Origin of the sequence: Actinoplanes lutulentus, from assembly GCF_003259845.1 — a bacterium.
Lineage (GTDB): Bacteria > Actinomycetota > Actinomycetes > Mycobacteriales > Micromonosporaceae > Actinoplanes > Actinoplanes lutulentus.
This window is the reverse complement of record NZ_QLMJ01000007.1, coordinates 1-57671: the sequence shown is the minus strand read 5'-3', so window position 1 is coordinate 57671 and position 57671 is coordinate 1. Positions and strand designations below refer to the sequence as shown.

General features: G+C 70.5%; 51 protein-coding genes. 24 read left to right on the top strand and 27 right to left on the bottom strand.

The genetic code is table 11. From position 1 onward, the window contains the following. The first annotated feature begins 131 nt into the window (after nt 1-131). From B0I29_RS17190 to B0I29_RS17170, 5 genes are all read left to right on the top strand, one after another. A complete protein-coding gene (locus tag B0I29_RS17190) occupies nt 132-623 on the top strand; it encodes a DUF1269 domain-containing protein (protein WP_111650013.1) in 492 nt (163 codons plus the stop codon). Nucleotides 624-697: 74 nt separating this feature from the next. Further along, nucleotides 698-2398 (top strand): SulP family inorganic anion transporter, encoded by a 1701-nt coding sequence (locus B0I29_RS17185; protein WP_111650012.1) that lies wholly within the window; start codon nt 698-700, stop codon nt 2396-2398. A gap of 21 nt (nt 2399-2419) precedes the next feature. Beyond that, nucleotides 2420-5101, top strand: coding sequence for an MGH1-like glycoside hydrolase domain-containing protein (locus B0I29_RS17180; protein WP_111650011.1), 2682 nt, complete (start codon nt 2420-2422; stop codon nt 5099-5101). Then, nucleotides 5098-6567, top strand: a complete 1470-nt coding sequence (locus B0I29_RS17175) for an alpha-amylase family protein (protein ID WP_111650010.1) — start codon at nt 5098-5100, stop codon at nt 6565-6567. The genes B0I29_RS17180 and B0I29_RS17175 overlap by 4 nt, the downstream gene beginning before the upstream one ends. A gap of 112 nt (nt 6568-6679) precedes the next feature. Next, nucleotides 6680-9352: a winged helix-turn-helix domain-containing protein gene (locus tag B0I29_RS17170; RefSeq protein ID WP_111650009.1), complete on the top strand. Its 2673-nt coding sequence runs from the start codon at nt 6680-6682 to the stop codon at nt 9350-9352. A 6-nt stretch (nt 9353-9358) separates the two neighbouring features. Here the strand turns inward: B0I29_RS17170 and B0I29_RS17165 are convergent, their stop codons facing one another. Continuing rightward, nucleotides 9359-9799, bottom strand: a complete 441-nt coding sequence (locus B0I29_RS17165) for a DUF7144 family membrane protein (RefSeq protein WP_111650008.1) — start codon at nt 9797-9799, stop codon at nt 9359-9361. Between the two features lie 519 nt (nt 9800-10318). On the opposite strand from B0I29_RS17165, the gene B0I29_RS17160 reads away from it, so the two are divergent. Beyond that, the gene (locus B0I29_RS17160; RefSeq protein ID WP_111650007.1) at nt 10319-12853 is read left to right on the top strand and encodes a winged helix-turn-helix domain-containing protein; all 2535 of its coding nucleotides are present in this window, start codon (nt 10319-10321) and stop codon (nt 12851-12853) included. Here the strand turns inward: B0I29_RS17160 and B0I29_RS17155 are convergent. Continuing rightward, on the bottom strand, nt 12839-13693 hold the full coding sequence (locus B0I29_RS17155; protein ID WP_245972576.1) for a YihY/virulence factor BrkB family protein: 855 nt from the start codon (nt 13691-13693) through the stop codon (nt 12839-12841). The genes B0I29_RS17160 and B0I29_RS17155 overlap by 15 nt on opposite strands. Nucleotides 13694-13778: 85 nt before the next feature. Here B0I29_RS17155 and B0I29_RS17150 point away from each other — a divergent pair, with 85 nt between their 5' ends. From B0I29_RS17150 to B0I29_RS17135, 4 genes are read left to right on the top strand one after another with little or no spacing between them, the layout of a single operon-like run. Next, the gene (locus tag B0I29_RS17150; protein ID WP_111650005.1) at nt 13779-15749 is read left to right on the top strand and encodes a phage holin family protein; all 1971 of its coding nucleotides are present in this window, start codon (nt 13779-13781) and stop codon (nt 15747-15749) included. Nucleotides 15750-15803: 54 nt separating this feature from the next. Next, the gene (locus B0I29_RS17145; RefSeq protein ID WP_111650004.1) at nt 15804-16640 is read left to right on the top strand and encodes a class II glutamine amidotransferase; all 837 of its coding nucleotides are present in this window, start codon (nt 15804-15806) and stop codon (nt 16638-16640) included. 2 nt (nt 16641-16642) lie between these two features. Then, nucleotides 16643-17866 (top strand): arginine deiminase, encoded by a 1224-nt coding sequence (locus B0I29_RS17140; RefSeq protein WP_111650003.1) that lies wholly within the window; start codon nt 16643-16645, stop codon nt 17864-17866. A 13-nt stretch (nt 17867-17879) separates the two neighbouring features. Next, a complete protein-coding gene (locus B0I29_RS17135) occupies nt 17880-18659 on the top strand; it encodes a metallophosphoesterase family protein (protein ID WP_111650002.1) in 780 nt (259 codons plus the stop codon). Here B0I29_RS17135 and B0I29_RS17130 read toward each other — a convergent pair. Further along, nucleotides 18640-19140, bottom strand: coding sequence for a hypothetical protein (locus tag B0I29_RS17130; RefSeq protein ID WP_111650001.1), 501 nt, complete (start codon nt 19138-19140; stop codon nt 18640-18642). The genes B0I29_RS17135 and B0I29_RS17130 overlap by 20 nt on opposite strands. A gap of 63 nt (nt 19141-19203) precedes the next feature. Here B0I29_RS17130 and B0I29_RS17125 point away from each other — a divergent pair, with 63 nt between their 5' ends. Both B0I29_RS17125 and B0I29_RS17120 read left to right on the top strand, forming a co-directional pair. Further along, nucleotides 19204-19782 carry an Rv1733c family protein gene (locus B0I29_RS17125; protein ID WP_425452315.1) on the top strand — a complete coding sequence of 193 codons (579 nt, stop codon included), beginning with the start codon at nt 19204-19206 and terminating at the stop codon, nt 19780-19782. 28 nt (nt 19783-19810) lie between these two features. Further along, entirely contained in the window at nt 19811-21235 is a 1425-nt protein-coding gene (locus B0I29_RS17120) for an MFS transporter (protein ID WP_111649999.1), read from the top strand. Here the strand turns inward: B0I29_RS17120 and B0I29_RS17115 are convergent. From B0I29_RS17115 to B0I29_RS17100, 4 genes are read right to left on the bottom strand one after another with little or no spacing between them, the layout of a single operon-like run. Continuing rightward, a complete protein-coding gene (locus B0I29_RS17115; RefSeq protein WP_111649998.1) occupies nt 21208-22119 on the bottom strand; it encodes a YihY/virulence factor BrkB family protein in 912 nt (303 codons plus the stop codon). The two genes, B0I29_RS17120 and B0I29_RS17115, sit on opposite strands and share 28 nt — an antisense overlap. Then, a complete protein-coding gene (locus tag B0I29_RS17110) occupies nt 22116-22529 on the bottom strand; it encodes a DUF7144 family membrane protein (RefSeq protein ID WP_111649997.1) in 414 nt (137 codons plus the stop codon). The genes B0I29_RS17115 and B0I29_RS17110 overlap by 4 nt, the downstream gene beginning before the upstream one ends. Beyond that, nucleotides 22529-22939 carry a hypothetical protein gene (locus B0I29_RS17105; RefSeq protein ID WP_111649996.1) on the bottom strand — a complete coding sequence of 137 codons (411 nt, stop codon included), beginning with the start codon at nt 22937-22939 and terminating at the stop codon, nt 22529-22531. The genes B0I29_RS17110 and B0I29_RS17105 overlap by 1 nt, the downstream gene beginning before the upstream one ends. Then, nucleotides 22936-24294 carry a diacylglycerol/lipid kinase family protein gene (locus B0I29_RS17100; protein WP_111649995.1) on the bottom strand — a complete coding sequence of 453 codons (1359 nt, stop codon included), beginning with the start codon at nt 24292-24294 and terminating at the stop codon, nt 22936-22938. Before B0I29_RS17100 ends, B0I29_RS17105 begins: the two co-directional genes overlap by 4 nt. Before the next feature lie 113 nt (nt 24295-24407). On the opposite strand from B0I29_RS17100, the gene B0I29_RS17095 reads away from it, so the two are divergent. The 5 genes from B0I29_RS17095 (at nt 24408) to B0I29_RS17075 (ending at nt 27715) form a co-directional block, all read left to right on the top strand. Next, complete coding sequence (locus B0I29_RS17095) at nt 24408-25253, top strand: M48 family metallopeptidase (protein ID WP_245972574.1); 846 nt, start codon at nt 24408-24410, stop codon at nt 25251-25253. Between the two features lie 80 nt (nt 25254-25333). Next, nucleotides 25334-26113: a polyphosphate kinase 2 gene (gene ppk2 / locus B0I29_RS17090; RefSeq protein WP_111649993.1), complete on the top strand. Its 780-nt coding sequence runs from the start codon at nt 25334-25336 to the stop codon at nt 26111-26113. Nucleotides 26114-26139: 26 nt separating this feature from the next. Further along, a complete protein-coding gene (locus B0I29_RS17085) occupies nt 26140-26382 on the top strand; it encodes a hypothetical protein (RefSeq protein WP_111649992.1) in 243 nt (80 codons plus the stop codon). Then, nucleotides 26379-27038, top strand: a complete 660-nt coding sequence (locus B0I29_RS17080) for a potassium channel family protein (RefSeq protein WP_111649991.1) — start codon at nt 26379-26381, stop codon at nt 27036-27038. Before B0I29_RS17085 ends, B0I29_RS17080 begins: the two co-directional genes overlap by 4 nt. Before the next feature lie 131 nt (nt 27039-27169). Then, nucleotides 27170-27715 (top strand): HdeD family acid-resistance protein, encoded by a 546-nt coding sequence (locus B0I29_RS17075; RefSeq protein WP_111649990.1) that lies wholly within the window; start codon nt 27170-27172, stop codon nt 27713-27715. A 60-nt stretch (nt 27716-27775) separates the two neighbouring features. Here B0I29_RS17075 and B0I29_RS17070 read toward each other — a convergent pair whose 3' ends face one another. From B0I29_RS17070 to B0I29_RS17045, 6 genes are all read right to left on the bottom strand, one after another. Continuing rightward, entirely contained in the window at nt 27776-29113 is a 1338-nt protein-coding gene (locus B0I29_RS17070; RefSeq protein WP_111649989.1) for a dipeptidase, read from the bottom strand. Next, the gene (locus tag B0I29_RS17065) at nt 29113-29526 is read right to left on the bottom strand and encodes a hypothetical protein (protein WP_111649988.1); all 414 of its coding nucleotides are present in this window, start codon (nt 29524-29526) and stop codon (nt 29113-29115) included. Before B0I29_RS17065 ends, B0I29_RS17070 begins: the two co-directional genes overlap by 1 nt. Then, the gene (gadC, locus tag B0I29_RS17060; RefSeq protein ID WP_181557856.1) at nt 29523-30986 is read right to left on the bottom strand and encodes a glutamate/gamma-aminobutyrate antiporter GadC; all 1464 of its coding nucleotides are present in this window, start codon (nt 30984-30986) and stop codon (nt 29523-29525) included. Before gadC ends, B0I29_RS17065 begins: the two co-directional genes overlap by 4 nt. Nucleotides 30987-31006: 20 nt before the next feature. Then, nucleotides 31007-31495, bottom strand: a complete 489-nt coding sequence (locus B0I29_RS17055; RefSeq protein ID WP_245972573.1) for a DUF2231 domain-containing protein — start codon at nt 31493-31495, stop codon at nt 31007-31009. A gap of 97 nt (nt 31496-31592) precedes the next feature. Continuing rightward, nucleotides 31593-32819: a threonine/serine exporter family protein gene (locus B0I29_RS17050; protein ID WP_111649987.1), complete on the bottom strand. Its 1227-nt coding sequence runs from the start codon at nt 32817-32819 to the stop codon at nt 31593-31595. Then, nucleotides 32816-34060, bottom strand: coding sequence for a threonine/serine exporter family protein (locus B0I29_RS17045; RefSeq protein ID WP_111649986.1), 1245 nt, complete (start codon nt 34058-34060; stop codon nt 32816-32818). Before B0I29_RS17045 ends, B0I29_RS17050 begins: the two co-directional genes overlap by 4 nt. Before the next feature lie 100 nt (nt 34061-34160). Between B0I29_RS17045 and B0I29_RS17040 the strand changes: the two genes are divergently transcribed. From B0I29_RS17040 to B0I29_RS17025, 4 genes are all read left to right on the top strand, one after another. Then, nucleotides 34161-35669, top strand: a complete 1509-nt coding sequence (locus B0I29_RS17040) for an MFS transporter (RefSeq protein WP_245972572.1) — start codon at nt 34161-34163, stop codon at nt 35667-35669. Further along, nucleotides 35666-36775 carry an aminopeptidase P family protein gene (locus tag B0I29_RS17035; protein ID WP_111649984.1) on the top strand — a complete coding sequence of 370 codons (1110 nt, stop codon included), beginning with the start codon at nt 35666-35668 and terminating at the stop codon, nt 36773-36775. Before B0I29_RS17040 ends, B0I29_RS17035 begins: the two co-directional genes overlap by 4 nt. An 8-nt stretch (nt 36776-36783) precedes the next feature. Then, nucleotides 36784-37695: a hypothetical protein gene (locus B0I29_RS17030; RefSeq protein WP_111649983.1), complete on the top strand. Its 912-nt coding sequence runs from the start codon at nt 36784-36786 to the stop codon at nt 37693-37695. A 162-nt stretch (nt 37696-37857) separates the two neighbouring features. After that, a complete protein-coding gene (locus B0I29_RS17025; protein WP_111649982.1) occupies nt 37858-40314 on the top strand; it encodes a LuxR C-terminal-related transcriptional regulator in 2457 nt (818 codons plus the stop codon). Between the two features lie 34 nt (nt 40315-40348). Here B0I29_RS17025 and B0I29_RS17020 read toward each other — a convergent pair whose 3' ends face one another. The 5 genes from B0I29_RS17020 to B0I29_RS17000 form a co-directional block, all read right to left on the bottom strand. Next, on the bottom strand, nt 40349-42091 hold the full coding sequence (locus tag B0I29_RS17020; protein WP_111649981.1) for an ABC transporter ATP-binding protein: 1743 nt from the start codon (nt 42089-42091) through the stop codon (nt 40349-40351). Next, nucleotides 42088-43758 (bottom strand): ABC transporter ATP-binding protein, encoded by a 1671-nt coding sequence (locus B0I29_RS17015; protein ID WP_111649980.1) that lies wholly within the window; start codon nt 43756-43758, stop codon nt 42088-42090. The genes B0I29_RS17020 and B0I29_RS17015 overlap by 4 nt, the downstream gene beginning before the upstream one ends. An 83-nt stretch (nt 43759-43841) precedes the next feature. Continuing rightward, nucleotides 43842-44204 carry a hypothetical protein gene (locus B0I29_RS17010; RefSeq protein ID WP_146616805.1) on the bottom strand — a complete coding sequence of 121 codons (363 nt, stop codon included), beginning with the start codon at nt 44202-44204 and terminating at the stop codon, nt 43842-43844. A gap of 106 nt (nt 44205-44310) precedes the next feature. After that, on the bottom strand, nt 44311-45255 hold the full coding sequence (locus tag B0I29_RS17005; RefSeq protein ID WP_245972571.1) for a DUF559 domain-containing protein: 945 nt from the start codon (nt 45253-45255) through the stop codon (nt 44311-44313). 195 nt (nt 45256-45450) lie between these two features. Continuing rightward, nucleotides 45451-47298 carry a siderophore-interacting protein gene (locus tag B0I29_RS17000; RefSeq protein ID WP_111649978.1) on the bottom strand — a complete coding sequence of 616 codons (1848 nt, stop codon included), beginning with the start codon at nt 47296-47298 and terminating at the stop codon, nt 45451-45453. 159 nt (nt 47299-47457) lie between these two features. Here B0I29_RS17000 and B0I29_RS16995 point away from each other — a divergent pair, with 159 nt between their 5' ends. Further along, nucleotides 47458-48207, top strand: a complete 750-nt coding sequence (locus B0I29_RS16995) for a helix-turn-helix transcriptional regulator (RefSeq protein ID WP_220091333.1) — start codon at nt 47458-47460, stop codon at nt 48205-48207. Continuing rightward, nucleotides 48185-48994: a siderophore-interacting protein gene (locus B0I29_RS16990; protein WP_111649977.1), complete on the top strand. Its 810-nt coding sequence runs from the start codon at nt 48185-48187 to the stop codon at nt 48992-48994. The genes B0I29_RS16995 and B0I29_RS16990 overlap by 23 nt, the downstream gene beginning before the upstream one ends. On the opposite strand, the gene B0I29_RS16985 is transcribed toward B0I29_RS16990, so the two are convergent. The 9 genes from B0I29_RS16985 to B0I29_RS16945 all read right to left on the bottom strand — a co-directional run bounded on the left by B0I29_RS16985 (nt 48957) and on the right by B0I29_RS16945 (nt 57145). Then, nucleotides 48957-50594 carry a GAF domain-containing sensor histidine kinase gene (locus B0I29_RS16985; protein ID WP_245972570.1) on the bottom strand — a complete coding sequence of 546 codons (1638 nt, stop codon included), beginning with the start codon at nt 50592-50594 and terminating at the stop codon, nt 48957-48959. The two genes, B0I29_RS16990 and B0I29_RS16985, sit on opposite strands and share 38 nt — an antisense overlap. Nucleotides 50595-50641: 47 nt before the next feature. Further along, on the bottom strand, nt 50642-51541 hold the full coding sequence (locus B0I29_RS16980) for a type II secretion system F family protein (RefSeq protein WP_111649976.1): 900 nt from the start codon (nt 51539-51541) through the stop codon (nt 50642-50644). Nucleotides 51542-51544: 3 nt separating this feature from the next. Beyond that, nucleotides 51545-52507: a type II secretion system F family protein gene (locus tag B0I29_RS16975; RefSeq protein ID WP_111649975.1), complete on the bottom strand. Its 963-nt coding sequence runs from the start codon at nt 52505-52507 to the stop codon at nt 51545-51547. Then, a complete protein-coding gene (locus B0I29_RS16970; protein WP_111649974.1) occupies nt 52504-53892 on the bottom strand; it encodes a TadA family conjugal transfer-associated ATPase in 1389 nt (462 codons plus the stop codon). Before B0I29_RS16970 ends, B0I29_RS16975 begins: the two co-directional genes overlap by 4 nt. Continuing rightward, the gene (locus B0I29_RS16965) at nt 53892-55064 is read right to left on the bottom strand and encodes a CpaE/TadZ family protein (protein ID WP_111649973.1); all 1173 of its coding nucleotides are present in this window, start codon (nt 55062-55064) and stop codon (nt 53892-53894) included. The genes B0I29_RS16970 and B0I29_RS16965 overlap by 1 nt, the downstream gene beginning before the upstream one ends. Then, complete coding sequence (locus B0I29_RS16960) at nt 55061-55894, bottom strand: RcpC/CpaB family pilus assembly protein (protein WP_111649972.1); 834 nt, start codon at nt 55892-55894, stop codon at nt 55061-55063. The genes B0I29_RS16965 and B0I29_RS16960 overlap by 4 nt, the downstream gene beginning before the upstream one ends. A 57-nt stretch (nt 55895-55951) precedes the next feature. After that, nucleotides 55952-56413: a TadE/TadG family type IV pilus assembly protein gene (locus tag B0I29_RS16955; protein WP_111649971.1), complete on the bottom strand. Its 462-nt coding sequence runs from the start codon at nt 56411-56413 to the stop codon at nt 55952-55954. 27 nt (nt 56414-56440) lie between these two features. After that, nucleotides 56441-56620 carry a Flp family type IVb pilin gene (locus B0I29_RS16950; RefSeq protein WP_220091332.1) on the bottom strand — a complete coding sequence of 60 codons (180 nt, stop codon included), beginning with the start codon at nt 56618-56620 and terminating at the stop codon, nt 56441-56443. A 114-nt stretch (nt 56621-56734) separates the two neighbouring features. Beyond that, entirely contained in the window at nt 56735-57145 is a 411-nt protein-coding gene (locus tag B0I29_RS16945) for a response regulator (RefSeq protein ID WP_111649970.1), read from the bottom strand. Nucleotides 57146-57362: 217 nt separating this feature from the next. On the opposite strand from B0I29_RS16945, the gene B0I29_RS16940 reads away from it, so the two are divergent. Continuing rightward, nucleotides 57363-57671, top strand: a 309-nt coding sequence (locus B0I29_RS16940) for an NmrA family NAD(P)-binding protein (RefSeq protein ID WP_181557841.1), incomplete at its 3' end; no start/stop codon positions are given.

Sequence of the window (57671 nt, the reverse complement as noted above, 5' to 3'; positions counted from 1 at the left end):
AGCGTGCGGAGGTGCGCCCGGCAGGGCGCGGAAGTCATCCGCGCGGAATGAGGAGCGTCGATCGCGGCCGTGGCTCACTGATTCCAGACGCCGTGCCGCGCCGCGGCGGCACAGCACGAGAGGAGAACGCAATGTCAACTCTGGTCGCCATCGGGTATCCCGACGAGACCACGGCTACGGCGGCGTCGCTGGAAGCCGGTCGGCTGGCAAAAGACCTGATCATCCAGCCGGACGCGATCGCTGCGATCATCCGGGACCGCGAGGGCAAGTTCCACGTCACGACGAACCACCATGCTGTCGCCGGCGGCACGACCTGGGGGATGTTCTGGGGGCTGCTCTTCGGCATGCTCTTCTTCATCCCGGTGCTGGGCATGGCGATCGGCGCCGGACTGGGCGCGCTGACCGGCAAGCTCACCAAGAACGCGATCAGCAAGGAGTTCCAGGACCGGATCCGGGACGAGCTCCAGCCCGGCACGTCCGCGCTGTTCCTGGTCGTCGAGGCGGTCACCCCGGACAAGGCGGTCGAGGCGCTGAGCAAGTTCGGCGGCACCGTGATCAAGTCGTCGCTGTCCAAGGAGGCCGAGGCGGAGCTTCAGGAAGCGCTGCACGGCGCGCCGCAGTAACGTTCGATCATCGTCTGGACGCCGCCCGGGTGCACCTGGGCGGCGTCCCTCGTGGCTCTATCGAGGAGTGAGACATGGCAGCGGCCGACTGGATCCCCGGTCTGAAGGCCGTGTCCACCTATCAGCCGGCCTGGCTGCCGAGAGACGTGCTGGCCGGCATCGTGCTGACCACGCTGCTGGTCCCGCAGGGCATGGCGTACGCCGAACTGGCCGGCCTGCCCGCGATCACCGGGCTCTACACGTCGATCCTGTGCCTGCTGGCGTACGCGGTCTTCGGCCCGTCACGGGTTCTGGTCCTCGGCCCGGACTCGTCGCTCGGCCCGATGATCGCCGCGGTGATCCTGCCGATCGCCGCCTCGGACGGCGACCCGGCCAGGGCGGTCGCGCTCGCCTCGATGCTCGGCCTGCTGGTCGGGCTGTTCATGACGGTCGCCGGAGCGGCCAAGCTCGGTTTCATCGCCGACCTGCTGTCCCACCCGACGCAGCTCGGGTACGTCAACGGACTGGCGCTGACCATCTTCATCGGCCAGCTGCCGAAACTGTTCGGTTTCTCGGTGGACGGCGAGGGGCTGATCGCCGAGACGAGGGGTTTCGTCGAGGGTGTGGCGGCCGGTGACACGGTGCCGGCCGCGCTGGCGATCGGCGCCGGCGGCCTGCTGGTGATCCTGCTGTTGCAGCGTTTCCTGCCGAAGGTGCCGGGCATCCTGATCGCGGTCCTCGGCGGGATCGCGGCGGTGGTCTTCCTGGGCGTCGGCGACGTCGACGTGGTCGGCCCGCTGCCGCAGGGTTTCCCGCCGTTCGACATCCCCTCGGTGTCCTGGTCGGACCTGGGTCTGCTGGCCGCCGGCGCGCTCGGCATCACCCTGGTCTCGGTGACCGACACGATCTCCACGGCATCGGCGTTCGCCGAGCGCAGCGGCCAGGAGGTCCGCGGCAACCAGGAGATGATCGGCATCGGCGCGGCGAACATCGCCTCCGGCTTCTTCCAGGGTTTCCCGGTCAGCACCAGCGGTTCGCGTACGGCGGTGGCGTTCACCGCCGGCGCCCGCAGCCAGCTCACCGGCGTGGTCGGCGCCGGGGCGATCACGCTGATGCTCGTGCTGGCGCCGGGCCTGCTCAAGGATCTGCCGCAGCCGATGCTGGCCGCCGTGGTGATCGCGGCGTCGCTGTCACTGGCCGATCCGGCCGGGCTGCGGCGGCTGTGGCGGCAGCGGCGCATCGAGTTCGCCCTGGCGGTGGCGGCCTTCCTCGGTGTCGCGCTGCTCGGCGTGCTGCCCGGCATCCTGGTGGCGGTCGTGCTGTCGGTGCTCAACGTGTTCCGCCGGCTGTGGTGGCCGTACCGGGCGGTGCTGGGCCGGGCCGACGGCGTGGACGGTTACCACGACCTGCGTGAGTATCCGGACGCCGCGCAGATCCCGGGCCTGACGATGTTCCGCTTCGACGCGCCGCTCATCTTCGCGAACGCCCGGACGTTCCGTGAGGAGATCCGGCATCTGGCGCGGCAGGACCCGGCTCCGAGGTGGATCCTGGTGGCCGCCGAGCCGATCACCGATGTGGACACCACCGCCGCGGACATGCTGGAGGACCTCGACGAGGAGTTGAACAGCGCCGGGATCTCGATGATCTTCGCGGAGATGAAGAGCCCGGTCCGGGAGAAGATCGATCGGTACGGGCTGACCCGCACCATCGATCCGGAGCACTTCTATCCGACGGTGGAGGACGCGGTCGCGGCGTACCGCATGATTTCATCCCTGCCGGGGGAGCCCACCGGCTGACGACGCGCCGACCCTGACGACATGGCCACCTCTCATTCCGGCGCCGAGCATCGGCGCCTGCACGACGCCGACACCGGCACCAAGCCCTGGCGGCGCTGGGGTCCCTATCTCAGCGAGCGTCAGTGGGGCACCGTCCGTGAGGACTACAGCCAGGACCAGGACGCCTGGAACTTTCTCAGTCACGACGAGTCGCGCTCCCGGGCGTACCGGTGGGGTGAGGACGGCATCGCCGGGTTCTGCGACGAGGAGCAGTCGGTCTGCCTGGGACTGGCGCTGTGGAACGGTCGCGATCCGATCCTCAAGGAGCGGTACTTCGGGCTGACCAACAGCGAGGGCAACCACGGCGAGGACGTCAAGGAGTACTGGTTCTACGTCGACGCGACGCCCACCCACTCGTACCAGAAGATGGTCTACAAGTATCCGCAGCGCGAGTTCCCGTACAACGACCTGGTCGCGACGAACGGCGAGCGGGGACGCGACGGCTTCGAGTATGAACTGCTGGACACCGGGATCTTCGCCGACGACCGCTACTTCGACGTGGTGGTGGAGTACGCGAAGGACGGCCCGGAGGACATCCTGGCCCGGATCACCGTGCACAACCGCGGGCCGGAGGAGGCGACGCTGCGGGTCCTGCCGACGATCTGGTTCCGTAACACCTGGTCGTGGGGGACCGCCGAGGGCGCCCGGCCGTCGCTGCGCGCGGTGCCCGGCCGGGCGGCGATCGAGGCCACCCACGAGCGGACCGGGACACGTTTCCTCGCCATCGCGGGCGACCACCCGCTGCTGTTCACCGAGAACGAGACGGACGGCGCGTTCCGCAAGGACGCTTTCCATCGGTACGTGATCGGCGGTGAGAAGGAGGCGGTGAACCCGGCGGAGACGGGGACGAAGGCCGCGTTCGATGTCTTCACCGATATCCCGGCGGGCGGCTCCGCGGTCATCCGGTTGCGTTTCAGTCAGACCCTGGGTGATTTGTCGCCATCTGAGGTGGATCAGATCTTCGACCGGCGGATCGCCGAGGCCGACGAGTTCTACGCCGAGTGCTTCGCGCCGGCGCTGAGCGACGGCGAGCGCCAGGTGGCCCGGCAGGCGATGGCCGGCATGCTCTGGAGCAAGCAGTACTTCGGTTACGACGTGGAGCGCTGGCTCACCGAGCACGGCCGGGACCCGCTGCAGGCCCGCGACCTGCGCAACGGCGACTGGTTCCACATGATCTGCCACGACGTGATCTCGATGCCGGACAAGTGGGAGTACCCCTGGTTCGCGGCCTGGGACCTGGCCTTCCACACGATCGCCCTGAGCCTTGTCGACCTCGGCTTCGCCAAGACCCAGCTCGACCTGCTGATGAGCCGCCGGTACCTGCACCCGAGCGGGCAGATCCCGGCGTACGAATGGAACTTCAGCGACGTCAACCCGCCGGTGCACGCCTGGGCCACCCACCTCGTCTACGACCTGGACAAGGCCCGCAACGGCGTCGGTGACCACGCCTGGCTGGAGTCGATGTTCCACAAGCTGGCGAAGAACTTCACCTGGTGGGTGAACCGCAAGGACCACGACGGCAACAACGTCTTCCAGGGCGGCTTCCTCGGGCTGGACAACATCGGCGTCTTCGACCGCAGCGCGCCGCTGCCCACCGGGGGATACCTGGACCAGGCGGACGGCACCGCGTGGATGGCGCTGTACTGCCAGAGCATGCTCAAGATCGCCCTGGAGCTGTCGCTGACCGACGCGGTCTACGCCGAGCAGGCGCAGGCGTACTTCGAGCACTTCGCCTGGATCGCGGTGGCGGTCAACCACGAGACCGGCAGCGCGGCCATGTGGGACGAGGAGGACGGCTTCTTCTACGACCTGCTCCGGCTGCCGGACGGCAGCGCGCAGCGGTTGCGGGTGCGCTCGCTGGTCGGCCTGCTCCCGCTCGCCGCCGCCACCGTGTACGACCCGGGGCTGACCACCCGGCACCCGCAGCTCCTCGACAACATGCGGGACTTCGTGGACCGGCACCCCAGCGTGAGCTCGGTGCTGATGCCGGGCCGGGTACGCGGACAGCGAGGCGAACACCTGCTGGCGCTCTTCGACGAGACCCGTCTGCGCCGGATCCTGACGAGGCTCCTGGATGAGAACGAGTTCCTCAGCCCGTACGGCATCCGGTCGCTCTCCCGGCACCACGCCGAGCATCCGTTCGAGTTCCGGGTCGGCGACCATACGTTCGAGGTCCGGTACCAGCCGGCCGAGTCGGACAGCGCGATGTTCGGCGGCAACTCCAACTGGCGCGGGCCGATCTGGTTCCCCGCCAACGTGCTGATGATCCGGGCGCTGCTCAACCTGTATCTCGCGTACGGCGACGAGTTCACCGTCGAGTGCCCGACCGGCTCCGGCGAGCAGAAGAACCTGTTCGAGGTGGCCCGGGAGCTCTCCGACCGGCAGACCCGAATCTTCCTGCCCGGCGCCTCCGGCGAGCGGCCCTGTTACGGTGGCCAGAAGGTCTTCGCCTCGGAGCACTGGCGCGATTTGATCTTGTTCTCGGAGTACTTCCACGGCGACAACGGCGCGGGTCTCGGCGCGGCTCATCAGACCGGCTGGACCGGGCTGGTCGCGCTCTTCCCCAACGTCTTCGCCGGGCTGGCCGGGACGCACCTGCTGGATCAGGGGATGGCCGGGATGCTGCACCAGCTTCCCGTGGTGAACACGGAGGAGCAGACATGAGCGGGTGGCCTTCTTCCCCGACGATCTACGAGATCGACACGTGGCCGTGGCTGGAGGGTCTGAGCCGCCGGCTGGGCCGCACGGTCACCCTGGGCGAGGTCCCGGGCGAGATCTGGGACGAGGTGGCGGCCGACGGGCTGGACGCGGTCTGGCTGATGGGCGTCTGGGAGCGCAGCCCGGCCGGGCTGGCGCTGGCCCACACGAACGAGGGCCTCCAGCAGGCCTTCCGGCAGGCGCTGCCCGATTTCACCCCGGACGACGTGGTCGGTTCGCCGTACTGCGTGCGCCGGTACTCCGCCGACGACCGGCTCGGCGGCCGCGACGGGCTGGCGAAAGCGCGCGCCGAGCTGAACTCGCGAGGGCTGCGCCTGGTGCTCGACTACGTGCCGAACCACACCGCCCCGGACCATCCCGGGACCGTGCAGCACCCGGAGTGGTTCATCCAGGGCACCCCCGAGGACCTCGCCGCCGACCCGGCGAGCTGGTTCACCGCCGGTGGCCGGGTGCTGGCGCACGGCCGGGACCCGCTCTTCCCGGCCTGGCCGGACGTGGCTCAGCTGAACGCGTTCGAGCCCGGTCTGCGGGAGGCGACAGCGGAGGCGCTGATCGGCATCGGCGAGCAGTGCGACGGCGTGCGCTGCGACATGGCCATGCTGCTCACCAATGAGATCTTCGCCCGCACCTGGGGAAAGTACGCCGGCCCGGCGCCCGCCGAGGAGTTCTGGCCGTCGATCTTCGCGCGGATCCGGGCGGTCAACCCGGATCTGGTGCTGATCGCCGAGGCGTACTGGGACATGGAGTGGACGCTCCAGCAGCAGGGCTTCGACTTCTGTTACGACAAGCGGCTCTACGACCGGCTCGTGCACGAGAACGCCGGCGCGGTCCGCTCCCACCTCACCGCCGGCCGCGATTACCAGGACCGGCTGATCCGCTTCCTGGAGAACCACGACGAGCCCCGGGCCGCCACCACGATGCCGGCCGGCCGGGACCGCGCCGCCGCGATCGCCGTGGCGACGCTGCCCGGCGCGGTCCTCTGGCACGACGGCCAGTTCGAGGGACGCCGGGCGCACCTGCCGGTGTTCCTGGGCCGGTACCGCGACGAGCCGGCCGACCTGGGCCTGCGCGAGTTCTATCACCGGCTGCTCGCGCTGGCCGCGCGCCTGCGCCGGGGTGACTGGCGGATGCTCGACTGCCACGGCTGGCCGGACAACGCGTCGCACCAGGACCTCCTGGCCTGGGCCTGGTACGACAACGGCATCCCGCAACACGTGATCGTGGTCAACTTCGCGGCGCACCCGTCGCAGGGCATGGTGGAGCTGCCCTGGTCGGCGCTCGGCGGGCGCGCGTGGCGGCTGACCAACGTGCTCGACGGCCGGGTGTTCGAACGCGACGGTGACGATCTCGTGGCGAACGGGGTCTTCGTCGACCTTCCGGCGTGGGGGGCACACGTCCTGACCGTGGAGTAATGATCGCCACACCGAGGGTCACGACTATCCGATCCGGACGATGCGCGGGTGAGTCACCCCGACGAGTCTGAACGAGGAGATCGAATGGGGTCGTCTCTCGGAAGGAAACAATGTGTCCACAGAACTGATCGCGGATCTGCCCGGTGGGTCCGGTTTCGACGCGGACAGTTCGTTACTGGACTCCAAGTTCATGGTTCCGGCGGCACCGCCGTTCATGGTGGCCCGTCCCGCCCTGCTCGCCCGGATGACCGAGGGCGTGCAGGGTCCGGTCACCCTGGTCACCGGGTTGGCCGGCAGCGGCAAGACGCAGCTGCTGGCCACCTGGGTGACCAGCGGTGCGGTGGACTGGCCGATCGCCTGGATCAGCCTGGAGACCGGTGACGAACAACCCTCGGCCTTCTGGACCTATGTGATCGAAGGGCTGCGCCGGGCCGGTGTGGCCGTTCCCGCCGTGCCAGGTGGCACGGCCGGCCGGGCGGTCATCAGCCGCCTGGCCGCCGCGATCGACGAGCAGCCGGCGCCGGTCGTGCTGATCCTCGACAACGCCTCGCAACTGCCCGGCCGGGAGTGGGCCCTGGGGCTGGACTTCCTGATCAGCCACGCGCGGCAGCTGCGGGTGGTGCTGACCGGCCGGTGGGACCCGCCGCTGCCGCTGTACCGGTACCGCCTCGCCGGACAGCTCCACGAGCTGCGCACCGCCGATCTGGCGTTCAGCTCGGACGAGGCAGCCGAGCTGATGGTGCTGCACGGGGTCGACCTCGGGGCTGCGGAGCTGGCGAAACTGTTGGAGCACACCGAGGGCTGGGCGGCCGGCATCCGGCTCTGCGCCTGCGCGCTGCAGAACAGCCCGGACGTGAAACGCCTGGTCGACACGATCTCGGGGGATGAGTCGACGATCGCCGACTACTTCGTCGGTGAGGTGCTGCGCCTGCAGACGCCGGAGGTGCGCCGGTTCCTGCTGGAGACGAGCGTGCTGGACACCTTCACCCCGGCGCTGGCCGCGGCGGTCACCGACCGGTCCGACGCGAGCCGGCTGCTCAGCACCCTGACCCGGGAGAACGCGTTCATCCAGCCGGTGGGCACGGGCTCCGACCTGTACCGGTACCACCGGCTCTTCGCCGAGCTGCTGAGGGCGCAGCTGGCCTGGGCCGAGCCGGACGAGGTGCCGATGCTGCACACCCGGGCGGCGGCCTGGCTGTCCGAGCAGGGCCGGCTCGTGGAGGCGGTCGGCCACGCGGCGCAGGCCGGCGACTGGGGTTCGGCCGCCGGCATGGTGGTCGAGGACTACGCGGTGGGCCGCCTGGTGATCGAGGGTGGTTCAGGCCGGCTGGGCAGGCTTTTCGCCGGGATGCCGGAGCACATGGAGTTGCCGGAGGCGGTGATGGTCCAGGCCGCGATCGCTTACGGTGACCGGCGGCCGGACCGGGCCGCCGACCTTCTGGCGTACGCCGGCAAACTGCTCGCCGTACACGGCAGCACCTGCGGTGACGGGCTCACCCTGACCGGCTTCCTCGTCCAGATCCTGCTCCTGGCCGACGGGCCGGAACCCGAGCGGGTGAGCGAACTGGTCGCGGTCGCCGAGACGTTCCTCGCGGTGGCCCCACCCGAACGGCTGGCCCGCCACCCCGAGCTGCGGGTCCTGCTGCGGACCGCGGAGGGATCCGCCCTGAACAGCATGGGATCCGTCGACGCAGCAGTGGATGTGCTGACCGACGCGGCCGCGAGCATCGTGCCCGGGTGCGACGTGGTGCGGATCGGCAGCCTGGCGCAGCTGGCCCTGATCGAGGCGTACCGGGGGCGGCTGAGCCGGGCCGAGCACACCGCACGGCAGGCTCTGGACCTGGCGGCCGAGGCGGGGATGGGCCGGACCGAACGACCGGGCGTCGCCGAGGTGGCGCTGGCGTGGGTGGCCCTGGAGCGGTACGACATCGAGGCCGCCGACCGGCACCTGCGAGCGGCCCAGCCACTCTGCGGCCCGGATTCCGGCGCGCCCGCGATGCTCGGGTACGCCGTGGTGCGAGCTCGTCGCCTGCACACCCGTGGCGAGTTGCGCGCTGCGGTCAACACGTTGCGGGCGGCGGAGGTGGCCGCCGCCGAGATGACAGCGCCCCGCTGGCTGACCCGTGAGGTGCTGCTCGGACAAGCCCGGCTTCTGATCGCGGGCGGGCATCCGGACCACGCGGCCGAGTTGCTGGGGCGGTGCCCGGAGACATCCTCGCCTGACGTGGCGGTGGTGCATGCCGCGCTCGCGATGAGACGCGGCGACACCCGGAACGCGTATGACCTGGCCCGTACCACCGCCGACGCCGTGGGTGTGCCGGCACCGGTGGCCCTCGACGCCTGGCTCTTGCTGGCCGTCGTCGCGGCGCAGGGCGAGGACGCCTCGGGCGCCCGGGAGGCGTTGCGGCGCGCGCTGCGAGTGGCCGGGGCCGAGAACCAGCGGCGCCCGGTGCATCAGGCGTGGGGCCAGCTGCGCCGGCTGCTGCGCGACGACGAGCGGCTGGCCGTGCAGTTCGGGGCACTGGGTGTCACGCCGGTACCTTCCCAGGCCGGCGCGTCCGCCGCGGTGGCGGACGCCGAACCGGTGGTCGTGGAGGCGCTGAGTAAGCGGGAGCTCGACGTGCTGCGGGGGATGGCGGCGATGCTCCCGACCGAGGAGATCGCCGCGACGCTGTACGTCTCGGTCAACACCGTGAAGACGCATGTGCGGAGCATCCTGCGGAAACTGTCGGCCTCCCGGCGCAACGAGGCGGTGCGCCGGGCCCGGTCGCTCAAGCTGATCTGAGGTGCCTCAGCGCTTGCGGCGCACGTCACGGCCGTGTGCCGCGAGCGCGTAGATGACCAGAATGTCCATGCAGATCAGGATGGAGCACCAGACCGGCGCGGCGGCCAGGAAGGAGAAGTGCAGCAGGGCGCCGATGCCGGCGATGATGATGCCGGTGACCCGGGCCCAGGTCTGGCCGAGAAGGATCCCGGCGCCGCTGGCGAGCGTGATCAGTCCGAAGACCAGATGCACCCAGCCCCAGACCGTGTAATCCAGGTCGAGCAGGTGCCCGTCCGCGGTGACCAGGTACACCTCCTCGCGGTACAGGGCGGTCACGCCCTCGGCGACCTGGAAGGTGCCCAGGATGAGCATCATGATTCCGGCGAAGACCACCAGGCCGATCCAGCCGGTGGTGTCCGGAGCCGGTCCGGTGTTGGCGGGGCGTTCCGTGGCGTAACTGCTCGACATCGTTCGTCTCCCTCGTCGTGGTCCTATCAGGAGACCTGAGCGGGCGGGTTCACCGCCTCATGCGGGCCGGGTGAACGTGCCACGCGAGTTGCCCTGTCTTTCAGCAAGCTGAAGTTCTGGTGCTCTGATCAAACATGCAACTTGCATGTTGAGCACCAGGTTCCTGAATTTACCGAATACGAGGGGTTGTCGTCCGCCTACTTTCTGTGCTTCTGTGGCGGCGAAAGGTTCTCGGTGTCTCACTCTGCGTAGTAATGATTGTTCAATGTGGACTCACTGGCGATGAATCCACGGCGACAGATCACGCTACGTGTCGGCGGACCACGACGGCTTCAAGGACCACGACGGCTTCAAGGACCGGGCACGGGCGGGCGCCACTACCGCGAAGTGGGGCGCCAGAGGCCGCATCGTGCCCTTGGGGGTGGTGGCTACATGACGGAAGCGGCACGAAAGGCACTTTCCATTCCGATACCCGTCGCCCGGCCAAGGCTGGTGGCGAGACCGAGGTCGCCGCACGGGGTGCTGTGGCGACCGCGGCTCGCCGAGGCGCTCGACGCCGGTGTGCGCCGGGCTGTCACGGTGATCTGTGCCGGGCCGGGCTGGGGCAAGACCGCTCTCGCCGCCTCCTGGGCGGGCACCCGGTCGCTGTCCGGGCCGGTCGCCTGGCTCACGCTGGAGGCCCGGCACAACAACCCGGTGGTGTTCCGGTCGGATCTGATCATGGCCTTGCGCGCCGCCGGCAGCGGTCTGCCGGACACCGGATCGCGCGCCGCCGACGACGACCCCGCCCTGTTCCGCCGCCTTGTCTCCGGACTGGCCGGCCTGCCCCAGGTGACCGTCCTGGTCCTCGACGACCTGCACGAGGTGACCGACCCGCAGGTGCTCAACGACCTCGCCGGCATTCTGCACACCATGCCCGACCGGCTGCGGTTCGTGCTGATCAGCCGGACCGAGCCGGGTGTGCCCCTGCATCGGCTCCGCGCGGCCGGGGAGCTCACCGAGATCGGTGCCGCCGCGCTCGCGTTCCGGGTCGACGAGGCATCCCAGTTGCTGGCGCTCCAGGGCCGCCGGCCCTCCGTGGAGGAGGTGGCCGTCAGGGTGCGGCGCGCCGAGGGCTGGGGTGCCGGGCTGCGGCTCGGTCTGGAGGATCTCGGCGGCAAGGCGATCGAGGACTACCTGGTACGGGAAGTGCTCGCCACCCAGCCGCCGCAGTTCCGGGAGTTCCTGCTGAGCACCAGCCTGACCGACCGGATCTGCGGCGAGCTGGCCGAGGTGCTCACCGGTCAGAATTACGGCCATCGGACCCTGGAACGCCTGGCCCAGTCGAACCTGTTCGTCGAGCGGATCGGGATGAGCCGCTGGTTCCGCTATCACGGCATGTTCCGCGCCGCGCTGCGCCATCAGATCTCCATCGTCGAGCCCGAGCGTGTGCCGCAGCTGCACCTGCTGACCGCGCAATGGTTCGCCGCCAAGGGCAACGGCCTGGTCGCGATCACCCACGCCGCCGCCGGCGGTGACTGGGAGTTCGTGGCACGCCTGGTGGTCGATCACGGGCTGCAGCTGTTCGCCTCGGTCGACCGGGAGGATTTCATCGCCGTGCTCCGGCGCATCCCGGCGGAACGACTGATGGAGAGCGCCGAGCTGTCGTTCTGCGCGGCCCTGATGGCTTTCGCGGATCATGACGTCGCTTCGGTGCCCCAGCGGATCGCCCGGGCGCGGACGTTGCTCGCCGGGCGTGGCCCCCGGTACCGCGCCGTGGTCGATCTGGCGCTGAACGTGCTGGAGAGCGGCGTGGTGATCCGCTGGCGGGGCGACATGCCCCACCTGGTGGCGGTCTCCTCCCAGTTGCTCGACGAGCTGACCACGCTGCGCTGGGACCAGGTGCCCGCCCGCCTGCATTACCGGGCCATGGCGCTCAACCACAAGGGTGCCGGCCTGCTCTGGACCGGACGGCTGGACCACGCCGAGCGGTTCCTCTGGGCCGCCGCGTCGGCCGGCCGGTCCGCCGGGGTTCCACTCGTCGAGATCAACGCGCTCGCGCACCTGTCGCTGCTGGTCCATCTCCAGGGCGCGCTGAACGCCGCGGACGAGCACGCGAACGCCGCGATCGATCTGGCCGGCCGGATCGACGCGAAGACCCGGCCGGCGTCCGCGGTGGCGTACCTGACCCGGGCCCTGACCGAAGCCGAGCGCGGCCGCGAGGCCGAGACGGAGAGCCTGCTGCGCCGGGGGCTGCACGCGATCGGCGACGAGCCGGAGGCGGCGCCGGCGGTGGTGGTGGCGCTGGTCCGGGCCCGGCTGCTGCTCGACCGCCGGGAGCCGCTGGCGGCCCGGGCGGTGCTGTACCGGGCTCTCGCCGAGGCCGGGCCACACTTCACGGCCTCCCTGCTCGTCCGGTTGCTGGGACTCGGGATGGCTGAGGCCGACCTGGCCCTCGGCGACCCCGCCGCGGTCATCACCCGGTACGCGCACCGCCCGGCAGTGCCGGCCCTGATGCCCGCCGAACAGGTCTGCCTGGCTCGCGCGTACCAGGACAGCGGCGACCCGGCGGCGGCCGAGGAGTTGCTGGCCCGGGTCCGGGAGGGCTCGGACCGGGTGTCGGCGGTCTCCGCCTGGATCCTCACGGCGCTCGCCGCCGACGCGCAGGGGCACGGTGGCCGGGCCGGTGAGGCGCTGTCCCGGGCGCTGGCCGAGGCCGAGCCCGAGCTGATCCGGCAGCCGTTCCGCCGGTTCGGCGCGCCGCGCATGCTGGTCCTGGCCGAACGGCAGCAGTGGCTGAACGAGGCGCGCGGCCCGGCCGGCGACAACGTGCTCGCCGAGATCACCGGAGAGATCCCGATCATCGGGGGAACACCGGCCGCCGGCCCGCTGAGTGAGCGGGAGCAGGAGGTCCTGAAATATCTGCCGACCGTGCTGACCGCGGCGGAGATCGCCGAGAACCTCGGCATCTCGGTGAACACGGTCAAGGCGCACATGCGCTCGATCTACCGCAAGCTCGGTGCCGGGCGGCGCCGTGAGGCGGTGGTGCTGAGCCGCCAGCTAGGGCTCCTCTGACCCGGTGCGGTGGCCGGTCAGCACGCTGCCGGCCACCGCGCAGAGCAGCAGGCAGAACGACAGCACATAGAGCCAGCCGATGTAGGTGAAGGCCAGCCCGATCGTTCCGTACCGATCGGCGCTGGCCTGCAACGCCCGCGGCAGATAGACCGTGCCCACCGACCGGACGCCGATCATCGCGGCTCCGAAGATCAGCCCGGAGACGAGCAGGCGGGCTCGGGGCAGACCGGGTCCGAGCAGGATCCGGGGCAGCAGGACGGCCAGCGCGAAGTCGGCGACCAGGGTCAGCACCGCCCCGGTGACGTGCGGCGCGGGCAGCAGGCCGCTGACCCAGGCCAGCGTCCGTGCGCCGACCATGAAGAGCACCAGCAGCAGGATGGTTCCGATCTGCCAGGCGGTGGCCGCCGGCCCGGCCCGGCGGCCGGACTCGGACCAGATCGCCCGGTAGGACCGGGTCAGCGCCCGGGCCAGGCCGGTCGCCGAGACGATCACGATGAGGCTGCCGACCACACCGAACGCGTTGCTGCGGCTGCCGCTCAGTGCCTCGTCGATCAGCCGGGCGCTGCTGTCCGGCACCTGGAGCACCTCGTCCAGCTCGTCCCTTGCCCGGTGGCCGGCCAGCGCGCCCAGCATGATGAGCAGCGGAAAGATCGAGGTGAAGGCCTGCGCGGCAAGGGTCATCGACCGGTCGAAGATCTGCACCCGGAACAGTTCGCCAGCGGTGCGCAACAGCAGGTCCCCGGCCCGGTTGCCGAGGATCAGCGCCGCCTGCGGGCGCAGCCGCCGGGGAACCGCGGCGAGCACTGTCCCGGGTGTGAAACGGCGGTCGGGCTCGGTCACTCTGCCATGGTCGGTGGCCGGGCACGGCCGAGCATCATCCGGCGCGGATGGGGTCAGTGTCCCGGGGCACGCCGACACTGACCGCATGCCCAAGCCCGGCCGTCCGGTACCCGTCCTCTCCACTGTGGTCATCGTGTGCCTCGGCTCGGTGGCGCTGGGCATCACGGTCGGGCTGCTGCCCGGTATCAGCGCGGACAACGGCTGGGCGGTGCTCGGCGCGGCGATCGTGCTCGGACTGCTCGGTGCGGTGCTGCGCCCGGTCCTGGTCACCCTTTTCTCCCGGATCGGCTGGGCCGGGGTGGTGGCCGGTTGGCTGGTCGCCCAGGCGTTGCTGGTCTACACGGCGTTGTGGCTGGCGCCGGGTGTGCACGTGGATGGTTTCTGGGCGGCGTTCTGGGCGTCCTGGCTCGGCGCGACGCTGATGAGCGCGGCGCTCTGGGCGGTCACCGCCGGGCAGAACGGCGCGGTCACCCAGCACCTGCTGCGCGCCAACCGGCGTTTCCGGAGCAGTGTCCCGCACAGCGACACCCCGGGCGTCATCATGATCCAGATCGACGGGCTGTCGGCGCCGCTGGCCCGCTGGGCGGTCGAGGCGGGCAACCTGCCCACGCTCGGCCGGTGGCTGAGCTCCGGGAGTCACACGCTCACCGAATGGCACGCGCAGCTGCCGGCGACGACGCCGGCCAGCCAGGCCGGGCTTCTGCATGGCGCGAGCGATCAGGTTCCGGCTTTCCGATGGTACGAGAAATCGGCCGCCCGCCTCGTCGTGACGAACCGTCCGAAGGACAGCGCGCTTGTCGAATCCCGCTGCTCGGACGGCCGGGGGCTGCTGGCCGGGGGTGGGGTGAGCGTCAGCAACGTCTTCTCCGGCGACGCCACCACGTCGTTGCTGACCATGAGCACGGTCTCGGCGAAAGGGCCGGCCCGTTACCTCAGCGCGTACCTGATCGACCCGTTCGGGCTGACGCACTCCCTGGTCCTCACGGTCGGGGAGATCGTCAAGGAGCTGTACCAGGCCCGCCGGCAACGTCTGCGCGACGTGCGCCCGCGGATGCGCCGCCGAGGTTCCTACGTGCTGCTGCGCGGCGCCACCAACGTGCTGTTACGCCACCTCAACCTGACGATCCTCGCCGAGCAGATGATGCGCGGCGCGCCCTCGGTCTTCTGCGACTTCGTGGACTACGACGAGATCGCACACCACGCCGGCCCGGCCCGGCCCGAGTCGCTGGCCGCCCTCGAAGGGATCGACGGCGTGCTCGCCACCCTCGAAGAGGTCGCGGCCGCGGCACCCCGGCCGTACCGGTTCGTGGTCCTCTCCGATCACGGGCAGAGCCAGGGCGCCACCTTCGAGCAGCGGTTCGGCCTGCGTCTGGAGGAGCTGATCGGCCGGCTGACCGCCGCCGGGAACGTGGTCGCGACCCGCGAGGACGAGCAGGAAGGACGTGCGCGCGCTCTGCGCGCCAGTCTCTCTCGGACAGACCCCTTGGGTACGCGCGAAGCAGGCGCCCCGGACGTCCCGGAGATCGTCGTGGCGTCCTCCGGCAACCTGTCGCTCGTCTACCTGGCCCGGCTGCCCGGCCGGGTGAGCCTCGAAGTGATCGAGGAACGGCACCCGGCCCTGCTGCCCGGCCTGACCGCGCACCCCGGCGTCGGCTGGGTGATGGTCCGTTCCGAGGAGCACGGCGCCGTGGTGCTGGGCCCGGCCGGCCGGCGGCGGCTGCGGGACGGCCACGTCGAGGGACTTGATCCGCTTCTCGGGTACGGCCCGCGTGCCGCCGACGATCTGCGCCGGCACGACGGGCTCGCGAACACCGGCGACCTGGTGATCAACAGCAGCTGGAATCCGGAGTCCCAGGAGGTCGCCGCGTTCGAGGACCTGATCGGCTGTCACGGCGGGCTGGGCGGCTGGCAGAACCGGCCGGTGCTGATCCACCCCCGGTCCTGGCGTACGCCGGCCGAGCTGGTCGGCGCCGACGCGGTGCACCGGCTGCTCTGCGGCTGGCTGGAACAGACCGGCTGCCGGACGGCCGAACAGGACCTCATCCGTCCGGGGTGAGCCAGCCCGGGCACCGGGGCCGTGACGATGAGGTACCCGTCGAAAGGACCCGTCATGTGTCGCTGGCTGGCCTATTCCGGCACGCCGATCCGGCTTGAAGAGCTGCTCTACAAGCCCCGTTTCTCACTGATCGATCAGAGCATGCACTCCCGGCTCGGGGTGGAGACCACGAACGGTGACGGGTTCGGAGTCGGCTGGTACCCGGTCGACGGCCCGGCCGAACCGGCCCTGCTGCGGGGTGTCGGACCGGCGTGGAGCGACGCGAACCTGCGGGAGCTCGCCCGCTCGACCATGTCGCCGCTGTTCCTGGCCCACATCCGGGCCAGCACCGGTACCGCGGTGCAGCAGACCAACTGCCACCCCTTCCGGTACGGGAGCTGGCTCTGGCAGCACAACGGCTCGATCCACGATTTCGCCCGGCTCAAGCGGGACCTGGTCCTCGCGGTCGACCCGGAGCTGTACCCGTCGATGGTCGGCTCCACCGACTCCGAGGTGATGTTCTACCTGGCTCTCACGTTCGGGCTGCGGGATCGCCCGATCGCCGCCGTGGAACGGATGGCCGGGCTGGTCGAGTCGGTCGGCCGCGCGTACGGAGTGCCCCACCCGTTGCAGATGACCATCGCCACCACCGACGGTGACCGGATCTGGTGCGTCCGGTACTCCTCCGAGGGGCACAGCCGGTCGCTCTTCTACAGCACCGAGACCACCGCCCTGCAGACGATGTACCCGGAGAACAGGCAGCTGGCCCGGCTCTCCGACGAGACCAGGCTGGTCGTCTCGGAACCGCTCGGAGAGCTGGAAGGCGCCTGGCAGCCGGTGCCCGAGTCCAGTTACGGCGTGATCCAGAAAGGCGAGGACGAACTCGGCCACTTCGAGCCGGCGGTGCCCTGACCATGGGTTTCCAGGTCGGCTCCGAGATCGGCCGCCTGCGTCAGGTGATTCTGCACCGCCCGGGCGTCGAGCTGAGCCGGCTCACCCCGGACAACGCCGGTGACCTGCTCTTCGGTGACATCCTCTGGGCTCGCCGGGCACGGGAGGAACACGACGCGTTCGCCGAGTTCCTGCGCGAGCGCGGCGTCCGGGTGCACTACCTCGCCCGCCTGCTGGCCGACGTGCTGGACATCCCGCGGGCCCGCGCCTGGGTGCTGGACCGGACCGTCACCGAGGAAACGGCCGGCCCGGCCCTGGCCGGCCCGCTACGCCGGCTCGCCGAGCAGGCGGAGAGCGAGATGCTGGCCGAGTACCTGATCGGCGGCGTGCTCAAGAGCGAGCTGGCCGGCTTCACCGTGCACAGCCTGCGCTGGGAACTGCTGAGCGCCGACGATTTCGTGCTCGCCCCGCTGCCCAACCATCTGCTCCAGCGGGACAGCTCCGCCTGGATCTACGGTGGCGTCAGCATCAATCCGATGGCGATGCCGGCCCGGCTCCGCGAGTCGGTGCACAGCGCGGCCATCTACCGCTTCCATCCGATGTTCACCCTCGCCGACTTCACCGTCTGGTACGGCGACGACATCCCGCACCGGTCCGGGTCCGCCACCCTGGAGGGCGGTGACATCCATGTGCTCGGCCGGGGAGCCGTGCTGGCCGGCGTGGGTCAGCGCTCCACCGCGATGGGTGTGGAGAACCTGGCCCGCGGCCTCTTCGCGGCGGGCGCGGCCACCAAGGTGATCGCCGTCGAGCTGCCGCAGTCGCCGGCCACGATGAACCTCGACACCGTGATGACCATGATCAATCGGGATGCGTTCGTCGTTTATCCGTACCTGCGGGGTGCGCTCCGGTCCTGGACCGTGCGGCCGGCGGCCGAACCGGACGGTCTGCGCGTGGTCCGCAACGAGGACCTGTTCGCCACGATCGCCGAGACCCTCGGCGTCGACAAGCTTCAGATCCTGGAGTCCACCGAGGACGTCCGTGCCGCACAGCGCGAGCAGTGGGACGACGGCAACAACTTCCTCACGATCGAGCCCGGCGTGATCGTCGGCTACGAGCGCAACGTCACCACCAACACCTTCCTGCGCCGGCAGGGCGTCGAAGTGATCACCATCGCCGGTGGCGAGCTCGGGCGCGGCCGGGGTGGCCCCCGGTGCATGACCTGCCCGATCGAACGCGACGCCGTCTGAATCGCCCGGCGACATGACGGATGGTCCGGTGGTCGTGGCGCACCTGTCCGATCTGCATCTGGGCGCCCACGACCACCGGGCCGTGGAGAGCATCGTGGCCGACGTGGCCCGGGCCCGGCCGGCGCTGACCGTGGTGACCGGGGATAGCACGATGCGGGCCCGCGACGGCGAGTTCCGCCGGGCCAGGGAACTGCTCGATCGGCTGCCCGGGCCGCTGCTCACGGTCACCGGGAACCATGACCTCCCACTGGTGAGCTGGCGGCGTGTGCTCCGGCCGTACGCTCGCTATCGGAGATGGATGACCGCGGACCTGGACCCGGACCGCCAGGTCTTGGGCCTCACCGCTCTGGGTTTGCAATCGATGCCGCGGTGGCGGTGGAAGAACGGGCGGGTGAGTGCCCGCCAGGCCGCGACGGTGGTCCGGGTGCTGGGCGGCGCGCCCGCCGGTGACGTGCGGCTGCTGGCGCTGCACCATCCGCCGCTCGCCACCGGTACGGCCCGGGTCATCGGCCGGGACCGCCTGCTCGACGCGATCCGTGCGGCTCGCGTCGATCTGGTGCTGGCCGGGCACACGCATGTGCCGGACGTCCGGGTGCCGGTGCCGGGTGGCCCGGTCTTCGTGGTGGCGGGCACCTCGGTCAGCCGCCGGACCCGGCAGGCGATCGGCTGCTCCTGGAGCCTGATCAGCGTGCATCGTGGTGAGGTCGTGGTACGGGAGCGGTACCTCCGTGACGGCCGATGGCTGACCGGGCGGCTCGTGACCGTGCCGAATATCAGTGCAGCAGGGTCTTGAGCGCGATCAGCGCGATGCCGAACGTGCCGGCCACCAGTGTGGAGGCGAGCCGTTCCAGTCCGGTGAGGCGGCCGGCCGCGCCCATCCGCCAGCCACCCACGCAGAGCAGGATCGTGGTGCAGATCAGCGACACGATCTCCGCGGTGACCAGCGCGGCGCCCGCCAGCCGGGTGATCAGCAGAACCAGCAGCGGCAGGGCGGAGACCGTCACGATCTCCCAGCCGGTGGTCAGCTGCTGCCGCACGGTGTGCCAGGTCGGCCGGTGGCCCTCGTGGATGCGCTCGGCGACGACCCGGGCGTACCGTTCCGCCGCCCAGTAGATGGTGAGCGTGACCAGCTCGGCGATCACCGAACCCGCGGCGGTCTTGGCATGCGAGGCGACCAGGACCGAGGCGCCGACGATCAGTCCGTAGATGCCGGACGCTGTCGCCTCCTGGTTGTCCCGGGTGACGCGGACCCGGAGCGGGTTCGTGCCGGCCATGGGAGCTCCCTTCGACGGTTTGAGACTCGTCGCACTGGGACCGGCAGACCTCGTCCGGCAGGGATGAATCACCCGCCGCCCCGGCGAGCGATGCTCATCGCCATGGGGAATCCGCTGCGACGGCGTTCCGATCGCGTCGAGAGCTCGATGATCTTCATACTGGTGATGGTGTTCCTGGCCGGTGCGCCGGGGCTCGGATGGTGGGCCGGACGATCCAGTTACCTCTCCGACGTCCGGGCCGAGGAATGGGAACGGACACACGTCTTCGCGGTGACGGCTCAGCTGGTGGGCGAACCCGCGTCAACCCCGGCGGGCACTGTCGCGCCGCGTGCCGCGACGGCCCACTGGACCGCGCCGGACGGCACACCCCGCAGCGGCCTCGTACCGGTCGAGCCGGGCAGCCGGAGTGGGGACACGATCCGGGTCTGGGTGGACGACCGCGGCCGGTTACGCGGGCAGCCGATGGACCGGGACCCGATGGCGCAGGCCCTGATGGCCGCGGCGGCGGCGGTCCTCTGCCTCGCGGGCGCGGTGGCCGGGCTGCGGAAAATCGGTCTCGGCCTGCTCGACCGCCACCGCGCGCGGGCCTGGCAGCGCGAATGGCTTGCGGTCGGCCCGCTCTGGAGCAAGGACCGCCGATGACTTTTCTTCTGATGGGAAGCGATGCGTGATGGTGAGATTCCCGCCCCAGCTACGACAGGCACTTGCGGCGTTCGCACTGGCCCAGTTCATCTGCAGCTTCGCCGGCTCGAACATGAACGTGATGATCACCGACATCAGCAGGGACCTGGGCACCACGGTTCAGGGTGTTCAGCTCGCGATCACTCTGTTCCTGCTGGTGATGGCAGCTCTGATGATCCCCGGAGGCAAGCTGACCGACCTGCTCGGCCGCAAGTGGTGCCTCATCCTCGGGCTGATCCTGTTCGGCAGCGGCGCGCTGCTCAGCGCGTTCGCGCAGGGCCTGCCAACGCTGATCATCGGGTACTCGGTGCTGGAAGGCGTCGGCACCGCGCTGCTCATCCCGCCGGTGTACATCCTCACCACGCTGCTCTTCACCGGTGTCGCCGCCCGGGCCCGCGCGTTCGGCCTGATCAGCGCGATGGGTGGGGTGGGCGCGGTGGCCGGTCCGCTGATCGGCGGGCTCGTCGCCTCCGCGATCGACTGGCGGGCGGCGTTCGTCCTGCAGAGCCTCATCTGCCTGCTGATCGTGCTGCTCAGCCGCAAGGCCGTGCGCGACCCGCTGCCGGCTGACCGGTCCCAGCGGTTTGACGTCGGTGGCGCCGTGCTCTCCGCCCTGGGACTGATCCTGATCGTGAACGGCATCCTGCTGGCCGACCAGAACGTTCTCGCGACCATCGGCCTGATCGTGGCCGGTGCGCTCGTGCTGACCTGGTTCTTCCTGTCGGTACGCGCGAAGGAGCGGTCCGGCCGCACCCCGCTGCTCTCCACCCAGCTGTTCCGCAATCGGGTCTCGAATCTGGGCCTGATCACCCAGAACACCCAGTGGCTCATGGTGATGGGCACGTCCTTCGTGGTGTCGACGTACCTGCAGGTGGTGAAGGGTTTCAACGCGATCGAGACCGGCGGGGTCTTCACCGCGACGACGGCCGGTGTGCTGATCGCGTCGCTCGGCGCCGAGCGGATGGCCGAGCGGCGCGCGCAGCGGACACTGATCATGGCGGGTTTCCTGATCACGATCGCCGGCATCATCCTGCTGCTGACGGCCGGCGGAACCGACGGCAACGTGTGGGCGATGCTGCCCGGACTCTTCGTGATCGGCCTCGGCCTGGGCGGCATGCTGACCCCGTCGGTGAACGTCGTGCAGTCCGCTTTCTCCGAGAACCTCCAGGGCGAGATCTCCGGACTGTCCCGCAGCGTCTCCAACCTCGGGTCGTCGCTGGGCGCCGCGCTCACCGGCACGATCCTGGTCGCCGGGGTGGACGGGTCGGCGCCGGGGCGCGCGTACGTCTGGGCCATGGTCTCGGTGGCCGCCGCGGGGTTGATCGGCCTGGTCGCCGCGGCCTTTCTGCCGCGCGTCGGCCCGTCGCGGCCGACGCCGAGCACCTCTCAGACGCCCGAGCCGCGCCGGGCGTAGATCACCTGGTCGCCCGGCGTCCGCTCCTGCTCGCGGGCCAGCAACTCCATGGCCCGCAGGTCGGCGGGCGCCGGGCGCGCCGGGTCCAGCGCGCGGGGCCACAGCCGCGCGTGCCGGACGACCGCGAGCTCGGCGGCCAGCACCAGCAGGTTGCTCAGCAGGTAGAGCAGGGTGAACACCCCGGCCACGGTGGCGAACGCGCCGTAGACCCGGCCGGCCCGGCGTACCAGCTCGGGCAGCACCGACGCGCCGAGACCGAGCAGCGCGGTGACCGCGATCGCGCCGAGCGCGGCGGCCGGCCAGATCCCGTTCAGCGGGGCCCGGCGGGCCAGGAGCAGCCGGGCGAGGAGCAGCAGCACCCCGAACACGACCAGGAACGACCCGAGTGCGGCCGAGGGGAACGACGTGACGGTGAGCGCGCCGGCGACGACCGCACCGGTGAGGATGACGGCGAGACCGGCGAACACCCGCAGGTAACGGGAGATCACCCCGCGCTCCCGGAACGGGACACCGGCGAGGTGGTTGAGCGTCTCGTACGCCGAGAACACCACCCCGGTACCGGAGAAGAGCAGCCCGATCACACCGGCGACCAGCGCACCGGTCGAGCCCGACATCTCCGCGATGCCGGACTCGATGCCGGGCTGCAGCACGGGTGGCACGATCGCGGCCACCAGCTCCTGCCGCAGCTCGGGCCGGCGGGCCAGCACCTGCGTCACGATCGCGACGCCGAGCAGCAGCATCGGGAAGAGGCTGAGGAACCCGTAATAGGTGATCAGCGCGGCTTCGCGAGCGCCCCGGTCGTCGAGGTACTTGCGGATCACCGCCCATCCGAAGCCGAGCGCGGTGTGCTGCCGCTGCAGGTCGTCGAGACGGCGGAGGATCACTTTCCCTGCGCGTCCGCCACCTCGGCGCCGTGCTTGGCCACCGCCCAGATCACCACGGCGGCCAGCACGATCGCGATGCCCGACCAGACCGGGTGCTCGGCGAGGAACAGGAAGTCGAACAGAGCGGCCAGGGCCGCCAGCTGGATCGCCACCATCCGGGCCCAGAGCCGGCCCAGGAACAGCGCCGCACCGGTGATCACGGCGAGGACGCCGACACCCATGTGCAGCCAGCCGAGCGCGGTCAGCGAGATCGGCAGAAGCAGGGCACCGCGGGTGCCGGCCAGCACGTCCGGGTTGAGCAGGGCCAGCGAGCCCATGCAGAGGTGCACGGTGCCGAGCAGGACCAGGGCGATGCCGCCGAACAGAACCCAGGCGACCCATCCGGTGGCGCGGCTCTCCTCGACGTCCATCAGCAGGTCCCGCCGATCGCGTCGCGCAGGGAGCGGGCACTGTCACCGACAGCGGTGATCGCGGTACGCACCACGGCGAACGTGGCGGCGCCCGGGTCGGTACGCGCGGTCTCGACGCTGGCCGAGAGCTGGTCCACGGCGGCACGCAGCTGGTCAGCTTGCGGCTTGAACTGCGCCTGCGCGTCGAGGACCAGCTGGTTGAGCTGGTTGAGAAGCTCGGCGACGTACGGCCGGACGGCGACCAGGCCGTTCTCCGAGACGTTGGCGTTGCGGATCTGGGTCACCGTGTTCTGCACTGTCGCGAAGCTCTCGCACACCGCCGGGGCCTGCGCCTCGCCGCCGGCGCAGCCACCGGCGCCGAGGACAGCGGCTGCCAGGATCGCGGTGAGTAGCCCTGGGTTGCGTGTCATACCGCTGAGGATGCCGCCGCCGGCCTGGCCTTTTCCTCACCCGGGGCGGATGAGGGCGACGATCCCAGCGCCAGCCGCCGCAGCCGCGACCAGTCCAGTTCGGGCGGTGGCGGTGGCACGCCGGGGCGGTGGCGGGGGACGCGTACCCGCAGCGCGCCCGGCCGGATCTCGCAGCGTACCGGCGTCGGCATGGTCACCGCCTCGCCGTCGATGCCGACCGGCACGGCGGGCGCGTCGGCGTCGATCACCACCCGGCCGGTGTTGCGGACGGTGAGCGAGCGCGCCCGGCCCTTGCCGCTGATCAGGCCGGCGGCGTCGGCGGCGCCACGCACTGTTACCGCGAGGACGCCGAGCACCCCGCTGTCGAGCCGGTGGCGGCGGCCCAGCCCGGCGATGTCGTCGGCGGCATAGGGGTTGTTGCTGACCAGCACGGCCTGCGGCCCGGTCACCGTCGTCCCGTCCACAGTCAGCTCCAGCCGCTGATCAGAATCAGCCAGCACACGCGGCAGGAGCTCCAGCGTCGTACCGATCTTGTCGTCCCGATAGGCCGGGCTCCGCACGATCTCCGCATAGGCGCCGAACGATGCGTTGTTCACGAACGTCCGGTCGCCGATCAGGCCCAGGTCGATCGTCAGCTCCACGCCGTCGGTGAGCGCGTCCAGGCAGGCCGCCGGGTTCTCCCTGTCCAGGCCGAGATCGAGCGCGAAGTGGTTGCGCGTGCCCGCCGAGATCACCAGGAACGGCACACCGTGTTCCGCCGCGATCCCGGCCACCAGCGCCTGCGTCCCGTCGCCTCCGGCCACACCGAGCAGATCGGCGCCGTCGCGAATCGCCCGCTGGGCGATTTCGGCCACGTCCACCGCCGGTCCCTCCAGCAGAAAAACCTGCGCGCCGAGCGCGCGAGCCCGCTCGGCCAGGCGGTACCGCTCCACCTTCCCGCCACCCGAGCGCGGATTCATGATCAGGTACGGACGAAGCGGCGCTGCGGTCTCGAAAGAGGACGTCACGCCGTCCCCGGTCGAAGGCACCGCCAACGCCCTCTTCCCGGCTGCCACCGCGGCCGCCCAGAGCAGGCCGAAGACCAGCACCACCCAGATCAGGTTCGCCCGTGCGAAGAGCACCGCGACGACCAGCGGGGCGACCACCACGACCGCCCCGGCCAGCCATCGCAGCAGCCCGCGGTGGGTGAGGAACCACCAGGCGGCGGCGAGCCCGGCGGCCGTGCCGATCGCGGCGGTCAGCACCAGCAGCAGGCTCGCCGCGACACCGGCGACGGTGAGCACGAGCAGCACGGCCGCGGCGGCGCCGAGGAAGCAGAGCCGGGCCAGCCAGCGGTGGGAGCGGGATTCCAGCATGGATTCAGCGTCGCGGCCGCGCCCGGGCCCGGCCTCATTCCGGCGGGATGAGGTGCGGCCCGGCCGTCGCGTTGGATCGTCGACCGTCAACCCTCGCGGACAGGAGGCTCGTCGTGGCGACAGGCACCAGGTTGCGGCACCCCGCTGAAATCCCCTTCTACGTCTTCATGGTGATCCTGAACCTGATCATCATCTGGCTGATCGTGCAGGCCGCCATCACGCTGCCGTTCCTGCCGGAGCGGTTCCAGGAAGGCGCCTGGGCCACCACGGTGCGCAGTGCTCTGATCGGCCTGCTGCTGCTCGTACCCGGGCTGGTCATCATCCGGGAGACGCAGCGCGCCTCGATCCGCGGCACCGCGGTCGAGCTCTCCTCGCGCCAGTACGGCGACCTGTACCGCACCGCCGACGATTTCGCGCACCGGCTCGGGCTGCCCCGGCGGCCCACCATCTACCTGGGCAACGGCAACGGGGCGCTGAACGCGTTCGCGGCGCAGGCCACCGGACACGATTACGTGGTGCTCTCCAACGAACTGTTCGTGAACCTGTACCAGAACAACCGGGAAGGGCTGCGGTTCATCCTCGGCCACGAGATGGGTCACGTGAAACTGCACCACGTGGCGCTCTGGTACCAGCTGTCGGTCGCGTACTCGGAGCGGATCCCGCTGCTCGGCCCGGCGCTGTCCCGGCTGCGCGAGTACTCCTGCGACCGGCACGGCGCGCACCTCTGCCCGTCCGGCGCGACCGGCCTGGTCATCCTCGCCTCCGGCCGGCACACCGAGCACACCACCGACGTCGAGGAGCTGGTACGCCAGGGCCAGGCACTGCACGGCTTCTGGGTGGAGCTGGCCCAGCTGCCGCAGTCGCACCCGTTCACGGTCCGCCGCCTGGAACGGCTGTTCCGGCTGGGCCTGCTGCACGCCCGGGTCCGCGGCGAGGCCGAGTCCGGCACGACGGTCTGATCGCCCTCACCCCTGTGGGGTGACGTGCGCCGGCACGATCCGGAACACCCTGTGACCACCGGCTAGACGAGGAGTTGCGCATGGGGCACAAGGCTGAGCGAGGGTTACGTCCCTGGCAGGTCGAATTGCTGAAGCTTCAGGCACACCTCGAGGCGGAGAAGCTTCGCATGATCGTCCTGTTCGAGGGGCGGGACGCGGCCGGCAAGGGCGGCGCCATCCGCAGGGTCACCCGGTTCATGAACGAGAAGCACTACCGGGTCGTCGCGCTCGGGCGGCCGACCGAGGAACAGCGCTCGCAGTGGTACTTCCAGCGGTACGTGGCGCAGTTCCCGGCCGGCGGCGAGATGGTCCTGTTCGACCGGAGCTGGTACAACCGCGCGATGGTCGAGCGGGTCTTCGGCTTCTGCAGCGCCAAGGAGTACCGCGACTTCCTGCGCGGCGTCACCGGCTTCGAGAAGGATCTGGTCCGGCAGGGCACGATCCTGGTGAAGCTCTACTTCAGCGTCACCCGTGAGGAGCAGGCCGGCCGCTTCGAGCGCCGCCGCACCGACCCGCTGCGGCAGTGGAAGCTCAGCGAGATCGACATGCAGGCGCAGGACCGCTGGGACGACTTCACGATCCACAAGTACGAGATGCTCCAGCGCACCAGCACCATCGCGGCGCCGTGGCTGATCGTCCGCTCCAACGACAAGGAGCGCGCTCGGCTCAACACCATGAAGGTCATTCTCAACGCCGCCGACTACAAGGGACGCGACCGAACCCTCGACTTCGCGCCGGACCCGGAGATCGTGGTCGCCGGGGAGCGGGAGATCGCCCTGATGGAAGCCGAGCGCAGAAACAGCGGCAGGTTCACCGGATGAGCGTAAGGCGGAGGGAGGGGCAGCTCATGCCCGACGCGACATATCAGGTACGGGTCTCGGGGGTGATCCCCGCCGAGGTACTAGCGGAGTTACAGGACCTCACCGTGAGCGTGGAGCCGCCGGAGACGATCCTGCACGGCTCGTTGCCCGATCAGTCGGCCGTGGTCGGCCTGATCTCCCGGATCCACGGGCTGGGGCTGCGGCTCATCGAGGTCCGCCGGCTGCCGGCGGACGACGATCCGGACGCGCCGCCGGGCATGCTGCGTTGAGAGCCCCTCCGGCCCGCGGAGGCTACGGCGCCGCGCTCGTGATGATCCTGGTGACGTACGTCCTGGCGCTCTCCGCGGAGAACCGCTGGATGGTGACGCTGCTGCTGTTCGCGCAGACCCTCACGGTCTGGCAGGTGCTCCGGATCGCCGGCGCGCGTCGGGGCTTCCGGATCGCCGCGGCGCTGGTGTTCCTGCTCGCGCTGATCGCGGCGGGGCTCAATCTGCTCGCCCATGCGTCGCCGCTGGTCGGCTGGACGTTCTCGGCGGCCAGCGCGCTGTACCTGCTCGCGCCGGTCCCGATCGTCCGGCACCTCGGCCGTCGCGAGCGGGTTGACCGGCAGACGCTGCTCGGCGCCCTCGCCGCGTACCTGCTGATCGGGATGTCGTTCGGGTTCGCGTACGAGTGCCTGGCCGTCCTGCAGCCCGGCCCGCTCTTCGGCTCGGAGGGCGACCCCGGGCTCGCCGACGCGCTCTTCTTCAGCTTCGTCACGATGACCACCACCGGGTACGGCGACTTCGTCCCGGACGGCAACCCGGCACAGAGCCTCGCCGTGCTGGAGGCCCTCGTCGGCCAGCTCTTCCTGGTCACCGCGGTGGCGAAGGTGGTGGACAACTGGCGGCCCGGTGCATGGAGCGAACCGGGGCGTGAGTCATAGGAAAACGGATCTCCAGTAGGGAGCAGGTGCATGTCGACAACAGACACCCGAACGTACGCCGAGACCGAACCCGCCGTCTGGCCAGGCACGATCATCAACACACCGGCCGTGCACGGGCGCGAGGTGCGGTGATGGACAACTCGCGTTCCTGGCACTGGGCCCGGCTCGTGCTCGGCGTGTTCGCCGTCGGCCTGGGCATCCTCGCGTTCTCCTGGCCGGAGGCGACACTGCGTGTCGTCGGATTCCTGTTCGGCCTCAACCTGCTGCTGATGGGTGTGACCCGGATGCTGCTCCTGCTCTTCTACGCGCCGAACCACCCGGTGACCTACCGGGTGCTCGGCATCCTGCTCAGCCTGCTGGTCGCCATCGTCGGCCTGCTCTGCCTGCGCAACATCGTCGCCTCGCTGGCCTTGATGCTGGTCCTGGTCGCGATCGGCTGGATGCTGGACGGGCTCGCCGAGATCTTCGTGTCGCTCGGATCCGGTCGCGAAGGTGGTGGATGGCGGATCGGCCTGGGCATCGTCGCGGTGCTCGCCGGCATCGCGATCCTGGTCTGGCCGAACATCGGTCTCTCCGCGTTCCTGTTCATCGGCGCGACGTCGGTCATCTTCGTGGGCCTGCTCCTGGTGATCAGCGCCATCTCGGGGCTGCGCACCGCGCGTACGGTAACCGCCTGAGCCACAGCGAAAGCGGGTCCGGCGCCCCCACGCCGGACCCGCTTTCGTGTGCCCGTCCTCCTATCCGCGATAACGCTGGAGGAACCGGGCCTCGGCGAGCGCCAGACGGGCGATCTCGCCGGGATCAACGCTCTCGTTGGGTGCGTGGATCAGGGCCTGCGGCTCCTCGACACCCATCAGGATGATCTCCGCGTCCGGGTAGGTGCCGGCAAACACGTTGCAGAGCGGAATCGAGCCGCCCTGTCCGAGACTGGTCATCTCCTGCCCGAACGCTTCGAGCATCGCCGCGGAGAGCGCCCGGTACGCCGGGCCCCCGGTACGCGCCTCGAACGGCTGCCCGTGCGCCTCCGGTTCGACGGTCACCCGCACACCCCAGGGCGCCGCCGCGTGCAGGTGCGCGATCAGCGCGTCCTGCGCCTTCACCGCGTCCGTGCCCGGCGGCACCCGCAGGTTGAGCCGGGCCCGGGCGTGCGGCTGGATCGCCGCCGCCGAGCCGACCACCGGCGGGCAGTCGATGCCGAGCACGGTGACGGCCGGCCGGGCCCAGACCATGTCCGAGACCGTGCCGTCACCGAGCAGCCCGGCCCCGCCGACCAGGCCGATGTCGGAGCGGAACTGATCGGGTGGGTACGGCGCGCCGTGCCAGGTCTGGTCGTTCGCCAGCCCGGCGATCGTGGTGTTGCCGGCCGCGTCGCGCAGGGTCGAGAGGATCTGGATCAGCGCGGCCAGCGCGTCCGGCGCGGCGCCGCCGAACATGCCGGAGTGCAGCTCGCCGGCGAGCGCCTCGACCGTCACCACCACGTTGACCAGCCCGCGCAGCGTGACCGTCGCGGCCGGTACGCCGACCGCGGCGTTACCGGTGTCGCAGACCAGGATGGCGTCGGCGCGCAGCAGGTCCGGGTGGTGCTCGACGAAGTCCTCGAGCCCTCCGGTGCCCTGCTCCTCCGAGCCTTCCACGATCAGCTTGAGGTTGACCGGCACGTCGTCGCCGAGCGCCCGCAGCGCGGTCAGATGCATGACGATGTTGCCCTTGCAGTCCGCGGCGCCCCGGCCGTACCAGCGGCCGTTCACCTCGGTCAGCTCGAACGGCGGGGTTCGCCAGGCCTTCTCGTCGAGCGGTGGCTGTACGTCGTAGTGGGCGTAGAGCAGCACGGTCGGCGCGTCCGGCCCGGCGGTCAGTCGCTCGCCGTAGACCGCGTTGCTGCCGTCGGCGGTGGGCCGCAGCGACAAGCCGGTGAAACCGACCTGAGCGAAGCGGTCCACCACCCAGTTCGCGGCCTTGCCGCACTCCTCGGGCGGGTACTGCCGCGGGTCGGCGACCGACGGGATGGCGACCAGCTCACCCAGGTCGGTGCGGGCCTGGCCCATCAGGGCGTCGATACGGTCGGACAGGCTCATCACGCCACCTCCGCGAGCTTGAGGTCGTCGACCACCTGCTGGAAACGATCGAGGTACTGCGGGCAGTAGACCTCGACGATCAGGAGCTGGCCCTTGACCACCTTGTTGTCGGCGATCACCGGGCGCTGGCCGGGACCGCCGGCCCCGTTGGTGAGCTGGCCGTAGAGCACGCCCCGGCGCAGCGCGCTGCCCGGGTCGAAGCAGACCGCGCCGCCGTCGTCGCCGAGGGTCCGGACGATCTGGTCGGTGGTCGGCGTACGCATCCCGGCCGTGGACAGCGCGGTCTGCAGCTGTTCGGCCTTGGCGGTGGCGTCCCGGCTCTCCTCGGCGGCGTGCCAGCTGAACACCGCGATGCCGCCGAGCAGCAGGACGAGCAGCCCCGCGCAGACGTAGAGAACGGTGTGGTTCTTCATGCCGTGACCTCCTCGGCGGGCTCGGTCCGCCAGGACGGCTTGCGCAGGCGGAGGAAGAGGTACGGGACGAGCAGGCCCAGCCCGAGGGCACCGCCCGCGACGACGGTCAGGTAGATGCCGACGCTGCCGGATCCGAACTGGGACGGCGGGACGAAGCCGATGAGCAGGGCGGCGAGCGAAGCGGCGAATCCGACGCCGCAGAGCCCGGTGAGCATCGGGGCGCGGTAACCACGCGGGTGGTCGGGGTGCTTGCGGCGCAGCCGGACAGCGGCCACGAACATCAGCAGGTACATGATCAGGTAGACCTGCGTGGTGATCACCGAGAAGATCCAGTACGCGCTGGAGACGTCCGGGATGAACGCGTACGCCAAGGCGATGAGCGTGGTCACCAGACCCTGGACGACCAGGATGTTCTGCTGCACGCCGTGCTTGTTGAGCCGCTGCAGGAACGGCGGCAGGTAACCCTCCTGGCGCGAGATCAGCAGCAGGCCCCGGGACGGGCCGGCCAGCCAGGTGAGCATGCCGCCGAGCGAGGCGGCGACCAGCATCACGCCGAGGATCGGGGTGAGCCACTGCGATCCGAACGCGGCGAACACCGCGTCGAACGCCTGCATCACGCCGGCGGTCAGCGACAGCTGCTCGGCCGGGACGATCCAGCTGATCGCCAGGGCGGGCAGGATGAAGATCAGCAGCACCAGTCCCATCGAGAGGAACATGGCGCGGGGGAACTCCCGGCCCGGGTTCTTCAGGGAGCTCACGTGCACGGCGTTCATCTCCATGCCGGAGTACGACAGGAAGTTGTTGACGATCAACACGAGGCTGGACAGGCCCGCCCAGGCCGGCAGCAGATTGCTCGCGGTCATCGGCGCGGCCGACTCGTTGCCCTGGCCGAGGAACGCGACACCGAGGATCACCAGCAGGGCTCCCGGGATCAGCGTGCCGATGATCAGGCCGCCGCTGGCCAGCCCGGCGACGCCGCTGGTACCGCGGGACGACACCCAGACGCCGGTCCAGTAACAGACCATGATCACGATGGCGGTCCAGACCCCGCTGGAGGCCAGCTCCGGGTTGATGACGTACGCCAGGGTGCTCGCCACGAAGCCGAGCAGGCTCGGGTAATAGAAGATCGTCATGGCGAACTGGCACCAGACCGCGAAGAAGCCCGCGGGCTTGGAGATGCCCTCGCTCACCCACTTGAAGACGCCGCCCTCCCAGCCGGAGGCCAGCTCCGCCGAGACCAGAGCGGTCGGCAGGAGGAAGACCAGGGCCGGTACGACGTACAGGAAGATGCTGGCCAGCCCGTAGACCGCCATGGTCGGCGACGGTCGGAGGCTGGCCACCGAGCTCGTGGTCATCAGCGCCAGCGCCACCCACGAGATGTACGCCACCGCCTTGGTGGACTTGGGTTTGTCCGCCGCTCGCGCCGGCTTCTCAGCCGATCGCTTCGCGGGCACGTCCATTGCGCTCACGCTGCCTCCGTTCACACGGTTCGAGATCGAGTCCCGGCCGCATCATCAGCGCTGCGAAATGCCGTCCGCCTCATCCTCGGCGGGCGGTTCGACTCGGTGAAGCGTCCGCCGAACCAGGCGCCGAACACGGCGAGGGCCAGCCCGGCGACCTCGACCACGAGCAGACCCGGATCGGCGAGACGGTCCTGGCCGCGTACCCGTGTCAGGGTCAGCACCGCGAACAGGATCAGCACGCTGCCGTCGAGCAGCAGGCTCAGGAACGCGACCCGGGCCGCGTCCGGATTCCGGGCGGTGAACGCCTCGAACCCGCCGGCCAGCGCGGCGAACAACCCGCCGGCCAGGCCGGCGACGATGTTCCAGAAGGCGAGGGTGCCGAACAGCTTCGGGCCGCCGAGCAGGCTGGCCAGGTCGAAGATGAGCGCCATCGCGAAGAGTCCGAGCGGGAACATCAGCAACAGCGGCTGGACCGCGTGGCCTCCGAGACGGAGTCGGCTCTGCATGCGGCGGGCCCCCTGCCGTTCGCCGGTGGACCGGACGTCCTCCAGCCTCGGCCGCCGGGGCGATTCGCACCTCACCCCAGACGGGTGATCGAGGGTGCTAAGGGGTGAACCCTCGTTGTGCCGGTCCGGCCGCCGCCGCGCCGACCAGCATGCCGACCGCGAGCGCGACGAGCAGGCTCACCATGTCGGCCAGCCCGGTCACGCCCCGGATCGGGTCGCCGCCGATCCAGCTCTCCAGGCCGCGCAGGCCGTGCGAACCCGGAGTCAGCACGTAGAACGCGCCCAGATAGAGCACGTACGCGGGCGGAACACCGGGCCGGCGCCCGAGCCGCAGCGCCACGACGGTCATCACCACGGCCCCGGCGAACGTACCGAAGGGATCACCGAACGCCCGGGTGGCCACTTCGGTCACGGCCGCGGTGAGCAGGATCAGCCCGAGCGCCCAGGGGAAGTCGCGGGCCGCCATCGAGAACGTCAGCATCACCCCGATCCCGAACAGCACCCAGCCGCCCCAGACCCCGATCGGGCCCAGGTTGCCGGGCACCGGCACGTCGAACAGTTCGCTCTGCGGCACGCGCAGCAGCACCGTGGCGACCAGCGCCCCGAATGCCAGGACCAGGAGCACCGAGACGCTGTAGACGAGCCGGGCCGCGCCGGCGGTGATCCGGTTGGCGGAGAGTTCCAGCGCCGCCGCCGTGATCGCGTCGCCGGGGATGAAGTAGAACAACGCCGGGACGATCAGCTGGATCGGGCCGCCGTCGATCAGCCCGTGCTCGGACATCAGGATCACGACGGTCGAGACCAGCAGGGAGGCGACGAAGGGTGAGAGGAGCACGAGCCGGCGGTGCCCGGCGGAACCCACGACCAGCAGGCCGATCAGCAGACCGGTGAGCGAGGAGACGCCTACCTGCTGCCAGGTGGCCTGCACCGAGATGCCGAAGCCGACGGTGAACGCGACCAGACCGGCGACCTGCGCGGGTCGCCGCCATCGCGGCGGCATGGCCCGGATCTCGACGAGCCGGGCGGCGGCCTCACCGACCGGCAGTCCGCCGTGTATCGCGGCCAGCAGCTCCTTCATCCGGGACACCTCGTCCAGCGGCGGCACACCGGGTTCGCGGGCGTACGAGAGGGTGCGGCCGCCCACGGTGAGCAGCGCGGCGTCGGCCAGGAAGACGGCCTCGACCGGATGGCCGTACCGGGCCGCGACGTCCCGCACGATCGCCTCGCACTCCACGGTGCCCTCGAAGCTGGAGCTCAGCAGCCACTCGGTGAGCGGCCCGAGCAGCCCGAGCAGCTCCTCGCCGCTGGTCGTCGCCCGGGTCATGAGACTTTCCGCATCGCACCGGCCAGTGCCCGATAGACCGGGTGGCCGCAGAGCACGCCGAGCGCGACCGCCAGCATCGAGGCGGTCGCGGCGGTCAGGTCCTCCGAGCCGCGTACCGAGTCCTGGCCGAGGTACTCGGTCATCCCGATCAGGGTGAGAGCGCCCGGCACCAGCAGCCAGAAGCCGGGCAGGAACGAGACCAGCGCCGGTGGGCCGGTGGGCCTTCGCTCCACCAGGTACGCGACCACGGTGAGCACCACCGCGCCGACGAAACCGCTCAGGTAACCGCCGAGGAGCAGGTTGCCCACGTACTGCCCGGTCCAGCCGGCGAGCAGCACCAGGCAGAGCCAGCCGAGCGACCGCGGCGGCCCGGCCAGCATCAGGTAGTTGCCGAGCCCGACCACGAGCGTGCCCACCCACGGCCCCCACCAGCCGATCCCGGCCGGCGCGGCGGCCGGCCCGGCCTCCGGCGGCGGTACGCCCACCGCCTGCGCCGCCCCGATCAGCCCGAACGTCAGCAGCAGCAACTGCATGATCCCGGCGACCAGCCGGCTCGCCCCGGTGACCATCTCGTACGCGGAGAGCTCCACAACCGCCATCGTCAGCATGGCCCCGGGCAGGAACGTGGCGAGCGGGGCGACCATGGCCCGCAGGTCGGCGTCCACCCACCCGGACCTGGCCAGCAGGAACGTGATCGAGGCGACGGTGAACGCGGCGATCACCGGCATCAGCATCTGGAGGCTCTGCCATCGGAGACCGGCCAGTTTGAAGACGCCGACCAGAATCCCGAACAGCCCGGCGATCAGCAGGTCCTCACCGGTCGGCATCAGGATCATGCAGATGCCGACGGTGAGAATGGCGTGGCCGAGCACCCGGATCACCGGGCCGAATCGAGGTGGCATGGCGACCAGCGCCAGGACCTGCCGGGCGCCGTCGCCAGGATCGACATGGCCGCGCTCGGCGGACCGGAGCAACCGGTAGAGCGCGGCGGTCTGGTCCAGTCGCAGACCACCCCCGAGCTGCCGGGTCGGCTCCTGGGTCACCGGCAGGCCCGGTTCCAGCGACACCACCAGGAAGGTGGGGAAGACGCTGATCCGGGCCTGCGGCGAGCCGTACGCGGTCGCCACCCTCAGCAGATGTTCCTGGATCTGGTTCACCGCCTCGCCGGCCGCCGTCAGCGCGCTGCCCAGGTACAGCAGGAACTCGTGCAGCTCCTGGTCCTCAGTGATCGGTTTCGCCATCCGGGCACCTCCGCGTTCGGACGGTAGGTGTTCGAGCAACGTTTGAAATCACCCGGCGCGAAGGATGCTCCGGCTGGGGTCCACGACGACGCTGGATCACATGTCCACGACCGGAACCGACCGCGCGGCGGGACTCGGGGTGCTGCTGGCAGCCTGCGTCTCCGCGCTCGTGGTGAATGCGAACACTTCGGCCGTCACCATCCTTCTACCGGCGATCAGCGAGGACACCGGCGCGTCACTCGACCTGCTTCAGTGGGCGGTGACCGGGTACATGCTGGTCGGTGCGGCGGTGATCGTCACCTCGGGCGCGCTCGGCGACGTCTTCGGCCGGCGCAAGGTGTTCCTCGGCGGTCTCCTGCTCTTCATCGCCTCCTGCGCGCTGATCGCGCTGTCCGACGGCGCGGCCGGCGTCATCGCCGGCCGGATGATCCAGGGCGCGGCCGGCTCCACGATCCTGGCCTGCGGGATGAGCCTGCTCTCGGTGGCCGGGTCCGGTGCGGGACAGATGCGGGCCATCACGTTGTGGGGCGCGGCCTCCGCGATCGGCGCGGCTGCCGGGCCGCTCATCGGAGGCCTGCTGGTCGACGTGGCCGGCTGGCAGGGGCTGTTCTGGATCGACGCGGGGATCGCCGCGGCCTGTGTGCCGCTGACCCTGGCCACCGTCGCGGAGTCCCGCGACCCGGACCGGCCCCGATCGATCGACGTGCTCGGCACCGTCCTGGTGGCGGTCGCCCTGGTGCCGCTGGTGCTGGCGCTCAGCGAGGGCAGCTCGTGGGGCTGGTTCTCCCCGGCGACGCTCGCCTGCCTGGCGATCGCGATCCTCGGCGGCGCCGGTTTCGTGGCCGCCGAGCGGCGTGCGGCCGCTCCGCTGGTCGACCTGCGTCTGCTGCGCAACCGGGTACTGGTCGGCTCGACCCTCGCGATCCTGCTGGTGGCCGGGGTGCTCAACGCGCTGATGTACCTGTTCAGCCTCTACTTCCAGGATCCGGCCACGTTCGGGATGAGCCCGTTCGAAGCGGGCCTGGCCACCCTGCCGGCAGCCGCCGCGATGATCGCGATCACGCCGCTGATCACGCCGTTCGCGGTACGGATCGGCCCGCGTAAAGCGGTCGCGCTCGGCTTCGGGCTGTCCACCGTCGCCGCGGTCGGGCTGATCTTCGTGACCTCCTCGTGGGCCTACCTCGCCTTCGTCCCGTCGATGATCGGTATCGCGATCGGGCTCGGTGTGGCGAACGGGCCGGCCTCGTCGGCGTCCACCTCGTCGGTGTCGGCGGACGAGGTCGGTCAGGCCTCCGGCATCTCCAACATGGCCCGGTACGTGGGCGGGTCACTCGCCGTGGCGGCGGTCGCCACGGTCTCCACCTCGGTCACCGACAGCAGCGGCGCCGCCGGGAAATCCGTCGCCGACGCGCTCGCCGCGGGGCTGGGCGCCGCTGCGATCGTGCTGACCCTCATGTCGGCGGCCGGTGTCGCGCTGCTGGTCCTGATGGGGCGGCACCGCGGTGAGAAGACGACCGCCGTGCACCTGGCGGCGGCCGCGGCCGGCACCAGCCACACCATTCCGACCCGGCCGGCGCCGGTAACGACCCCAGGAGGCGTTGATCGATGAGCTTCACGACCAAGGACTTCACCCGCCGGATGGAACGGGCGCTGTCGCAGGCCGCCGGCGCCGGCCTGACCGGCGTGCTCGTCACTCCCGGACCCGACCTCGTCTACTTCCTCGGGTACCAGCCCACCGCGATCACCGAGCGGATCACCATGCTGGTCCTCGACGCCGACCACGACCCGCACCTGATCGTCCCGGTGCTGGAACGCCCGGACGCCGAGGCCGCGCCCGGCGCCGCCGCGGTGACGATCACCGACTGGGCGGACGGCTCCGATCCGTACGCGGCCACCGCCCGCCTGCTCGACCCGCAGGGCCGTTACGCGCTCTCCGACTCGGCCTGGGCCATGCACCTGCTCGGCCTGCAGGACGCGCTCCGCGAGACCCGGTACACCTCGATCACCGGCTCGCTGCCGATGCTGCGAGCGGTGAAGGACACCGACGAACTGGACCGGCTCGCTGCCGCCGGCGCGGCCGCGGACGCGGCCTACGAACAGATCACGACGGTACGCTTCAGCGGCCGCACCGAGCGTGACGTAGGAACCGAGCTGGCCGGGCTGCTGCGCGAGCACGGACACTCCCAGGTGGACTTCACGGTCGTCGGCTCCGGCCCGAACGGCGCGAACCCGCACCACGAGATGGCCGACCGGGTGATCGCCGAGGGCGACATGGTGGTGCTCGACTTCGGCGGCCTCAAGGACGGGTACGGCTCGGACACCACCCGCACCGTGCACGTCGGCGAGCCGACGGCCGAGGAGCGCGAGGTGTTCGAGCTGGTGAAAGCGGCCCAGCAGGCCGGTTTCGAAGCAGTGCAGCCCGGCGTCGCCTGCCAGGACATCGACCGCGCCGCCCGGCGGGTGATCACCGGCGGTGGCTACGGCGAGTACTTCATCCACCGGACCGGGCACGGGATCGGGCTGACCACGCACGAGCCGCCGTACATGGTCGAGGGGGAGCGGCAGCCGCTGGTGCCGGGGATGTGCTTCTCGATCGAGCCGGGGATCTATCTGCCGGGCCGGTTCGGGGTGCGGATCGAGGACATCGTGACGGTCACCGAGAACGCCGGTCGCCGCCTCAACAACACCAGTCACGACCTGCGAATCGTCGCGTGAGGACGGGCATGGGATCGCGAAGCGGACGGGCGGCGCTCGCCCTGGTGGCGGCGCTGAGCCTGGCGGTGGCCGGATGCGGCGGCACCGAGGACGGCGGCGGGGTGGCACTGCCGACCGCATTGCCCTCGATCGACCTGCCGGAGCGGACGGTGACGCCGGAGGTGACCCGGACGGCCCAGGAGGAACAGACCCAGGAGGAACAGACCGAGGAGCCCGAGGAGACCCGGACGACCGAGACGCAGAAGACGGAGGAGCCCGAGGAGACGACCGAGCCGACCCGGACCCGGAACACGGGCGGTGCCGTGCCCACGGCGACCACGGTGACGCGTACCCAGGAAGCGACCGCGACCGAGACGCCTGCGGCGACCACCGCGGCGCCCGTCGAGGAGACGCAGTCGGCCGCGGCGACCGTGCCGGTCTCCGGAACCGACGATGCCGGCGGATTCTGGCCCTGGCTGCTGCTGTTCCTGCTGATCGGCGGTGTGATCGCGATCGTGGTGATCAACCGCTCGCGGCGGGTGTCGGTGTGGGACGCCGAGGGGGGCGCCCTGGCTGCCGAGACACGCGGTGTGGTCGGGGTGCGGCTGCCGCCGGTGCTGACCATCCGGAGCGCGGCGGAGCGGGGCCTCTACTGGCCGCCGGTCCGTGACGATCTGCGTGACCTCTCCGCACGGTGGGGCCTGTCGGCTCAGGACGCGCCGGACGGCGAGCGGCAGGCGAGCGCGAGTCAGATCGCCGTGCTGCTGCGGGACCTGGTCCCGTCGATCGACGCGGAGAACGAGGCGCTCGCCACCGGCCGGGAATGGCAGGAGCTGAGGCCGCGGGTGAACGCGATCCTGGACCGGCTGAGCGCGATGCTCGACCCGCCTCCACCTCCGCCGCCGCCCCGGCAGGCGCCCACCGAGCCCTATTACGCTTGACCGATATCGATCAGTGTATATGATCTTGTGTCACCTAGCTGACGGTCTTCGGCCTGCTCGGCTGCGAGGATGATGCACTGCGCCATTGGCGTGACGGCCGGGCCCCTCCCCACCGAGAGCCGGTTTTCGCGGTCGCGCCCCGAGTCGATCACGGGGTGAGCCATGAGTACGTCGGACCAACCTGCCATAGCCGAACCACACCTGATCCGCCCGAGACTGCACGGGCTGCTCGACGACGGCGTGCAGCGCGCGGTGACCCTGATCCGGGCCGGTCCGGGCTGGGGGAAGACCACGCTCGCCGCGGCCTGGGCGGCCCGGCGGCCGCAGCCGGTGGCGTGGCTGACGCTTCGCCGGTGGCACTCCACGGTGCCCGGGTTCTGCTCCGGGGTCGCGGCCGCGCTGCAGGCCGCGTTCCCGCCGGCCTCGGTGCCCGGCCGGTTCGGTCACGTCTCCGACGAGAACGGGCTGCGCCGGCTCTGCGGCGGATTCGGCCAGCCGGTGCCGCTGGTCCTCGACGACATGCAGGCCATCGACGGCTCGCCGGCGATGCGGGTGCTCGCCGCGCTGATCCGGCGGCAGCCCGCCGGCCTGCGGTTCGTGCTGCTCAGCCGGACCGAGCCGGACCTGCCGCTGCACGTGCCGCGGTCGGCCGGCGGGCTGTTCCCGCTCAGCGCCGCCGACCTGCGGTTCGACGACCGGGAGTCGGCCGCGCTGGTCACCCTGCTGCGGCCCGGCGCGGTGACCGCGGCCACCGGCGTGGTCACCGGCCCGGCCGAGGGCTGGCCGGTGGGATTGCGCCTCGCTGCCCTCACGCACGGCAGCGACCCGGGGGAGGAGATCGGCGACTACCTGACCCGGGAGGTGATCGGCGGGCAGAGCGCGGCGGTACGCCGGTTCCTGATGCGAACCAGCATCGTGGACGAGGTGCCGCCGGAACTCGCCGACGTCCTCGCCGGCGGCACCGGAAGCCGGCGGGTGCTGACCCTGCTGGAAGGGCGTACCGGCCTGGTGACCGGGTCTCGGTATCACGGCCAGCTGCGCGCCGAACTGCGCCGGATGCTGGACCGGGAGGCACCCGACGAGGTGGCCGGACTGCATCGCCGGGCTGCCCGATGGTATGCCGGCGCCCGGATGATCCCCGAGGCGATGCGGCACGCCGCTGACGGAGGGGACTGGGATTATCTGAGCCGTCTCGTCGTCGTCCTGGGACCACAGCTCAGCCTGTCTCCCCAGCGTGACACGTTCGCCATGATGCTCCGGCGGATCCCTCCGGAGCTGTTGCCCACCACTGCCGAGTTCGTCGTCTGCGCGGTGATGCTCGCGGTGTTCGCCGGCGACATCCGCGCTGTTCCGGCCTTGATCGACCGGGCGCGGAGCCTGCTTGCGGGCCGCCCGCCGGTCGAACGTCAGGCCGTCGGCATCGTGGTGGACCTGATCGAGGTGTGCACCGTCCTGCGCGTGACGGGCGACATGCCCGCCATGGTCGCGGCGGCCGGCCGGATCCTGGATCAGTTGCGCGCCGAGCCGCGGACGCTGCCGATCGCGCCGCACGTGCGCGCCGTCGCGAAGATCAACAAAGGCGTCGCTCTGCTCTGGACCCTCCAGCTCGAGGACGCGCGCCAGCACCTGAGCGCCGGTCTCGCCGAAGCCCGGGATCTCGGCATGCCGATCACCGCGATCACCGCGGAGAGCCACCTGGCGCTGATCGCGTACTTCCGCGGGTCGCTGCGGGAGGCCGAGCGTCGTGCGTGTGAGGCCTACGCGCAGGCCGAGGCGCTCGATGTCACCGGAAGCATCCAGGTCACCGCCGCGTACCTGGCCCTCGCTCTCGTCGAGGTGGAACGGGACCGGCATGTCGAGGCGCAGGTCCTGCTCCGCAACGCGCAGCGCTCGGTGGCCGATCCGCCGGAGGCCACCCTCGCCGTCGTGTCCGTGCTGGTCCGGGCGCATCTCGCGCTGGCGCTCGGCGATGTCGCGGCGGTCGCGGCGGCGCTGCGGCAAGCCCGCGAGGACGCCGGGCCGTCGCTGCGGGCTCCACTGCTCTCCCGGTGGCTGAACGCGGTGCAGTGCGAGATCGACCTGGCGAACGGTGAACCCGCGCGCGTCGTGGAGCGGCTGGGCGAGGTCGCCGGCCCGTCCCCGGCCGAACAGGTCCTCCTCGGCCGGGCTCATCTGGCGCTCGGTCACGGAACGGACGACCTTCACCAGGTTCTGACCGGAAACGATCCGTTCGCAGCGGTCACCGCCGGAATCGCGATCGCGCTGGCGGCGGAGGCCAGGAACGACTCGGCCCGAGGCGAGGCCGTCCGTGGCACGGCGGCCGCGGCACGGGCTGTCGCGCTTGCCGACCAGGAGGGCATCATCCGGCCGTTCCGGGTTCTCGGCGCGGGACATCTGCGGAAACCGGAACCGGACTCGATCCTGGCCGAGCCGCTGACCGAACGCGAGATCGAGGTTCTCCAATTCCTGCCCTCGGTGCTCACCGCCAGCGAGATCGCCGTCGAGCTGGCGGTCTCGGTCAACACGATCAAGGCGCACCTCAGATCGATTTACCGCAAGCTGGGCGCGGCCCGCCGCCGCGAGGCGGTGACCAGGGCAAACAACCTGAATCTGCTGTGACTCCCGCGCGATCCTGCCACGATCGTGCGGGATTTCAGTTCGTCTGCCAGGCCTTCCAGAGCTGGGCGTACCGGCCGCCGCCGGCCAGCAGCTGCTCGTGGCTGCCCTCCTCGACGACCCGGCCCTCGTCCATGACCAGGATCCGGTCCGCCGCGGCAGCCTGGGTGAGCCGGTGCGCCACGATCAGCGTGGTCCGGCCCTCGGTCGCGGCGACAGCGGCGCGTTCCAGATCGCGGGCGCCGGAGCTGCCCGCCTCGGCGGTCGCCTCGTCCAGCACCGCCACGTCCGGGCCGGCCAGGATCAGCCGGGCCAGGGCGAGCTGCTGGGCCTGGCCGGCGGTCAGCTGGTGCCCGCCCTCACCGACGTGGGTGGCGAGGCCGTCCGGCAGGGCGCGCAGCCAGGCACCCGAGCCGGTCCGCTCCAGCGCGGCGGTCAGCTCGTCGTCGCTCGCGTCCGGCCGGGCCAGGCGCAGATCGTCGGCGAGCGGCCCGGCGAAGACATGAACCTCCTGGCTGACCAGGGCGATGCGCCGCCGGGTCGCGGACTCCCCGAGGTCGGTCAGGGGTACGCCACCAAGGCGTACCGCCCCGTCAGAAGGCGGAATGATCCCGGCGGCGATGGCGGCCAGCGTGGTCTTGCCGGCGCCACTGGCACCGACCAGGGCGACCCGCTCGCCGGGTTCGAGGGTGAGCGTGACGTCGGCGAGAACCACCGGCCCGCCCTCGTACCGGTGTTCGGCGACGGTGACCTCGAGCCGTTTCTGGCCCGGTTGGTGCGGCGCGGCCTCCGGCGGCAGCGGCAGCGATGAGACACCGACCAGCCGGGCCAGGCTCGCGCCGGCCTGCAGCACGGTGTCGGCTTCCATCAGCAGCAGACCGATCGGGTTGAACAGCCGGTGGAAGTACAGCGCCGCCGCGGTAGCCGCCCCGACCGTCGCCATGTCCTCCCTGACCAGCAGGAATCCGGCGATCAGCACGGCCGACAGCCCGATCAGCTCGGCCCGGTTGATCCGGGAGCTGAACCGCGTGTAGATCGTGAAGACGTCCAGCGCCAGATCACGGGTGACCTGCGACCGCTGTTCGATGAGATCCGTCTGTTCCCGCTCCCGCCGGTACGCGCGTACCGTCGCTGCTCCTTGAAGTGCCCCCGCCATGGCCTGCGCTCGTTCGGACGACGCGACCCGCTCCTTGACGTAGAAGGGAACGGAGAGCGGGAGGTACCAGCGGAGCGCGAGGGCGTACCCGGGCGCGGCGGCGAGGCCGGCGAGGCCGAGCCGCCAGTCGAGGGCGAAGAGCCCGGCCGCGGTGAGCACGATGGACAGCAACGCGCCGACGAAGAGCGGCCCACCACCGGTGATCGCGGTCGCGACCACAGCGACGTCGTCACCGGTACGCGCGACCAGGTCCCCGGTACCGACCCGCTCCAGCGTGGCCGACGGCAGGTGCAGCGCCCGGTCGACGACCCGCTCGCGCAGACGGGCCAGCACGGTCTCACCGAGCCGGGCGAAGACCGCCGCCCCGGCGGCGGTCAGCAGGCCACCGACGACAGCGGCCGCCGCGATCACCGCGACCCGGTATAGCAACTGTTCGGTTCCGGCGCCGGCGATCACGTCGTCGACGAGGCGGCCCAGCACCCACGGCGCGACCAGACCGGTCGCCGACGCACCGACCAGCAGGACCGCCGCGGCCGTGCTCAGACCGGGCAGCCGGGCGAACTCGGCCCGGGTCACCGCCCACGTCTCGCGCGCGGTGGCGGTGGGCAGAAGCGGCCGGCTCATCGGAGCACCATCTCCCGGTAACGCGGCTGCGCCGCCACAAGCTCGTCATGGGTTCCCTCGGCGACCACCGTGCCGCCGTCCAGCACGGTGACCCGGTGCGCGGCCCGCAGCAGCGCCGGACTGCTGGTGATCACGATGGTGCCCCGCGGCGACCGGCCACGCGCCTCGGCCAGCCGGTCCGCGATCAGCGCCTCGGTGACCGCGTCCACGGCGGTCGTCGGGTCGTGCAGGACCAGCACCGGGGGATCGGCGGCGAACGCCCGCGCGAGCGCGACCCGCTGCCGCTGGCCGCCGGAGAGGTTGGCGCCGCGTTCGACGAGCTCGTGGTCGAGCCCTGCCGTCAATACGTCCTCCGCCGCGGCCGCATGGACCGCCGCCAGCAGCTCCTCGTCGGGGCGGTCTCCCAGGTTCTCCCGCAGCGATCCTTCGAACAGCGTGACGTGGTGGTGCTCCACCAGCACCACGCTTCGGGCCTCGGCGATGTCCAGGGTCTCCGCGGGCACGCCGTCGATGCGTACCGTTCCCTGGTAGTCGTCGCGCGCCACGTTGCCGGCGAGCAGGGCGAGCAGCGACTCGGCGTCCCGCGGGTCGTAGGCGAGCACCCCGAGCACCTCACCGGCTTTCACGCGCAGGCCGAACCGCTCGAGTCCACCGTACGAAATGTTCTGGAGAAGGAGCCGGTCGGAAGCCGGCGCCGGAACGCGTCCTTCACCCGGCGTGATGGCCGGCGGCGCGTCGAGAACCTTCGACACCCGCCCGGCGGAAGCGCGCGCGGTCGCGAACAGCTGCACGCACCAGCCGAGCGTCTGCACCGGCTCGGCGATGAACTGCGCCAGACCCACCACCGCGACCAGCTCACCGATCGTGATGTCGCCACGTAGCGCCAGCCAGCCGGCGACACCGGTGATCGCCGCGAGCAGCAGGCCGTTCACCGCGGTGGTCAGGCCCAGGTGCAGGCCTTTCGTGTTCGCCGTCCGCAGCGTCTGCACCAGCGTGTGCTTGCTGGCGGCCGCATACCGTTCGGCGGCATGGTGCTGCGCACCGATTCCGCGCAGCACCCGCAGGCCGGTCACCAGATCGACCGCTGTCGCGGTCGTCTCCGCAAGAGCCGCCTGCTGGGCGTCACTGCGGCGGGTCAGCAGCGGCGCGAGCCACTGCAACGCAAGAAGCGCCAGGGGTACGACTACCAGCACCCCGATCCCGAGAGGCGGATCGACGACGACAAGCGCGACGGCGGACACGAGCAACGCCGTGCAGGCCGCCGCGGACAGCCCGACCGCCCGGATCGCGTCCACCGCGTGCTCGGTGTCCCCGGCCGCCACACTGAGCAGCTCACCGTCCCGCAGCCCGGTCCTGCGCCCCCGCGGGTCCAGCGCCCGCTCGGCGATCTCCACCCGGAGCAGGTGCGCCTCCCGCTCAGCCGCCCCATAACTCAGCCGCGACCCGAACCGCCAGGCCATCGCCAGCACGGTGAACAACACCGCCAGCCCGGCCAGCGTGACAACGAGCGCCCCGGTGTCCGAAGTGGCCACGGCCCGGTCGATGACCAGCCCGATCACCACCGGCACCAGCGCCTCGGTCGCCTGATGCAGACAGAGCAACGCCACCCCGCCGGCCAGACGGCCACGGTGGCGCTTGATCGCGCGAAGAAGCAGACTTCGTTTCATGGTTAGGCCACCCTAACCAACAGGCATCTTGTCCTCCGCCCACAGCCTCTCGTCCCCCCGGTTGTTGCGTCGTCGTCGCTGGCCTACAGGTCGCACTGGTCACGAGCCCTCTGGCCGACAGCCGCCTCCGGCAACCAGCTGAACGCTACGGTCGCCGTGACGTGCAGCTGGCAGCTCTGGTGTGCAGCCCGTTCCCGCTGGCTTAACGTCAGGGTCGCCGTGGCGTGCAGCTGGCAGCCCTGGGCGACAGCTGGCGCCGGGCTGTACACCGCGGTCGCCGTGACGTGCAGCTGGCAGCCCTGGTGTGCAGCCGACTCACGCTGGCTTAACGTCAGGGTCGCCGTGGCGTACGGCTGGCAGCCCTGGATGACAGCCGGCAACGGGTTGAACACCACGGTCGCCGCCACGTGCAGCCAACAGCCGTGGGCGACAGCTCGGCCGGTCAACAGCCCGCCCGCGACTGGGCCCCGCGACTGGGCCCCGCGACTGGGCCCCCGCGACTGGGCCCCGCCGGCTGCGCACCGCCCGCGGCCGGGGCGGCTGGGGTCGTGATCAATGGCGGGCCAGCTCGACGGCGATCATGGCGGCTGTCTTTTGCGGGTTGCGGAGGACGTCGTTCGCCGTGAAGCGGAGCACGATCCATCCGGCCATCCGCAACTCGTTGGCGCGGGCCAGGTCGTGGCGGAACTGGTCACGGTTGCGGTGGTGGTCGCCCTCGTATTCGGCGGCCACCCTTTTCGCCGGCCAGCCCAGGTCCACCCGGCCGATCAGGTGACCGTGCTCGTCGCGTACCTCGTATTGAGGCTCCGGCGCGGGCAGACCGGCGTCGTGGATGAGCAGTCGCAGCCGCGTCTCCATCGGGGAACCGGCGCGGGAGTCGGCGAGGCGGATCACCTCCTTGGCCTGTGCCGTTCTCGGCCAATGACGGCGTTCGCGGACCAGCTGGGATACCGCCGGCAGGTCCAGGCGGCCCGTGCCGGCCAGAGCATCGACCGCGACGAGAGCCTCGGTACGCCGGAGGCGGCGGGCCAGGTCGAACGCCGTTCGCTCCGGCGTGGTGACCGGCGGACCGAGAGTTGTCACGTCGGCTTCGCCGAGGAGCGTGTAGTGCGGAACCATCCGGCTGTGACCCCTGATCCGCCGGTCGCGGGGTGTCACCACGGAGACGAGCGCATCGGGCCGGATCAGGTCGGCGCCCCAGAGGTAGGCCGCGCTGAGGCCCCCGATAGCCGCGCCGGTCGGCAGCAGCAGGCCCGCCGCGATGCACCAGATCCGATGATCGATCGGCACGTCACGATGGACGTACACGTCCGGCAACAGGCGCCGCCAGTCATCGCCACGCAGCCGGGCTCGGGTGATGAGGCCTGCGGAGATCACGGCGGAGCCGCGGAACGGGACTGACGTGGGTGGGGCGGCCATCGCGACAGCGTCGCCGAAATCGCCGGAGATCGCCGCCACCCCTGTGGACAACGCCCCCCAGAAATAAGGGACGAGCACGACCTGGGGACAACATGAGGCCGTGTAACTCACCGCAATAAGCAAGACGCAAGCAGAAAGAGCAAAAGCAGCAAGATCAAAAGCAGGGTCAGAAGTACGCCGAGACCACGCCACAAAAGCACTCGGCCCATCCCGTCATTCTCCGGGTTTCCGGCCGCGCCGCACGCAAAGGCATTGCGGGACCCGATCGACGGCTCAGGCCGGCGTCGCGTGCCACACCCGATGCGACCAGCCTATGTCGACGCTGCTCAGAACGCGCAGCCCCGAGGCGTCAAGCAATTCGCCGAGCCGGGCAACGCTGCGCCGGCCACTACCGAACGCCGCCCGCATCAACAGATCCTGCTCGATATCCTCAAGCTCGTCATCGTCGGCAGCGGGCCGATATTCCTCGACCACAACCACGTCGGCCCCCGGCGGCAGACCCTGGGCAAATTCGGTCAGCAGATGCCCGGCGTCCTCATCGCTGAGCCAGTCCAGCAACCGCACCAGCAGATGAGTGGCCCCGGCCCGGACCGGTATCGCGCCCGACGTGGCGACCAGTTCGGCCCGCTCGGCGATGTCCGCGTCGAGCACCTGCGAGCGCAACACGGCCAGTGCCGACGGCAGCGCGGCCGCGGTCAGCGCGAGATGGGGAAACTCGCGGCCGAGAGCGTTCAGCGCCGAACCCGCCGCATGTCCGGCCGCCACGATCGCGGTCGCCGACGACCAGTCGTACGCGGTGATCAGTTTCGGCACCATCCAGATGGCGGCGTCCTCGACGGCGACCCGGGCGGGTCCGCCGAGGCCGGGCTCGCGTTCGAACAGCGAGCCCAGCGACTGCCCGGCGACCGCCCGCCCGGCGAGGCCGAGCAGCGCGAACTCCAGGACGGACGCCGGACCTTCGAGGTGGTACTCGTCCCCGTCGTCGAGCAACTCTTCGCCGACCTCACTGAGCCCATATCCGCCGCCGTCGCTCACCGTGAACACATCGAGGCCGGTCAGATAGTTCATCAGCAGTTCGAGAGAGCCCGCCTCCACCCCGGTGGCGCCGGCCAGCGCGGCGAGGGTGTTAGTGCCCCGGTCGACCAGGTCGACGATCCCGAGCGTCACCGCCACCCGGATCGCCAGCCCCGGCGTGATCTCCGCAAGCTCATGAAGCCGCTCATGAGCGTCGTCCTCACCAACAAGTCCGGCAGCCCCAACGAAGGCAGCCCCATCGGAGGAAGCCTCGGCAGGGGAAACAGCTTCGGGGGAAACGGCCGCGGAGAAAGAGGACGCACCGGTCCGCTTCCAGTATCCCGTGATCTCCACCTGCTCCGCCGGCAACCCGCGCTCCACCCGCAGATATCGCCGCAACGGCCGGATCGCCCCGGCCTCCCCTGCCACCCAGGCGAAAACCTTCCCATCGGGCCACGGCATGGACATCACAGCCTCAGCCAGCGTCATCACGCTCCCGTTGACCCACGTGACCTCGGCATCCGCCGCCGTCGGCAGCTCCTGCCACCGATCCATATCGGTCACCTCGACGAAAACCCGCGCCCGCGAACCCGCCGGCATCTCGCGCAGCCACCGCCGCAAGGCGGGCAGAGCGGTCTCGTCCCCGGCAGCGACGATCCAGTCGGCGCCGGCCGGGTGGCTCTGCGACATCTTCGGCCCGGCCATCCAGATGGTGTCGCCGGCCGCGGCGCTCTCCGCCCAGCTCGCGGCCGGCCCGGTGCCGTGCCGGACGAAGTCGAGGTCGACCTCGGACGCGGTGACCCGGTGCGGCGTGTAGTCCTTCGCGATGGGACGGGCGTCGGCCGGCCAGTCCAGGCTGGCGATGGCCTGCCTGGGCAGCACCGGCTCGTCGGCGCCCGGCGCCGCGAAGAAGAGCTTGACGTGGTCGTCGAACCCTTCACTTCGCAGCGCCGGCAGGTCCAGCCCGTCCCGGTGAAATGCTCCGAGCTGCGGGCCCCCGATGGTGACCCTGCGGGTGCCGTCGTTGATGTCGGCGACCCGCAGCACTGTCAACTCCCGCAGCACGATCGGAAACGTCACGGTGGTGCGCATGTTGCGGCTGGACACCAGGCGAGGGTACGGGTGACCGGGCCCTCTCGATCCAAACGAGAAGCCGCTTCGTCATCTCCGCAGCACACTTAGGTTACCCTTACCGCTCGCCGGATCCACGGCGGAAGTCGCCAGATCCACAGCGGAAGGCGAACGCCCGAGACGGGGAGGAATGCCGTGACGGACACAGCTCTGCTGGACGCGGATCTCGCCGAGTGGGGCCACGACCCACACACCCACGAGGAGCATCAGTTCCTCTACGTGCCACTGGGCCGGATCGTGGTGACCGCCGAGGGCGCCGAGCACGTGATCGAGGGCGCGTCCGGCCTCTGGATGCCGGCCGGCGTGGAGCACAGCGCCCGCTTCGGCCCGGACGCCCTGGTCATCGCGGAGGAGTTCGACGCCGGGGAGAACCGCCTGCCGTACCGCGCGGCGACCGCGGTGGAGATGACACCGCTCGCCCGGCGCCGGCTGCTCGCCCGGGCCCGATCCGGTGACGAGGGGCTGGGCTGTCCCGAGCTGTTCGCGACGCTGGCGGCGCTGCGCGGCAGCCGGCTGCCGCTGCCCGAGCCGCAGAGCCGGATCCCACGGGCGGTCGCCCGGGAGCTCACCGTCCAGCCCGCCGACCCCCGGACGGCGGCCGAGTGGGCGTCGGTCTTCTTCACCAGCTCCACCAGCCTGCGGCGCGCCTTCCGCTCGGAGACCGGGCTGGCCTTCACCGAGTGGCGGACCCGGCTGCGGCTGAACCTGTCGCTGGACCTGCTCGCGAAAGGGAACCTGGTCGGCGCGGTCGCCGCCCGGGTCGGATTCACCAGCGCCAACGGTTACATCCTGGCGTTCCGGCGGCACTTCGGTGAGACGCCGGGCGCCTATCTCGCCCGACACTGCCCCGGAGGTCCGTTCGATGTCCAACTACAAGATTCGTAAGCCGGTCGACCCGCATGTGCTCATGCTGGAGGTCACCGGCACCGAACGAATCTCGCCGAACGTGGTCCGGGTGACCCTCGGCGGCGACGGACTCGACCGCTTCACGCCTCTCGGTTACGACCAGTGGTTCCGGCTCTTCCTGGCCCGCCCCGGCCAGGACACCCTGAAACTCCCGACCAGAACATCAGGCCTTTGGTACGCCCAATACCTCGCGACCGCCAAGCAGAAGCGCCCCTACGTCCGGTGCTACACGGTCCGCGGACACCGTCCGGGTGCGCTCGACGTCGACTTCGTGGTGCACGTGGACGCCGACGGCCACAGCGGCCCGGCCAGCTCGTTCGCCCTCACCGCGAAGCCGGGGGAGCAGGTCGGCCTGCTCGACCAGGGCTGCGGTTACAACCCGCGCGCCGACCACGAGTGGACGCTGCTGGTCGCCGACGAGACCGGCCTGCCGGCCGTGGCCGGGGTCTGCGAGTCGCTGCCGGCCGACGCCAAGGGCATCGCGATCGTGGAGCTGCCGTCGCTGGAGGACAAGCAGGACTTCCGGGCGCCGGCCGGCGTCGAGATCGTCTGGGTGTCCCGGGACGGCGCCGACGGGGTGCCGGGCGAGCTCGCCCTGGAAACGCTCAGGAAGACCGAGCTGCCGGCCGGGGACGTCTACGCGTACCTCGTCGGTGAATCGGCGCTGGCCACCGGCGCCCGCCGCTACCTGGTCGGTGAGCGGCAGGTGCCGAAGCAGAACATCGACTTCATCGGGTACTGGCGGCACGGTCACGCCGCAATGTGACCCGGATGGTCGTGCCGCCGAGAGGTGAGCCGTCCACCGTGATGGTGCCGTGGTGGCGCTCGACGATCCGCAGACAGGTGGAGAGCCCGATACCGTGCCCCTTGCGCGCGGTCGGGTCCACCTGGGCGAACATGTCGAAGACCCGCAACCGGTCGGCCGGCGGGATGCCCATGCCGTTGTCCGACACGGTGATCTCCCAGCCATCGGGGGTGGCCGTCCCGGCGATCTCCACCCGGGGCAGCCGGTCCGGGTGCCGGTACTTGATCGCGTTGTCGACCAGGTTCTGCAGCAGCTGGCGCAGCAGGGTCGGGTCGGCGTCCAGGCAGAGGTCGTCGGCGATCACCACCTCGGCGCTCTGGGCGTCGATCAGGGTGCGCAGGTCGTCGGAGACGCCGCCGGCCACGTCGGCGAGGCTCACCGCGCCGAACGAGCAGGGCGCGTTGCCGGCCCGGGCGTAGAAGAGCAGGGCCTGCACCAGTTGCTGCATCCGGCCCATCGAGGTGGACGCGCCGGTCAGCCACTTGGCGGCCCGCTCGTCCAGCCGGTCGCCGTACAGCTGGCCCAGCAGCTCCAGATATCCGCTGGCGCTGGCGAGCGGGCGTACCAGGTCGTGGCTGACCGCGGCGGCGAAGCCCTCCAGCTCGTCGTTGGATCGCTGCAGCTCGGTCTGTGCCGCTTCGAGCTGGTGACGGTACGTCCGGTCGGCAGTCACGTCGGTCATCGCGATCACCGCGCCGATCCGCTCACCGGCGTCGCTGACGATGCTGCGGCCGTTCGCGACCAGGTTGATCAGCTCGCCGTCGACCGTACGCAGGACCATCTCGGCGTCGGTGACGACGTCCTCGTCGAGGGCGCGGCGCAGCGGGCGCCGGTCCTCGGCCAGCGGGGTGACACCGTCGATCTCCAGCACCTCGCAGCGCTCGGCCACGATCCAGGGCGCCGCGTCCGGGTCGGCGGCGGCGCCGCCCCAGTGCCGGGCCGCCCGGTTGAGCAGCGTCATCCGGCCCTGCGCGTCGGCGGCGGCGATGCCGACGTCGACCGATTCGAGCAGGCTTTCGATGAACTTGCGGCTGCGCTCGGCCTCGGTGGCCAGCTTGCCGTTGAGCAGGGCCTGGCGACGCCGCTCGAAGAGACCGACGATCACCTGGGCCAGGTCTTCGAGGCGCTGCAGCTGCCGCTCACCGAGGACCTTCGGGACGCTGTCGAAGACGCAGACCGTGCCGAGCGCGTACCCATTGGGGGTGATCAGGGGCGCGGAGGCGTAGAAGCGCACGTCGGCGAGCCGGCCGTCGACCCACGGGTTGGTCGCGAAGATCGGATGACGGCTCGCGTCCGGCACGTGCATGATCTTGCCGTCGCGGAACGCGACCGCGCACATCGAGTCGTCGCGCGAGGTGTCGCAGCCGTCGAAGCCGATCGTGGTGATCTGGCACTGCCGGGACTCGTCGATCAGGTTGAGCGCCGCGGTCGGCACGTCGGCGATGGTCGCGGCGATCCTGATGACCGCGGAGAGCTCGTCATCGGCGGGATTGTCGAGCAGCCCGTACTCGTGCAGAGCAGCGACACGGGCCTGTTCGAGGTCGATCAGCGAGGTCGGCACGGGGGCAGTATCGGCGGGGCAGACCGCCACTTGAGAAAACGAAAAAATCAGCCGAAGGCGCCGGACAGCTCCAGCACGGCCGGCCCGATGATGATCACGAAGATCGCCGGGAACATGCAGAACAGCACCGGGAAGAGCAGCTTCACCGGGATCTTCTGCGCCTGCTCCTCGGCCCGCTGCCGGCGGCGTACCCGCTGGTCCTGAGCGTGCTCACGGAGGATCGGCGCGACCGAGATGCCCAGGTCACCGGCCTGCACCAGCGCCGTGACCAGCCGTTTCAGGTCCCGGACCGTGGTACGCCCGGACAGCGAGCGCAGCGCCTCCGTACGCGAGACGCCGAGCCGCATCTCCTGGAGCACCCGGTGCATCTCGTCGGCCATCGGCCCGCGCATGGTCCGTGCCACCTGGTCCATCGCCGAGTCCAGGCCGAGGCCCGCCTCGACGCCGATGACCAGCGCGTCCATCACGTCCGGCAGGCTGCGCTGCACCAGCTCCTGCCGTTTCGTCCCGGCGTTGTTGACCAGCAGCTGCGGCAGCAGGCACCCGCCGACGAACCCGCCGATCGCGCCGATCACCGAGCCGGGGTCGCCTTTCCAGGTGTCGCCGAGCGCCGAGCAGAACATGGCGAGACCGGCGGCGGAGAGCGGCCGCATCCGGATCACCTTGGTCAGCGGCCAGCCCGGCGGGTTGCCGGCTCGATCCAGGCCCCGGACCAGGCGTTCCCGGTCGCCGGGCGGGCCGAGCATCGTGCCGATCCGGTAGAGAAGGCGGCTCACCGCCGACTCGGTGCTGTCGTCCTGCTCGTCCTTGTCGGGTGCGTCGCCGCGGGTGTACTTGGCCAGCGTCTTCAGGACCCGTTCGCGGCGCGGCGGCGGGATCAGCACCGCCGTGGCGGACAGCCCGACGGCGAGGAACAGGCAGGCCAGCGCGACGATGAGGGCGGTCATGGATCAGACCTCGACCTTGACGACCACACGCAGCCAGAGAGCGCCGAGCACCACGCCGGCCACCGCGACGCCCAGCATGGCCAACCCGGCCGTCTCGGTGACCAGCGGTTTCAGGTAATCCGGCTCGGTCAGGTAGATGGCGCCGGCCGAGACGATCGGCATCGCGGTCAGCACGTACGCCGAGACCCGCCCCTCACCGGAGAGGGCCCGCACGTGGCGGTGCAGGTAGGCGCGCTCCCGCATCGTGTCCGCGGTGGTCTGCATGACGTCGACCAGGCTGCCGCCGACCTCCCTCTGCAGACGCAGAGCCATGACCAGCCAGACCATCTCCGAGCTGTTCATCCGTTCGCCGACGCGTTCCAGCGCGTCCTCGAAGTTGCCGCTGATCCGGGTCTCGGCCAGTGCCCGGCGCAGCTCCACGGCGACCGGGCCCTCGTCGTCGCGTACCGAGGCCTCGACGGACTGGTGCAGGGTGAAACCGGACCGCAGCGAACTGATCATGAGGCCCAGCGCGCCCGGCAGCTCGTCGGCGAACGTCCGCTCGCGCTTCTTGATGTAGATCAGCAGGCCGCCGTTGGCGCCGAAGAACCCGAGCAGCAGCCCGACCAGCAGGGCCGTGAAAAACCGGCTCGCGACGACCAGGACCAGCCCGAGGACCACACCGGTGGCGAACCGGATGACCAGCCACTCGGTCGGTTTCAGCACGCCGCCGATCCGGTCCAGCAGGCTCACGTCGCGGTCGGCGAGCCGGATCAGCGCCGGATAACGCAGCGGGTACCGGCCGGCCGTGGTGAGGATCCGGCGCATCAGCGGGATCTTCACCTGCTCGCGATGCACGGTGAAGAGCTTCAGCGCGGCGAGACGCCGCTGCATCGGCGTGCGGCCGAAGAAAAGATCAATGAGCAGGTACGCCGTGACGAACGCCGCCGTCACGGCGCAGATGATCGCGACGAGGATCGGGTTCACCTCCGGCGGCCCGCGAACATGGTGGCCGGCAGGGTCACGCCGTACATGGCGAGGGTGTCGGTGAAGTGCGGGCGCACCCCGGTCGGACGCAGGCCTCCGGTGCTGCCGGGTGTCTCGGCGCCGGCGTTCGGGTCGTACAGAAAGATGTCCTGAAGGGTGACGATCTCGCCTTCCATGCCCACCACCTCGGTGATGTGGGTGATCTTGCGGGTGCCGTCCTTGAAGCGGCTGACCTGCAGGATCATGTCGACCGCGGAGGCGATCTGGTCACGGATGGCGCGGCTCGGCAGCTCCATGCCGGCCATCAGGACCATGGTCTCCAGGCGGGAGAGGGCGTCACGCGGTGTGTTCGCGTGCAGGGTGGTCAGTGACCCGTCGTGGCCGGTGTTCATGGCCTGCAGCATGTCCAGCGCGGCGCCGTCACGGACCTCGCCGACCACGATCCGGTCGGGGCGCATCCGCAGCGCGTTGCGGACCAGGTCACGGGTGGTGATCGTGCCGCGGCCCTCGGAGTTCGCCGGGCGTGACTCCAGCCGGACCACGTGCTCCTGGTCGAGTTGCAGCTCGGCGGCGTCCTCGACGGTGACGATGCGCTCGTCGGACGGCACGAATCCGGAGAGGATGTTGAGGATCGTCGTCTTGCCGGAGCCGGTGCCGCCGCTCACCAGGATGTTGCGGCGGCCGCGCACGGCGGCGTCCAGGAACTCGGCGGCCTGCCGGGTCAGCGTTCCGTACGACATCAGGTCGCCGACGGTCAGCGGCACCGAGGAGAACTTGCGGATCGTCAGCGACGACCCGTCCAGGGCGATCGGCGGCACGATGGCGTTGACCCGGCTGCCGTCCGGCAGGCGGGCGTCGACCATCGGGCTCGACTCGTCGACGCGCCGGCCGACCCGGGAACAGATCCGGTCGATGATCCGGCGCAGGTGGGACTCGTCGTCGAACTCGGTCGGCGCCTTTTCGAGCCGGCCGAACCGTTCCACGAAGATCAGATGTGGGCCGTTCACCATGACCTCGGTGACCGACTGGTCGCGCAGCAGCGACTCGATCGGCCCGTGCCCGAGCACCTCGTCGACGACCTCCCGGATGATCCGGGCCCGGTCGTTGCCGGACAGCGGTGTCTCCTCGCGGGCCAGCAGGTCGTTCAGCGCCTCCCGGACGCGGGCGTCCAGGTCGTCGCCGCCACCGCCGGGCGCGTTGCCGTACAGAGTGGGTCCGAGCTCGTCGGCGAGCTTGCGCTGCAGGCGCAGCCGCACCTCGTTGACCTGGTCGGTGGGTGGCCGGGCGCCGGCGGCGCGGTAGCGGTCGGCGCCGGACTGGCCGGCACCGCCCCGTTCCTCGGGTTCCTTGCCCTGTGCGGCGGCGAGACGGGCGGAGAGGCTCATCAACTCACCTTCTTCCAGTTGAAGAAGCGCCGCTGGCGCTGCGGCGCCGTCTCGACGCCGGCGCACCGGTCGGCGAGTTCCCGGATGGCCCGGCTGACCGGGTGCATCGGGTCGGTCGCGGTGAGCGGCTCGCCCTGGTTGACCGAGACCGGAACGTCGCGACTGGACGGCACCTGCACGGCGAAGCCCATGCCGACCGCTTCCTCGACGTCGGCGGGAGTCAGACCGACCAGGGTGTTGGCCCGGTTGAAGACCAGCAGCCGGCGGTCCTTCGGATAGTTGAGCAGGTCGAACATCTCGCCGGTGAGCCGTACCGACTTCAGGGTGGGCAGTTCGGGCGTGACGATCGGGATGTACCAGTCGGACATGTCGAGCGCGGCGAGGACCTGGTCGGTCACCACGGCCGGGGTGTCGACAACGATGAAGTCGTACAGCGGACGGGCCACGTCGAGCAGCTCCACCACGAACTCGCGCCGCACGCCCTCACCCTCCGCCGGGCTGGCCGGTGCGAGCAGAGCGTCCAGGCCCGGGCGCGCCGACGTGATGATCGAGCGCATGCCCTGCTCGTCGAGGCGGCCGGCCATCGACAGGCCGTCCGCGATGCTCCGGTCCGGCGACAGCTTCATCATGATCGCGACGTCACCGAACTGAAGATCAAGATCCATGATCAGTACGCGTCGCCCGCCACCCGCCAGCGCCACAGCGAGGTTGACCGCGACGACACTGCGGCCACAACCACCCTTGCCGGCGAAGACAGTGATCACCCGGGCGTACGGGGCCGCGTCGGTGGCGCTGCGCATCGTGGTGCTCAGCGCTTTCGACAGGTCGATCGACCGGATCGTCGCGTCCCGGAGACCCTGCTGGTCCTTCTCCTCGACGATCTCGCGTACGCCGGAACGCAGGCACTGCAGCACGATGTCCGGTTCCAGAATGTGCCGGATCAGCACCACCCCGATGAGCGGACGCTGAAGGCGCTGGTACGCGGTGAACATCAGCGCCTCACCGAGGTCGACCTCGGCACCGAGGATCACCAGGATCGTCTCGGGATAGCGCGGCAGGTGCACCTCGAGCTCGGCCATGCTGGTCAGCACGGTGCAGCCGACCTCCCGGAACTGAGGTCCGATGATCTCGCGGCGGTTTTCGTCGGGCTCGACGTAGACGTAAAGGCTCATTCGAACAGTTCCTGCGAGTTGACCCACTCCCCGACGGTGGGTGTCGCCTTCGGGCCCAGAAGTGCCAGGTAGAGCCAGCACTGCTGGGTCGCGTGGATCAGTCGCTGCGCGTCGGTCGCGTCGACGGAGAGGGTCGCGACGTATCGCTGGAGTGACGTGGTGCTGGGCGCGGTGTCGTACTTGCCGCTGGCCGACGGTGACGGCGACGCGGTCACCGACGTGGTCGCCGTCGGCGTCGGTGTGGTCGGAGCGGGTGTGGTCGGGGCCGGAGCCTCACCGATGGTGATCACCTTGGCGTCCGGAAGCAGCAGACGGGTCCGCCTGTCCTGTTTGCCGTCGAGTTCGCCGCCGATGATGTCGAACATGCAGGAGGCGTAGACCGCGACCTTGTCACCGGGTTCGACGTCCCCGCCGACCTGCGGCGCGACGTTGAGCGCGACGCTCACGGCGAGCCGTCCCTTGGGCACCTTGATCCGGCGCGAGGGCGTGGGCGACACCTTGACCTGCGTCTGGAACAACGGTCGCATCAGCAACTGGCTGCGCTCCAGCGGTGCGGTCAGCCGCAGCTTGTCGAGGTCGGGGTCCCAGACGGTCAGAGCGCCATCAGGCACGGTCTTCGCCGGGACCAGGATGCGCTCGGTGAGTCCTTGTTCCCGGATGGCCGAACCCAGCGTGTCCGCCGGGATGCGCTGCTTGGCCACCAGGACCCACAGGCCCTGGTTGCCACTGAGCGCACGGCGGTCGGCCGAGCGTGCGTACGAGAGGACTGCCGTTCCGCTGATTCCGGCCAGCAGGAGCGCGGCGAGCAGGATGAGGATGCGCCGTCGCATATCTCCACCTTCTCAGGTGAAGGTCACCCGTCGAGGCCGATCAGGATTACCCGGTGATCAGCCGACACAGGCCATGACACCAGTGGCCTTGAGCGTGACGGGAGGGATGGTGTGGTTGCTCAGCCGCTTGATCATGCTGGTGAGCGGAGTGACGGGCTGGAACGGCCGGGTGATGGTCACGACAGCGTCCGAGCCCGCGACGGAGGCGGAGGTGCAGAGGGTCGGCGTGGCCCCGTAATTCAGGGTGATGCCGGCGCCCACGATGCTCTGCACCTTGTTCTTCACGTCGGTGCTGGTACCCGACAGCGCTCCGAGGCGGGCACCTTCGCGGGCCGCCTCGGTCATTTGAATTTGTTGTTGCAGCATCCGGCCCATGTCGATGATCGAGAAGAGGATCAGCAACAACACCGGGAGAATGATCGCGAACTCGATGGCCGCGACGCCATCGTCCCCCCGGGCCGGCCACTTCGAAGAAGCCGGCCCGAGGCGGGGCGTGATGCGAGCGTGCGCGAACCTCATCGTTCGCCGGTGCCTTTCCTCAGTACGTCAGATGGCGGCCATCAGCGTCGTGATCAGCGCCTCGATGTCCTTGCGGAGGTTCGTCACCGCGAGGATCAGGCCGCCGGCGATGAGCGCCGCGAGCAGCGAGTACTCCACCGCGGTCGCACCCTCGTCCGACTTGTGAGCGGCGCGGATGTACGAGACGAGCATGCTGATGAACTCCACAGTCAATCCCCTAAGTTCTGGCAGGCCGTCCGGCTCGGCGGCCTTGTGCCAGACTTATCGGGTCCCGGAGCCTTGGGTTTGAGAGCCAAGAGGTTGCACCGGGTTGCGGATTGGCTATCGACTCGGCGTTGCCGTTCCCTGCGCCAGCACACTGCGCAGCATCCCTGCCAGGATGTCCGCGGTGTAAGGCTTCGTGATGAACGGTGAACCGGCCTTGATCAGGCCTTTCTTCACCGCTGTTGCCTCCGGGAGCCCCGACACGTACACCACTTTCATCTGTGGTCGTACGGCCGCGGCCGAGCGGGACAGCTCGCCGCCGGAGACTCCCGGCAGCCCTAGATCGGTGAGCAGCACGTCGATCGGGCCATCGTGCACCCGGCACTTCATCAACGCGCTGACCGGGTCCTGCGCGGCGATGACCGAGAAGCCGCGCAACTCCAGCATCTGGGAGGTCACCTCGCGCAGGTCCTCGTCGTCCTCGACAAGCAGGACGACCGGACCTGTTCGTTCTGTCGGCTGCCACATCGTCGTTCCTCCTGGGACCTGCGTGAACCGGTCTCACGGACAACTTATCGACACGGCAACCCTCAACCGCCCGGAATGCGAAAACGCCGATCGCCGAAGACTGGCCCGGGCTCTGTGACCGGCGTCTCAATCAATCGGGAATTATCGATGCCTGCTCCAGGTTCCACCGATCACGAAGCAGTTCTTCAGATTTTAAGTTTCTCCGAAGGTGAGTGACATGAGCGAGCAGAAGATCATCGCGGTCGTCGGAGCTACCGGTTCTCAGGGTGGTGGTCTGGTCCGCGCGATCCTGGACGACCCCGACGGCGGCTACGCGGTCCGCGCGCTGACCAGGGATGTCACCTCGGCCAAGGCCCAGGAGCTGGTCAAGCTCGGCGCCGAGGTGGTGCAGGCCGACAACTACGACGAGCAGAGCCTGACGGCGGCGTTCACCGGGGCCTACGGCGCTTACCTGGTGACGGACTTCTGGGCGCACATGTCCGCGGAGAAGGAGCTCCAGGAGGCCACCAACCTGGTCAACGCGGCG

Coding starts and splice junctions, on each gene's coding strand:
- B0I29_RS17190 (WP_111650013.1), top strand. CDS start 132: ATGTCAACTCTGGTCGCCATCGGGTATCCCGACGAGACCACGGCTACG.
- B0I29_RS17185 (WP_111650012.1), top strand. CDS start 698: ATGGCAGCGGCCGACTGGATCCCCGGTCTGAAGGCCGTGTCCACCTAT.
- B0I29_RS17180 (WP_111650011.1), top strand. CDS start 2,420: ATGGCCACCTCTCATTCCGGCGCCGAGCATCGGCGCCTGCACGACGCC.
- B0I29_RS17175 (WP_111650010.1), top strand. CDS start 5,098: ATGAGCGGGTGGCCTTCTTCCCCGACGATCTACGAGATCGACACGTGG.
- B0I29_RS17165 (WP_111650008.1), bottom strand. CDS start 9,799: ATGTCGAGCAGTTACGCCACGGAACGCCCCGCCAACACCGGACCGGCT.
- B0I29_RS17150 (WP_111650005.1), top strand. CDS start 13,779: ATGCCCAAGCCCGGCCGTCCGGTACCCGTCCTCTCCACTGTGGTCATC.
- B0I29_RS17145 (WP_111650004.1), top strand. CDS start 15,804: ATGTGTCGCTGGCTGGCCTATTCCGGCACGCCGATCCGGCTTGAAGAG.
- B0I29_RS17140 (WP_111650003.1), top strand. CDS start 16,643: ATGGGTTTCCAGGTCGGCTCCGAGATCGGCCGCCTGCGTCAGGTGATT.
- B0I29_RS17135 (WP_111650002.1), top strand. CDS start 17,880: ATGACGGATGGTCCGGTGGTCGTGGCGCACCTGTCCGATCTGCATCTG.
- B0I29_RS17130 (WP_111650001.1), bottom strand. CDS start 19,140: ATGGCCGGCACGAACCCGCTCCGGGTCCGCGTCACCCGGGACAACCAG.
- B0I29_RS17125 (WP_425452315.1), top strand. CDS start 19,204: ATGAATCACCCGCCGCCCCGGCGAGCGATGCTCATCGCCATGGGGAAT.
- B0I29_RS17120 (WP_111649999.1), top strand. CDS start 19,811: ATGGTGAGATTCCCGCCCCAGCTACGACAGGCACTTGCGGCGTTCGCA.
- B0I29_RS17110 (WP_111649997.1), bottom strand. CDS start 22,529: ATGGACGTCGAGGAGAGCCGCGCCACCGGATGGGTCGCCTGGGTTCTG.
- B0I29_RS17105 (WP_111649996.1), bottom strand. CDS start 22,939: ATGACACGCAACCCAGGGCTACTCACCGCGATCCTGGCAGCCGCTGTC.
- B0I29_RS17100 (WP_111649995.1), bottom strand. CDS start 24,294: ATGCTGGAATCCCGCTCCCACCGCTGGCTGGCCCGGCTCTGCTTCCTC.
- ppk2 (WP_111649993.1), top strand. CDS start 25,334: ATGGGGCACAAGGCTGAGCGAGGGTTACGTCCCTGGCAGGTCGAATTG.
- B0I29_RS17085 (WP_111649992.1), top strand. CDS start 26,140: ATGCCCGACGCGACATATCAGGTACGGGTCTCGGGGGTGATCCCCGCC.
- B0I29_RS17075 (WP_111649990.1), top strand. CDS start 27,170: ATGGACAACTCGCGTTCCTGGCACTGGGCCCGGCTCGTGCTCGGCGTG.
- B0I29_RS17070 (WP_111649989.1), bottom strand. CDS start 29,113: ATGAGCCTGTCCGACCGTATCGACGCCCTGATGGGCCAGGCCCGCACC.
- B0I29_RS17065 (WP_111649988.1), bottom strand. CDS start 29,526: ATGAAGAACCACACCGTTCTCTACGTCTGCGCGGGGCTGCTCGTCCTG.
- gadC (WP_181557856.1), bottom strand. CDS start 30,986: ATGGACGTGCCCGCGAAGCGATCGGCTGAGAAGCCGGCGCGAGCGGCG.
- B0I29_RS17055 (WP_245972573.1), bottom strand. CDS start 31,495: ATGCAGAGCCGACTCCGTCTCGGAGGCCACGCGGTCCAGCCGCTGTTG.
- B0I29_RS17050 (WP_111649987.1), bottom strand. CDS start 32,819: ATGACCCGGGCGACGACCAGCGGCGAGGAGCTGCTCGGGCTGCTCGGG.
- B0I29_RS17045 (WP_111649986.1), bottom strand. CDS start 34,060: ATGGCGAAACCGATCACTGAGGACCAGGAGCTGCACGAGTTCCTGCTG.
- B0I29_RS17040 (WP_245972572.1), top strand. CDS start 34,161: ATGTCCACGACCGGAACCGACCGCGCGGCGGGACTCGGGGTGCTGCTG.
- B0I29_RS17035 (WP_111649984.1), top strand. CDS start 35,666: ATGAGCTTCACGACCAAGGACTTCACCCGCCGGATGGAACGGGCGCTG.
- B0I29_RS17030 (WP_111649983.1), top strand. CDS start 36,784: ATGGGATCGCGAAGCGGACGGGCGGCGCTCGCCCTGGTGGCGGCGCTG.
- B0I29_RS17025 (WP_111649982.1), top strand. CDS start 37,858: ATGAGTACGTCGGACCAACCTGCCATAGCCGAACCACACCTGATCCGC.
- B0I29_RS17020 (WP_111649981.1), bottom strand. CDS start 42,091: ATGAGCCGGCCGCTTCTGCCCACCGCCACCGCGCGCGAGACGTGGGCG.
- B0I29_RS17015 (WP_111649980.1), bottom strand. CDS start 43,758: ATGAAACGAAGTCTGCTTCTTCGCGCGATCAAGCGCCACCGTGGCCGT.
- B0I29_RS16990 (WP_111649977.1), top strand. CDS start 48,185: ATGTCCAACTACAAGATTCGTAAGCCGGTCGACCCGCATGTGCTCATG.
- B0I29_RS16980 (WP_111649976.1), bottom strand. CDS start 51,541: ATGACCGCCCTCATCGTCGCGCTGGCCTGCCTGTTCCTCGCCGTCGGG.
- B0I29_RS16970 (WP_111649974.1), bottom strand. CDS start 53,892: ATGAGCCTCTCCGCCCGTCTCGCCGCCGCACAGGGCAAGGAACCCGAG.
- B0I29_RS16965 (WP_111649973.1), bottom strand. CDS start 55,064: ATGAGCCTTTACGTCTACGTCGAGCCCGACGAAAACCGCCGCGAGATC.
- B0I29_RS16960 (WP_111649972.1), bottom strand. CDS start 55,894: ATGCGACGGCGCATCCTCATCCTGCTCGCCGCGCTCCTGCTGGCCGGA.
- B0I29_RS16955 (WP_111649971.1), bottom strand. CDS start 56,413: ATGAGGTTCGCGCACGCTCGCATCACGCCCCGCCTCGGGCCGGCTTCT.
- B0I29_RS16945 (WP_111649970.1), bottom strand. CDS start 57,145: ATGTGGCAGCCGACAGAACGAACAGGTCCGGTCGTCCTGCTTGTCGAG.